We start from the raw sequence: 57,671 nt of genomic DNA, 5'->3' as shown, positions 1-57,671 counted from the left end.
TCCGGATAATCGGGCGCCAGGGCGGCGAAAGCCTGGATCAGGGTGTCGAAACGCTTGATAGGCACCAGCCGGCCCATGGCCATGAGATGACGCCGTTGCGGCGCTTCGGCTGCGCTACGCGCCGGTGCAGGCTCGGGCAGGTCGGGCGGCAAGGGGTTGGGAACAACCACCAGCTTGCGCATGCCGGGCACCATATCGGTAAAGGCAGCCACGCTGTCTTCGGACTGCAGCACCACCGTCGACGCCCAGGGATAGCTCAGGCGGCGCAGTCGCTGCAACCATTTGCCGGCACTGGTACTGAAGGCGGGATGCGTTCTTTCGCACACGATGACCGGCACGCCCAGCCCCCGCGTGGCAAACAGCACGACCACGTTGACATTGGTCAGAAAGGAAATGATGACATCGGGATTGGTGTCGCGCACCAGGCGGCGTATGGCAAAGCGTTTGGCCAGCGGCGTGAAGAAGGTTCTGCCCACCCAGCCCATGCGATCGGCAAGCCACACCAGCCGCACCGCGGGATTCAGCGTATAAAAGCAACTGCCTTTGCCGGTGTAGGTCGGCACCAGTGTGACCGTATCGCCACGACGTGCCCAGCCGCTGGCCAGCGTCGCCGCCACACGTTCGGCACCGCCTGCATGCATCGAGCTGACAAAGAACAGTATCCTCATGCTCCCCTCTCGCTATCGTTGATCCGGGTTTGCTCCAGCCAGGCTTGTGTCATCAATACCGACCACAAGTGCGTACTCCAATCGTGCTTGCCGGCCTGATGTTCGCGCCATTTTTGCATGACAGGCGCCGCATGGAAGATGCCGCCATCGCGCAGGCGGACGGGGTCCAGCAAGGCCGCGCCCCAATCTTGCAGCGGCCCACGCAGCCAGGCAGCCATAGGCACCGAGAAGCCCTTCTTGGGCCTGTCGACCATAGCCTGCGGCACGTGCCGGTACAGCAATTGACGCAACAGCCACTTGCCGCGACCATCGCGTATCTTGTAGCCCAAGGGCAGGCGCTGTGCAAACTCGAACACCCGATGATCGATCATGGGCACGCGGGTCTCCAGGCTGCACGCCATGGCGGCGCGGTCGACCTTGACGAGAATATCGTCAGGCAGATAGGTGGCGGCATCAAGCTGCATCATGCGTTGGAAGAACTCGCCTTCGCCCGGGTCATCGAAAAGGGTGTGTGGTGCTTGGGCATTTATCAGCGCTGTTGCGGGGTCCTTCCAGTACGACACGAACTGCCGGTAGAAAACACCGGCATGGGGCGCGCCCATTGCTTGAGACAGCTTGTCCAGTCGATCGCGGCGATGCCCGGTCGGAAGCAGCCCCGCCGCAGCCCGCGCCCCCGCCGACAAGGGCCCACGCAGCATGGCCGGTATTGCCGCCCTCTTGCGCCACCACTGGTCGGCACGGAAATAGCGCGAATAGCCGCCAAACAGCTCGTCGCCGCCGTCGCCCGACAAAGCGACCGTTACGTGCTGGCGCGCCATGCGCGTGACCAGCACCGTGGGTATCTGGGAAGAATCGGCAAACGGCTCGTCGTACATGCCGGCCAGTTGGGGAACGACCGCAAGCGCATCGTCGGCCGATACGTAAAGCTCGGTATGCCTGGTGCCCAGTTGCTGCGCCACCGCAGCCGCATGCTGCGCCTCATTAAAGGCGGGGTCGTCAAAACCTATGGAAAAGCTGCGCACCGGCTGGCTTTGGGCTTTCTGCATCAAGGCCACGATGAGGGACGAGTCGATCCCGCCTGACAGGAAAGCGCCCAGCTCGACATCGGCAATCATCTGCCCCTGTACGGCATTGCCCAATACCGACTCCAGCGCATCGACGGCCGCCTCATCGGTATCGAAGCTCAGGGGATGCTCGCGCCCAGCCTGTGCAGCCCCTTCGACGGACCAATAGGTCTGTGCCGGCGGCAGTTCGCGACGACGCAGATGCGTGGCCGTCAGTTGGACCAGGGTGCCGGGCAGCAGCTTGCCCACTGCGGCATAGATGCTGTAAGGAGCCGGAATATAGTTGTGCCGCAACAGCAATGACAAGGCTCTGCGGTCCAGGTTGCGGTCCAGTGCAGGCATACGGGCCAGCGCCTTGAGCTCGGAGGCAAATACAAAAGTGTCGCCCGCATAACCCAGATACAGCGGCTTCTCGCCCAGCCTGTCGCGCATCAGGGTCAGCACGCGGTCCTGCCTGTCCCACAGCGCCATGGCAAACATGCCTACCGCAGCCTGTAGCGTTGCTTCTACGCCCCAGGCGGCGAAACCGGCCAGCACCGTTTCGGTATCGGAGTGCCCGCGCCAGTCGGGGGCCTGTCCCTGCGAGGCCAGTGTGGCGCGCAACTGAAGGTGGTTATAGATTTCACCATTAAGCACCAGCGCATAGCGCCCGCAAGCCGACACCATGGGTTGATGGCCGGCCGGGGTCAGGTCCAGTATGGCCAGTCGCACGTGCCCCAGCGCCAGGCCGGCCTCGGAATCTTCCCAATAGCCTTCGCTGTCCGGACCGCGATGGCGCATGCGGCGGCAGCCCTCTTGCAGGACGGACCGCTTGTCGGCCATAGGGCCCCAGACTCCAACGATTCCACACATAGTCGTTCGCTCGCGCGCGGTCTTGCGGCCGCCTTACTGCACTTCAAACAAATGTCCCCACAACGCCATGATGCGTGTGGTGGAGAACCGGTCGCGTACATCCACGGCACGGCGGGCGAAGGCCTCGCGCTGTGCCGGATGCGCCATCATATCGGACAGATGCGCTGCCAGTGCGTGATTGTCGTCTGCCGGGCTGACCAGCACACCGTCGATGCCGTTGCGTACGATCTCGCGCGGGCCGGTCTCGCAATCAAAGGCCACCGGCGCCAGCCCGCTGGCCATGGCTTCCAGCAAGGTGTTGGACAGCCCTTCGACGCGTGAACTCAACGCGTACAGATCGGCCTGCACGTACCAATCGGCCACATTGCCTACCCGCCCCGGCATACTGATGCGGTCAGCCAGGCCCGCGTCGTCGATCTGCTGCTGCAGGGTGTCGCGCAGCTCGCCTTCGCCAAGAATCACCAGATCCCAGTTGGGGAAATGCCCGGCGATCTCCTCAAAGGCGCGTATCAGCAGGTCAAAGCCCTTGTGTGGATGCAGGCGCCCGACCGCCAGAATGCGATAGCGGCCCTGGCGAGGCGGCGGCTCGATGATGGGCTCGCTGCGCTCCAGCGGCCAGCGCACCGCATTGGGTATGACCGTCAGTTGTGAGCCTGGCACGTGCTTCTCCAGCCAGGCCGAAGTGCCTGCCGTCAGCGCCACTACCGCGGACGCCTGGGGGTAGGCCCAGCGGCGCAGCCGCTGCCATATCTCGGGCAGTTCCTGCGAGGGGGGATGCGTATGCTCGGTGGCAATCACGCGGCATGGCATGCTGCGGGCCGCAACGATAGCCAGTATGGAAGAGGTGGTCATCATGCCCAGCACCACGGTGGGTCGCTCGCGCTTGATGATGCGGCGCAAGCGCCAGACACGCCGCAAATTGGCCAGGACAGCGTCCAGCCTGCCGGCACTGGCCGACGCCGTGCCCAGCACATGGCGTTTTACTTTCTGGTGCAGCACATAGGCATCCGTGGACGGATCGGTCTGGGTCACAACGGAAACCCGATAACCCCTCAATACCCAGTATGCGCTCAAGTCGGCGGCCACACGCTCGGCGCCGCCGCCATTCAATGAATGAATGACGATCATCAGATGCGGTTGATGGGATGGTGAACTCAATACAGTACCTGCTTGTGTCATGCTAACGGGATGCCGTCGCCGCTGCCGGCGGTTTCAAGGCCACTACAACATAGCAGCTATACGACAAGGCATACATCAGACTTGTGGCCAGCATGATGCCTTCGGGCCCCATTATGGGGGCCAGGACGACGTTCATGACAGCCTTGAATAGAAAATTGGCCACCGCGATGGCGGCCATGATGCGATATCGATTCTGGCTGGCCAGCAACTGCACCAGAATCAACACGCCAAAATAAAACGGCATCTGCAGCAGGCCCCAGCGCAACACGCTGGCCACCGCGACCGTGTCGTTTGCCGTGAAAGCGCCGCGCTGGAACAGAAACTCGACGCCCCAGGGCGCCAGTACCCAACCCGCCACGGTTACCACCGCCCCGCCGGCTATCATCAATACCGACCACTTCAAGGCCGTGCTGCGCGCACGGCCGGCATCGCCCCGGCTTTGGATGTCCGCCAGCACGGGCAAGGCCGCGCGCCCTACCGACGCCGCGCCCACGCCCAGCAGCAGCGACAACAGGCGGCTGGCATAGCCTAGGGTGGAGTTCGCATTGGCTCCCAGTTGCGCAGCGGTGTACTGATCAATAGGCCCCACGCAGCTCATGGCCACCTGGCCCACCAGCATCACCCCGGCGGCCTTGACCAGATCGGGCCACTGGTGCGATGTAAAGCCCAAGCGTGGCCGCCCCCACATGCCGTCGGCCTTGGATGCCAGCCACAGCAGCCAGACGGACTGAATCAAATACCCAACCAGCGTTCCCCATAGCAGGGGGCCGACGTCGTGTACGGTCACCGTTGTCGCCAGCAGCACCCAGATCAGGATCACCACCGCCGGCACACTGTCCAGCAAGGTATTGATATGCCGCTCGTGAGCGCGCAGGCGTGCGGCGCTGATGCCCGTCATCAAGGTCAGCAAGGCGGCGGGCGCAAAGGCGAAGGTGAGCTCGGTGCTCATGCGCTGCGCTTCGGCAGGCAGGCCCTGGCCGGCAAACTGCAGCACCCATGGCCAGGCAGCGTAAATCAGCACCGCCAGAACGGTGCCCACGGCGATCATCCAGCCCTGCAGCTCGCCCAGGAAGCGCGCCCGGCTGCTGCGGTCCTCGCTGCGCGTGCGCACCAGCACGGGTATCAGCACGACCGACAGGGCGCCCACGATGGTGATCGGCAGCCAGTTGGCCATCACCATGGTGAACTGATAGGCGTCGACGGCCTCGCTGATGCCGTAGCGGTAGGCCACGGCCATTTCCTTGAAGGCCCCGGCCGCCTTCCCGAGCAACAGGAAGAACGCCACACGCATGGCGCCCAGGGCAATGCGCCGGTGATCCGAATGCAGCCCCTCGAGCCGCTGCTTCAGGCTCTTCAAGTCAACGCAGGAACTGCGTGTACCAGGGCATTGATACTTCCAGCCCTTGAACGATATTGTGCATAGGCTCGTAACCCAGCAACTGCTTGGCTTTGGAGATGTCGGCTTGCGAGTGCCTGACATCACCCGGCCGGAACTCTGCATAGACCGGCTGCTTGTCGTAAACGATGCCGGTAGTGCCCAAGGTCTTGGCCAGGTAGTCGAACAATTCATTCAGGCTGGTGCGCGCGTTATAGGCCACGTTGTACACCTGGTTGACCCCTTCTGGCTGCGCCAGGGAAGCCAGGATATTGGCCTGCACCACGTTGTCGATGAAGCAAAAATCGCGGCTGGTTTCGCCATCGCCATTCACCACGACATCTTCGCCACGTATCATGGCCGCGATCCATTTCGGGATGACGGCGGCATAGGCGCCGTTGGGGTCCTGACGCTTGCCGAAAACATTGAAGTAGCGCAGCCCGATACTGCCGAAACCGTAGGCGCGCGCAAAGACGTCAGCGTACAACTCATTTACATACTTGGTCACCGCATAGGGCGATAGCGGACGGCCTATGCGGTCTTCCACCTTGGGCAGCGCCTCGTGATCGCCATAAGTAGAACTGGACGCGGCATACACAAAGGACTGGACTTCGGCGTCGCGCGCCGCCACCAGCAAGTTCAGGAAGCCGTCGATGTTCACACTGTTGGTGGTGATGGGGTCTTTCAGCGACCGCGGCACCGAGCCCAGGGCCGCCTGATGCAAGACATGATCCACACCCTTAAGGGCTTGCCGGCAGGTATCCAGCTCGCGGATATCGCCTTCGACGAAGCGGAAATTGGCCCACTGCTGTGGCGTGACGGTTTTCTGGACCTCATCCAGGTTGTACTGATGGCCGGTAGAAAAGTTATCCAGGCCCACCACTTTCTGGCCCATGACCAAAAGCGCTTCAAGCAGGTTGGAACCGATAAAGCCCGCGCAGCCGGTCACCAGCCAGACCCGGGGCTGGCTTTGCAAATTGGCGGTCACTTCTTGATAACGAGTACTCATGGTGGGGAACTCCTTACAAACGCAGATCGGATTCGCTTTCCGCAAGCACGTATTTCAGGTCATACAGCACATGATCCGGCTTGCCCAGTGCGTGCACGGCCGCTGCACCCATGTCGACGAACTGCTCGTGGGCGACGGCAAGAATAATGGCGTCGTAAGTGCCTGCCTGCGGCTGCGCTACAGGATCAATGCCGTATTCGCGCTGCGCTTCTGCCGCGTCTACCCAAGGGTCGCAGACATCGACCTGTATGCTGTAGTCGGCCAGCTCGCGCACGATATCCACAATACGCGTATTGCGCAGATCAGGACAGTTCTCTTTGAAGGCCAGGCCCATTACCAATACGCGCGAGCCTTGCACCTGTATGCAGCGCTTGGTCATGGCCTTGACCAACTGCGACACGACATAGCCGCCCATGGAGTCATTCAGTCGGCGGCCGGCCAGGATGATTTCCGGGTGATAGCCGATGGACTGCGCCTTGTGCGTCAGGTAGTAGGGATCCACGCCTATGCAATGGCCGCCGACCAGGCCGGGCCGGAAAGGCAGGAAGTTCCATTTTGTGCCGGCCGCTTCCAACACGGCTTGCGTGTCGATGCCCAGCTTGTTAAAGATAAGCGCCAACTCGTTGATCAATGCAATATTGACATCGCGCTGCGTGTTCTCGATAACCTTGGCGGCTTCGGCCACGCGAATGGACGGCGCCTTGTGCGTACCGGCCACAATAATTTCCGCGTACAACTGATCGATCAGCTCGGCGATTTCGGGGGTGGAGCCAGAAGTCACCTTGCGTATGGTCGATACCCGATGCTGCTTATCGCCCGGATTGATGCGCTCGGGGCTATAGCCGGCATAGAAATCTTCGTTAAAGCGCAGGCCCGACACGCGTTCCAGCACCGGCACGCATTCCTCTTCGGTTGCGCCCGGATAGACGGTCGATTCATAAATGACGATATCGCCGCGCTTCAAGACCTTGCCTATGGTCTCGCTGGCGCGTATAAGCGGCGTAAGGTCCGGCTGCTTGTACGCGTCGATAGGCGTGGGTACGGTCACGACGAACACATTGGCTTCGGCCAGATGCTCGGCAGTGTGGGTGAAGCGCAGCTGCTGCGCCTCGGCAAGCTCTTCAGTGCTGACTTCCAGCGTGTGATCCCTACCTTCGTTAAGTTCGGAAATGCGACGTGCATTGATGTCGAAACCGAGCACGGATCGCTTCTTGCCAAACTCCACTGCCAGCGGCAGACCCACGTAGCCCAGTCCGACCACGGCAAGTTTCACGTCTTGTATTTGCAACTTGAATCTCCTGCGCCTTGCGCTAAAAAGAAGAGGTAAATTTTACAAGCATCTATTTCCGTCGATTATCGCGCCCCAGCGAGGGCAATAACAACCATGATGGCCGGCGCCACGATACGAGACGCGAATACAGCCACAAATAGACACTCGAGAACACCACCAGACTGGCACATAACGCCCAGGCGTTATCCCACCAGATGGTAGCCGGCACCAGCCCGATCAGGGCCAACACCCATAAATAGGGGGAAGTCATGGCATTGCACAGGGCCGGCACGGCGTGCCGGCTGTCTCGACTGAAGGTAACGCGTACCAGCCGCCGAAAGACCAATTGGTGCAGATGCAGGGCATCGGGCTGATCGACAGGCGTGCCGCGTTTGAAGCGGCGGCGCCAGATGGAAAACACGGTTTCGAAGACGGGATAGAACAACACCGCCAAGGCATAGAAAGGCGACACGCTGGGATTGCGCACCACCAGTTGCACTGCCAGCTCGGCCAACATGAACCCCAGGAAATAAGCGCCCCCATCGCCCAGGAAGACCCGGCCGAAGGGAAAATTCCAGACCAGGAAACCCAGCGTGGCGGATGCCAGCGCGGCGGCAATCAAAAAGATGGGGATGTCCTGAACTTGCAGCGCGACCAAGGCCAGCGACAGCGCCATCAAGGTCGCGATCATGCCGGCCAGGCCGTTCATGCCGTCCACAATGTTCAGGGCGTGAGTGCAGCCGCCGACCGCCACCATGGTGAACAACAAAGAGATAGGCCAGAACGACAGTATCCAGTCGGCCCACTCTATTCCGACCCGCGACACGCCGCCCAGGAGCCACCACGCAATGGCTGCGGAGATGAATGCGGCCATCAATCGCTTGCCCGAGCCCACGTCCTTGGTGATGTCTTCGACCAGGCCCGCGACAAACACCGGCAAGGCCGCGATAAACAGCACTGGCCATAGCCAGGTCAACGTCATATTGCTCGGGCCCAGCACCAGCAGGCCGGCCAGACTGCCCGCCAGCACGGCCAGCCCGCCCACGCGCGGCGTGGAGCGCGTATGGCTGGCTTGCGGCTTGTCCATGTCGCTATCACCGGTAAATTTGCCGTGCCAGCGTTCAGAGGCAACTATCAAGCCGCCGACCATGAAGGCCACGATACAAATATAGAACCAGGTAAACGAATCCCAAAGCTCAGGCGAAAACACAGAACCCCTATCTAGAGTGAAACTGCCCCATTATCGACTGCAGATGTAACAACCGGCGGGACGCCGCTGTAATAAATGCAACAAATTAGCGTAGGAGCAAATCAGGTGCCATGCTATCGGCCGAACGGTGATAGGCTTTATAGCCAAAAAAAATCAAAAAAAAAGCCCGAGATCGTGAGATCTCGGGCTAAATCCACCAAAGGAGGAGGGTGGAGGAGACAACCTTGGCATGTCGGGCTACTAAAGCGCTAGGGCTTGAGACCAGGCGATTGGGGTTTTCCCTCTGCAATCACGTTTCGACATCCGATAACTAAAGTGTATAGCGTCCTTTTGTGCGTTGCAAGATATATGGGGCAAAAAAGTTGTAACGTTGTTTAAAAACGATAGGCCGTGGTCGTCATGACCTTGGACATTCCCCTCATTAATAGTCGTACCGGTTTGGGCAAGCGATGAGCCCCCTGCTTCTCGGCCGTGCGACGATGCACGATTTCGTCCTGACGCATTTGTTCCACAATGTCACGTGATCGCACATCGGTAGCAGGCAGGTCTTGCAGATGCTGATCCAGGTGCTGCTCGACCTGGCGCTCGGTCTCGGCCATGAAGCCCAAGTTTTTTCCTCGTCCTGCTTTGCTGGCCAGCAGGCCCAAAGTGAAAGATCCGGCATACCACAACGGGTTCAGCAAGCTGGGCCGGCTTTCCAGCTCGTTCAGGCGCTCTTGGCACCAGACCAGGTGATCGACCTCTTCTGCAGCCGCGCCGTGCAGCACATCACGAATTGCTGCATCGCCGCAAAATACTGCCTGCCCCCGGTACAAGGCCTGAGCGCAAATCTCGCCTACATGGTTAACCCGCATCAAACCGGCGGCGTGTCGCTGCTCCGTTGGCGTTAGCTGGGGCTCGGCTTCTGTCTTGAAGGGCAGCTTGCCTGCGGGATTAGGCCGACCGGCGTGGACGGAGCCATCCAGTACGCTGACCGCCCGGCCGACTTCGGCCAGGATGTTGTCCACGACGCTCATTTGGCGAGAGAACTGAACCGACGGTTTTATTGCTTCCTGCATGCTTCAACGACTCCTTTACCGGAAAAACCTTCGTACCCGTTGCCTTTCGGTCCACAGCCACAAGACGGGCAGCAAGATCGCAATCGCTACCAAGCCACGTCCTGCGAGCTCCTGGTCGCCCAGCAGATAGAAGTTGCACAAGCGCTCGGGGTTTTCCTGATACAACAGGCCTACGATGGCCGACATCCAGGAAAAATTGCCCACGAAAAACAACTTTATCACGCTGCTGGATCGACGCAGCGAATCGAACAGCACTAACCCAGCAATAAAGAGACCCACAAACTTCATGATGTCGGCCGGGACGGATACCAACACGTCGTCCAGCGCCTTGGGTATCATCCAGAACGCCCCGGCAAAACTGGCCGCCAGCAATCCCGGAACACCAAATTCGTTGTACCGCGCATATCTATCCAGCAGGCTGTCCAGCCACGCGGGATTGCGGTCACGGCCGAGGGCGGACGCCGCCGCCCCGGCGAAAATGCCTGAAAAAAGGATAAGAGGAATGTGAACCAGCATGTGCAAGGCCATGGTCTGCGTCAGCATGGACTTGAACACCAGCGCCAGCACCAAGGTCAAAGCGCTGATCGCCGCAAACTGCCCCACCCGGCGCTTCATGGTTGCAACCCGCGCGCCAGGCGCAGCAATTCGGCGGCATTGCCCAGATCCACAATACGATGCAAGCGCCCGTCGGGCGTTACCAAGTGAAAGGCCGCGTTATGCTCGTACTGATCCAGCGGGGCCGGCACCACCACAATGCCAAAGGCATCCAGCACCGCTTTGCGCTCGATGGGATCGCTAAGGGTAGCGAACTGCCAAACAGCCGGATCGGCTTTCATGCTGGTGGCATAGCGCGCCAGCATATCGGCAGTATCGGCCGGATCGAAGCTTAGACTAAGTATGCGCAAGCGCCCTGCCAGGCCCTGCTGCTGTATGGTCGCTTGCAACTGCTGCATTTCGCTGCCCATGGCCAGGCAGATGGAAAAACAGCGCGTATAAATAAAATTGATCACCGCCACGCGTCCGTCGCGCTGCAGCTCTTCTGCAAGGTTGACCTTAGGGGCGGCCGCGGTAAGCAGCGACGCCGGCGGGATAGCGCGCGGCTGCCGCGCAATATCAGCGCGCCGCGCGCTTTCGCTGGTCAGAACCGTAAAGCCGTCTGTCTTGAAGAACACGGCGCCGGTTCCTGCAGCAATCACCAGCAGCAGTGCCAGTATTAGCCTCATGGCCGGCGCGCTATTTCATGGCCTGCAAGTCGGCGTCGCCCTTCCAGGGTTCGGTACGGTCTGCCGTTGCCGCACGTTCCGCCTTGACGGTCTCGGCGTCGACGGGCTCGGACGTATTGCCAAAGTTGCTACGGATATAGCTGACTACCGCCGCGACTTCGGCGTCATTCATCTTGTCCTTGAAGGTGGGCATCTGGCTGTTGTAGGTCGTGCCCCCCACGGTCATTTCGCCGGTTACGCCGTGCAGTACGATCTGTATCGCCAGCGAGCCCTTGCCATTGACCCATTCGGAATCCGCTAAGGGCGGGAAGACACCAGGTAAGCCCTGGCCCGAGGCCTGATGGCAGGCCAGGCATTGGGCCGTGTAAAGCTGCGCGCCATCCACCACGCCGCCCGGCGCGGGGGCCGCCACGGCAAAGTCCGCGGCACTGCGGCGATCACCGTATGATGGCTGTTCGCCCTGATGCGTGAAGGCGATATAGCCGATGGACCACGCAAACAGCGCTCCTACAATCAGCACCACCAGCCAGGGTACCTTCCGATATCCTTCACTGGGCTCGGGCATTTCGCGCTGCTGCGCGGCGATACGTTTGGGTTCATTCATGTGTTTTGTCCGCGAATGCGTTGCACGTTATTGGGCGTCGTCTTCCAGGGGCGGATCGACGGGGTAGGTGCGATCAAGCGCCAGTAAGTACTCCACCAGATCGAGCGCTTCTGGACGCGCCACCACCACCTTGCCCACCGGCGCATAGGCCGGCGGCAGGTTCACGACCCGATCGCCTGCCTCGGCCTCATCCTTTACCTCGAACATATAGGGATAGGACGGCATGATGCTGCCCGGCACATAGGCGCGCGGCTGATACAAGTGCCCCAGGTTCCAGTCGGCACTGGGCTGTCGTGCACCGATGTTGAGCAGGTCGGGGCCTGTGCGCATCGTGCCCAACAGATGCGGGTTGTCGTAGAAATAGTCGCCCGCAACCGGCGCGCGGCCCCACCCGCGCTTGAAGTCCGGGGCCTGCGCTTGTGCACGCGGTTGCTGGGTATGGCAGTACACGCAGCCGTTCTCTATGTATTGCTGACGACCACGCAACTGCGCCGAGGTGTAAGGCTTGAGCCCATCAGGCGGCTGCACGTCCGACAGCTGCATGTAGGGAACAACGACCAGCGTGGCCGTTGCCAGGGCCAGGGTCACCATCGCCCCGCCCAGAAGTTTGTATTCGCTTTCCATGATCAGGCCTCCGCGGCTACAACGGCTGGCGTAGCAGCAACGGTCGAGGGTTTATGAAACAGTGCCGGTCCGACACGCTTGCGGCCGTAGCGCAAGGCCATCGTGACAAAATGCCCGGCAAACACCAGATGCCCCAACGTCATGATGGCGCCGCCGACGGTGCGCGACTCGAGATAAGGCAAGGTAATGCGGACCGACTCCATGAAGGGCACGCTGGCGTCCAGCATGGCTACGCCCTGCAGCCACCCACCTATCGACAGGCCAATGAAGTAGACGGCAAAGCCCACCACCACCAGCCAGAAATGCAGCGCGATAAGTCTCGGGTAAGGCCATTCCCACGACATCACGCGAGGCATCACGAAATACATGGCGCCGAACATGACGAGCGAGAAGAAACCGTAAAGCCCCAGGTGCGCATGAGCGACCGTGAAGTGGGTGAAGTGAGCAACCGTATTCACGCTGCGCAGGGCCTGGAACGAGCCCTGCACGGAGCTAAGCGTATACATCATGCCGCCCAGCACAATAAAGCGCAGGGTCGGTGAGTAGAACAAGGTCTTGAAGTGATGACGCATGGTCAGGTGCTGGTTGACCGAGAAGGCCAGCACCGGCACGATCATCATGATGCTTTGCACGATGGACAGCGTAATCAGCCAGCCGGGTACCGGACCGCCTATCAAGTGGTGGCCACCGACCTGCCCGTAGAAAAAGGCCAGCGCCCAGAATCCCAACAAGGACAGGTTGTACGACTGTATTGGCCGGCCGATGATCTTGGGCAAGAAGTAATACACCGATGCCAGGGCCACAGGGGTATAGAACAGGCCCAGCACGTTATGGCCGAACCACCAGTTCATGGTGGCCTGCTCTACGCCAAAGTGCACGGCCGGCAGGTTGCCCACCAGGAACAGCACCGGGAACCAGAACAAGGCCGCACCCATGTACCAGATGGACACATACAAATGGTCCGCCTTGCGATTCTGCAAAGTGAAAACCAGTGGCAAACCGATAAGCGCACCGCCAACGACGAACAGGATGTCGATCTGCCAGGGAATCTCCAGCCACTCCAGGCCGTCATTGAAACCGGCAGCGATACTGCCCAACCCCGCAATCAAGGCCGCATTCCAGAGCATGGCTCCCAGCAACGCGAAGCGGCCGCCCATCAGCTCCGTCTTGAGCAGGCGCGGCAACATCCAGATGGCGATACCGAAGGCCGCCATGGGCGCCCAGCCATAGGCCACGGCGTTCAGATGCAAGGTGCGCATCCGGCCGAAAGTCATCCAGGCGTACTGCGTCATGAAATCCGGCTCGTGCAACTTGATCGAGCTGATCAGCCCCGCCGCCGAAGCAAAAATCAGCCACACGACGGCACAGGCCAGGAAGGTAAAGGTTACATAAGCCGTGGAGCGGTCCGCGCGCACGCGCTCTTCCAGCTCCTGTTTCACTTGCGCTTCCTGCACCGGATCGGCCGCACGTGCAGGCCTGGCATCCATGGCACTTTGCAGTGCCGCGTGCTGCGCGGGCGTGGCCGAAGGCTCTTCCACCCGGCCAATCTCCCCTTCCGAGAAAATGACGCGCGCGGCGGCAGGGTTGTCATCAAACAGATTCTTGCGTAAAGACCAGATGAATACGAATAGACCCGTCACTGACAAGGTGAATGTCAGTAGCAGTATGGTGATGGTGTTCATGAGAGTTCCTGAACGATGGCCCGTAAGGCGCGGTAACCGGTGCCAGCCCGTGGGCAGAGGCTTTCCAAAGCTAGGAAACCGGTGAGGTGAAAAGATTCGTTAAACGAAGAAACCGCAGGTATGATAACAAAAACATCGGGTAAACCCTTAATCACCCTACAGCCCATGCTGGAAATACGAATTGAGTATGATTAGGGATTCCGAATCAAGCAGGAAACCGGCATGGAATGCACAATCGACTGGAGCGGCCCAGAAGGGATGCTATTCGTAGCACGCACCGGTAGCGGCCACGTTACAGCCATGGATGGCGCACCCGATGGGGGCGGCAATAATCTGGCCCCCCGCCCTATGGAAATGCTGCTGACTGGAGCGGGCGGCTGCGCCGCTTACGACGTGGTCCTGATCCTGAAGCGAGGTCGCCATGCGGTTACGCATTGTCGCGTCAAGCTTACGGGCGAGCGCGCCACCGTCGACCCCAAGGTATTCACCAACATCCATTTCGAGTTCATTGTCACGGGCAAGAACCTGCCCATCGCTGCGGTCGAGCGTGCAGTGCAGCTGTCACACGAAAAATATTGTTCGGCCACCGCCATGCTGGCCAAGACGGCCAGCATCACGCACTCGGTCAGCCTTATCGAGGCCTGAAGCCGAACAAGGGCCGCGGTGCAGGGCGGCTGTGCTATCTGCCCATCATGGTCTGGGGCAGCCACAGCGCCAGCCCGGGCACAAAGGCGCTCATCGAGTTGCACTGTTTGCCTATGTTGCGCTGGGGTGCTTGTTAAGCGTGATGTCCGGCGTGAACTGGCCAGTTGAGGTCGTCGCTGGCGCAATCCTGGGTTTTATATCGGTGCGATTCGCCCACTGGTATTACCGTTATGGGCGCAAGCTGGTGGGGCGTACCAGCGACTGCAAATACTGACCCCACCCCTTACACCGCAATCGGCGCCGAAATACCCGGATGCGGGTCGTAGCCGATGATCTCGAAATCTTCAAACTGGTAGTCGTAAACGGATGCCGGCCGTCGCTTGATGTTCAGCTGCGGCAAGGCGCGCGGCTCGCGACCCAACTGGGTTTGTATCTGCGTGCCGTGGTTCGAGTAGGCGTGCAGATCGCCTATGCTGACAACGATCTCGTGCGGAACCAGATCCACCTGCTGCGCCAGCATGTGGGTCAGCAAGGCCAGCGAGGCAATGTTGTAGGGCAGGCCCAGGAAACTATCCGAGCTGCGTATATAAAGCTGCGACGACAGGCGACCGTTGGCCACATAGAACTGATACAGCAGGTGGCAAGGCGGCAAGGCCATGCGTCCATTTTTTGCGTTCTGTTGTGGGCTGACGGATTCTTGGGGCAGGTATTCGGGATTCCAGCCATGAAAAAGAATGCGCCGGCTGTTGGGGTTGTTGCGCAGCGTGTCGACGACGTAGTCGATCTGATTGATGGTACCGCCGTCGCGGGTGGGCCAGGCCGTCCATTGCTTGCCATAAACGGGGCCAAGCTCGCCGTCTTCGGTGGCCCACTCGTTCCAGATGCTGACGCCGTGCTCGCGCAGCCAGCCTACATTGGTATTGCCGCTTAAGAACCAGATAAGCTCGTTGGCGATGCTTTTGAAGTGCAGCTTCTTGGTCGTCAATAACGGGAAGCCCTTGGACAAGTCATGACGAATTTGCCGGCCAAACACCGAAGTCGTGCCTGTGCCGGTGCGATCACCTTTCTGCACACCGTTTTCAAGGATATCACCTAGAAGTTCAAGATACTGTTTCACTTTTACCGCCTAAACTGTTTGCCTGTATTTGGGCTACCATTTTGCTCTATTTGACCTCATAAAGCCGTCTCATGCCTGCACCGCTTATTCAGCTTGTTGTCGCTTATTCGCGCAACCGCGTCATTGGCCGCGATAACGACCTGCCCTGGAAGCTGCCTTCCGACCTGGCGCACTTCAAGCGCGTGACCTTGGGCCACCCCATCGTCATGGGCCGCAACACCTGGAATTCATTGGGTCGCCCCCTGCCGGGACGGCCCAATCTGGTCATCAGCAGCCAGGCCGACCTTCCCGCCACCGGCGCCACCGTCTACCCCAGCCTGGATGCCGCATTGGAAGATTGCAGCCAAGCCGACAAGGTATGCATTATCGGCGGTGAACAACTGTTTCGCCACGCATTGGCTATTGCCGATGAAATCATCGCCACGGAAATCCACGCCGATATCGAAGGCGACACGTTTTTTCCGGCGCTGGACCTTGGCACATGGCAAGAATTTTCCAGGCAAGCGCAGCCCGAAGAGAACGGCCTGCGCTTCGATTTCGTGACTTACCGCCGGCAAGCCGTTGGCGATTGAGCCTTATACCGGCCCGGCAGCGCCCACTTCGCGCATGAATTCCCACAGCCGCGGGTGCGTTGAATAAGCCACATTGAATCGCATCCACGCCGTATCGGTCTGGTCGGGATCGAAGTACAAGCCCGGCGCCAGCCAGATCCCATGCGGGAGCGCAAGTTCTGCCAATGCGGAGGCGCCACGCCCCTGCCAGGCCTGACCCGGACGCGCCCAGAGAAATAGGCCTGCCTGAGGACGCGCGTAGGTCTCGAAACCATGTTGGTCCATCAGGTGACCGAGCTCGTCGTGAGCCTGGCGCAGGCGATCTTGCAAGCGCAGTAAGTGCGCCTGATGGCGGCCCTGACGCAGCACCTGGTAGACCGTACGCTCCATGAGCTCGGGCGTCGTCAGGCCCAAGGTCATCTTGGTTTGCGCCATGTCCTTGAGCATTGCGGCGTTCGCCACCACATAGCCGACCCGCATGGATGGCATGATGCTTTTGGAAAAGCCCGACACGTAGATGACGCGATCCGTGCCGCCCATCGCCGCCAACATGGGTCCCAGGCCCGGCAGCAGGTCGCGCGACACGTCGTCTTCAATGACTCGAAAATTGTACTGCTCGGCCAGTTGCAACACGCGAAAGGCCTCACCCATGGTCAGGCTGGTACCCGTGGGATTATGCAGGACGGTATTGACGAACAAGGCTTTCACGCCATGGTCGCGCGCGGCCTCTTCCAGGCTTTGCATGCACAGCCCGTCCGCCTTGCGCGGCACGCCAACCGGACGCAGGCCCGCAAGCCGCAGCGATTGCAGAAAATTGGCATAACAGGGCAGTTCTACCGCAATGGCGTCCCCCGCGCGCAGCAGCGTACGTAAGACGATATCCAAGGCTTGCGTGGCGCCTTGCGTCAGGAGGATCTGATCCGTTTCGAGAATAAGGCCATGCTGCCTCAGCGACTGCTGGATATGTTCACGCAGGGGGTGATAACCATAGGGGTGGCCATAGCCGGCTATCTGATTGACCGGCGTGCGTGCTACCTGCCGCAGGGACTGCTGCAGGCCGGCTTCGTTCAGCCAGTCGGACGGCAGCCAACCGCAACCGGATTTGATCGGAATGGAATGATCGGCAAATACATCGGCCAGCAACCACGCCGCACCCATGCGGGGCGGTAGCCAGTCAACCGGGGCGCGGGGCTGGCGACCGGGCGCCGCCGTGAGGGCCACCCGATAACCCGAACCGGGACGGGAGGTCAACTGATTCTGCGCCACCAGCCGGCTGTAGGCAGCGGATACGGTAAAGGTACTTAGCCCGTGCAAGCGCGCAAATTGGCGCACTGAGGGCAGCGCCATGCCGGGCCGCAGCACCCCTTGCAGGATGGCTTGCTCGATGGCATCCACTGCCTGATCCACCAGAGACGGCCCCTGTCTGCGATCGCGTACCGGCTCGAAAAAAAGCATGTCCCCAACCTGATATCTATACAGTTACCTAGATATTATCAGTACAGTGCTTCTGCTATCCATTAACTGTATATTTCAATAGCCTGGACGGCAGGCCAGAATAGCTGGTCTACCCCCTTTACTTGCCCTTCGAGGTAACCATGACCAGACCAGCCCAAGCCCTAGACCTGTCGCATCTTTGGATGCCGTTTACTGCCAACCGCAAGTTCAAACAGCAGCCGCGCCTGCTGGCCAAGGCCAAGGGCATGTATTACACGGCCGTGGATGGACACGAGGTGCTGGATGCCACTGCCGGCCTGTGGTGCGTCAATGCAGGCCATGGCCGTCAGGAAATCATCGACGCCATCTCAAAGCAAACGGCCCAGATGGATTACGCTCCCAGCTTTCAGTTGGGTCACGAAGACTCATTCCGGGCGGCCTCGGCGGTAGCCCGCCTGATGCCCGAAGGCGTCGACCGCATCTTCTTCACCAACTCTGGCTCCGAATCCGTAGACACGGCATTGAAGATTGCGCTCGCCTACCACCGGGCGCGTGGCGAAGGCCAGCGCACCCGGCTGATAGGCCGCGAGCGTGGCTACCATGGCGTCGGCTTTGGCGGCATATCAGTGGGCGGCATCTCGCCCAACCGCAAGACTTTCTCCTCCAGCCTGCTGCCTGGGGTGGACCATCTGCCGCATACGCACGACCTGTCGCGCAATGCCCACTCGCGCGGTCAGCCTGCTTACGGCGAGCATTTCGCCGACGAGCTCGAGCGCATCGTTGCCCTGCATGATGCCTCGACCATTGCTGCCGTCATTGTGGAGCCGCTGGCTGGTTCCACAGGCGTCCTGGTGCCGCCCAAGGGCTATCTGGAAAAACTGCGCGCCATTACGGAAAAACACGGCATCTTGCTGATATTCGATGAGGTCATCACGGGTTTCGGCCGCCTGGGCGCCAAGACCGCCAGCGAGTTCTTCGGCGTCACACCCGATTTGCTTACGCTGGCCAAAGGCATCAGCAACGCCAGCGTTCCCGCCGGCGCGGTCGCCGTCAAGCGCGAGATCCATGACACCATCCTGGCCGCCGCAGCAGACGGCATCGAGTTCTTCCACGGCTACACCTATTCCGCCCACCCCCTGGCAACGGCGGCCATGATGGCCACCTTGGAAATCTACGAGCGAGACCAGTTGTTCGAGCGCGCCAAGGGCTTGTCGCCCCTGTTCGAAAACGAGGCACACAAGCTGGAAGATGCGCGCCACGTGATCGACGTGCGCAACCTGGGTCTGGTGGCCGGCATAGAGCTGACCCCGCGACCCGGCGCGCCGGGCGCGCGCGCGGCCGAGGTCTTTGCCAAGTGCTTCGACCAAGGCGTAATGGTGCGCTACACCGGCGACATCATTGCCATATCGCCGCCGCTCATCATTGAAGAAGAGCAAATCCGGCTGATCTTCCAGAAGATTGCCGACATCCTCAAGACCGTCGAATAAATCCGGCGGCACAAAAAAGGCGGCCTGCAATGCAGGCCGCCTTTTTGTCCAGCGTGTTAACGCGTTTACACCGAGGCGAGGTCCTCGGTGTATTCGCTTAAGGGCGGGCAAGAGCACATGAGATTGCGATCGCCATAGGCATTGTCCACCCGTGCCACCGGCGGCCAGTACTTGTTCTGGCGCAAGGACGCCAGGGGATAGCCGGCCTGTTCGCGCGTGTAGTCGTGATGCCAGGCATTCGCCATCAACATCTCGGCCGTATGGGGCGCGTTCTTGAGCACGTTGTCGTCGGCATCGGCAGCGCCGCTTTCGACTTGGGCGATCTCTGCCCGTATCGCGATCATGGCGTCAATAAAGCGGTCCAGTTCGGCCACGCCTTCCGACTCGGTGGGCTCGACCATCAGCGTACCGGGCACCGGAAAGCTCATGGTGGGCGCGTGGAAGCCGTAGTCGACCAGGCGCTTGGCGATGTCTTCGGCCGATATGCCGCAGCTATCCTTGATGGGCCGGATGTCCAGGATGCACTCGTGCGCCACACGGCCATTGTGGCCGGCGTAAAGTATGGGATAGTGCTCGCGCAGCCGGGAAGCAATGTAGTTGGCATTCAAGATGGCCACTTCAGTCGCCTGCAGCAAGCCCTCCGCCCCCATCATCACGATATACAAATACGGAATCGGCAGGATGCTGGCCGAACCATAAGGCGCAGCCGACACTGGTCCGACTGCAGCGCCATTCTGTACCGTGCCGGATTCGCCAACGATAGCCGGCAGGTAAGGCGCCAGGTGCGAGCGTACCGCCACCGGGCCCACACCCGGACCGCCGCCGCCATGGGGAATGCAGAAAGTCTTGTGCAGATTAAGGTGCGAGACGTCCGACCCGAACTTGCCTGGCTGGGCCAGGCCCACCATGGCGTTCATGTTGGCGCCATCCAAATACACCTGACCGCCCGCATCGTGCACCAGCGCACATATTTCGGTAATGGCGGTCTCGAAAACACCATGGGTCGATGGGTAGGTGATCATCAAGGCGGACAGGCGATCTCCCACCTGGGCTATCCGGGCCTTCAGGTCTTCGACGTCGACGTTGCCGTTGCTGTCGGACGCCACTACCACGACATCCATGCCTGCCAATTGCGCAGAGGCGGGATTGGTGCCGTGAGCCGAGGCTGGAATCAGACATACATTACGCTGCTCCTGACCCTGGTCGCGGTGATAGGCACGTATGGCCAGCAGGCCCGCGTACTCGCCCTGCGCGCCCGAGTTGGGCTGCAGGCTGATGGAATCGTAGCCGGTGATCTCGCACAGGGCCGCCGACAGGCGATCGATAAGCTCCTGGTAGCCAGCGCTTTGCGATGCCGGTGCAAAGGGGTGCATATTGCCGAACTCGGGCCAGGTGATGGGTATCATCTCGGCGGTGGCGTTCAGCTTCATGGTGCACGAACCCAGCGGGATCATCGTGCGATCCAGCGCCAGGTCCTTGTCGGCCAGGCTGCGCAGATAACGCAGCATGTCCGTCTCGGACTGGATACGCGAAAAAATCGGGTGGGAAAGGATTGCCGACTGGCGCAGCAGCGATACTGGCAGACCGTGGGCGGCAGGCGTGGGATGCGTAGCCGTCGCGTCCCAGGCTTTACCGGTACCCAGCGCGAACACCTGCAGCAAGGCGTGAACGTCTTCAGGGGTAACGGTCTCGTCCAGCGACACAGCAAGCTGGGTGGCGCTGACGCGGCGCAAGTTCAGGCGCGCCGACTGTGCAGCCAGCACAATCGCGTCGGTACGGCTGCCGGTATCCAGCAGCAAGGTGTCGAAGTAATGCTCGTTGACCACCGCCACGCCCAGTTCGACCAGGCCGCCGCGCAAGAAGGCGGTCAGGTAGGCAACGCGTTCGGCAATGCGGCGTATGCCGGCAGGCCCGTGCCAGACCGCGTACATGCCGGCCATGACCGCCAGCAGAACCTGGGCGGTGCAGATATTGGACGTGGCCTTCTCGCGGCGGATGTGCTGCTCGCGGGTTTGCAGCGCCAGGCGCAAAGCCGGCGCCCCTTGCGCATCTTTGGAAACGCCCACCAGACGGCCCGGCATATTGCGTTTGAAGGCATCCTTGCATGCCATGAAACCCGCATGCGGGCCGCCAAAGCCCAGCGGCACGCCAAAGCGCTGCGCCGAGCCGATGGCGATGTCAGCGCCCCACTCGCCGGGTGGCACCAGCAGCGCGACGGCCAGCAGGTCGGTGGCCACGGCCACCACCGCGCCTTGCGCATGCGCCGCCGCGGTCAGTTCGCGGTAATCGGCCACGCCGCCCAAGCTGTGCGGATATTGCAGCAGCACGCCGAAGCACTCGGGCACGCCTAGCGCCTCGTCGCCCACCACCACCTCTATGCCCAGCCCGCTGGCACGCGTGCGCAGCACTTCCAGCGTTTGCGGGTGGCAGTGCTGCGAAGCAAAGAACACATTACTTTTTGCACGCGAGCCGCGCCGGGCCAGCGTCATGGCTTCGGCCGCCGCCGTGCCTTCGTCCAGCAAAGAAGCATTGGCGATGTCCAGGCCGGTAAGATCAGCCACCATGGTCTGGTAATTAAGCAGCGCCTCGAGCCGCCCCTGCGAGATCTCCGGCTGATATGGGGTGTAGGCCGTATACCACGCCGGGCTTTCCAGGATATTGCGCAGGATTACATTGGGCACGTGAGTGCCGTAGTAGCCCTGGCCGATGTAGTGGCGGAATACCTGGTTGCGACCGGCGATTTCTTTCAGGTCGGCCAGCGCCTGAGGCTCGCTTCGAGCCGCAGGCAGGTTCAGTGCGCCACGCTTCAGTATGCTGGGTGGCACAACTTCCTGCACCAGGCTTTCCAGGGTAGGAGCGCCGATGGCAGCCAGCATGGCTGCCTGGTCGGCTAGCGAGGGCCCAATATGCCGGGGTATGAAATCGGAGTGGGGATCGAGTTCTTGCAACATAATTACCTAAGGGGAAGGTCGCCTAGCCGGCGTTGACCTGAGATTCGTAAGCGGCCGCATCCAGCAAGCCATCGACATCGGCCTCATTGGCCGGACGGATCTTGAAAATCCAGGTGTCGAAGGCGGCCTCGTTAATGAGGTTGGGCTGATCGTTAAGCGCTTCATTGAACGCGACGATTTCACCGTCAACTGGTGCGTAGATATCGGAAGCGGCCTTGACCGATTCCACGACACCGGCGGTATCGCCCGCAGACAGCACGCTGCCCGGGTTCACGTCGCCGACGAACACCATGTCGCCCAGTTGGTCCTGAGCGCTATCGGTAATGCCGACCACCAGCAGGTCGTCCTCGACCTTCACCCATTCGTGCGTGGCCGTGTATTTGCGATCGTTAGGAAGATTCATTTTTTTACCCCGTATGGAAGAGACGTTCGGATGATCATGACGCGTCAGGCAATGACTTTGCCGTTGCGCACGAAAGGCATTTTTACCACTTCAGCCGGCAACCATTTGCCGCGAATTTCAACTTCCACTTGCTCGCCCGGTGCCACACCGACCGGCACGCGCGCCACGCCGATGGAAACACCCATGGTGGGCGACATGGAACCGCTGGTCAGCTCGCCCTCGCCCTTGGATGTGCGCAGTTTCATGTGACCGCGCATCACGCCGCGCTCCAGCAGCTTGATGCCGACCAGCGTGCGATCGGCCGGCGTGCTTTCCAGCGCCTTGCGTCCGATGAACTGGCGATCGGGGTCTTTCAGCGACACCGTCCATGCCAGGCCAGAGATCAAGGGGTTGACCTGCTCGTCCATTTCCTGACCGTATAGATTCATGCCCGCCTCCAGGCGCAGCGTGTCGCGCGCGCCCAGGCCGCAAGGCCGCACGCCCTGCTGGACGAGGTCCTGCCATAAAACCACCACCTGCGTGGCGGGCAGGACGATCTCAAAGCCATCCTCGCCGGTATAGCCAGTGCGCGCCACCAGGATATCGTCGTCGACGAAAGCGCCGGTGAATGGCGCCAGGGCGTGGGTGGCCACCTCCCAGGCCGGGCGAGCGGCCCACACACGCTCGCGCGCAGCAGGGCCTTGCACGGCCACCATTGCGAGGTCGCGGCGCGGCGTCACACCCACATTGAAACCCTGCGACTGCGCCACCTTGTTCATCCAGGCCACGTCTTTCTCGGCCGTGCCGGCATTGACCACCACGCGCCATTGATCGGATGCGAAGAAATAAACGATAAGGTCGTCCATGACGCCGCCGTCTTCATTCAGCATGCATGAATACAAAGCCTTGCCGGGGACGCTTAGCTTGGCAACATCGTTGGCCAGCAGGTGCTGCAGATAGCGCTCGGCATCCGGCCCATCGATATCGACGTTCAGCATGTGCGACACATCAAACATGCCGGCGTCTTTGCGCACCGCATGATGCTCTTCCAACTGCGAGCCGTAGGCGACGGGCATATCCCAACCGCCGAAGTCGACCATTTTGGCGCCGGATTCAAGGTGTACCGCATGCAGGGGGGTGTGCTTTAAGGCAGAAGACACGGGAGACTCCACAAAACAGAATAAAAAGGACGGCGACCATCATTATGCTGGCCGGCATCGCCCTTCTGTCCTTTTGCCTGAGAGTTGACCCGCACAAGCGGGCATTCACCTTCGGCGCCCGTATGCGGCCCAGGGGGCGTACGAGTCTCTCCAGATTGCTGCCCTGCGCCGTGTGGCTGGTGCGCAATACAAGAGAGGTACGGGGTGCCTGAGCGATTCTGGGCGAATTGCGCCTTCGGCGGTCGATAAACGACGCTCTCCCACTCTGTGTAGTGACAGCAGCCGCAAAGAATAACGCGAAAGCGCCCGCGCCACAAATCAAATCGAAGGTTTCCGCCGGTATTAGGCGGCGGTCAGCGCGCGCCCGCAAGCCGCACCCGATGCCCAGGCCCACTGGAAGTTATAGCCGCCCAGCCAGCCGGTTACATCCACGGCTTCGCCAACAATATATAGCCCAGGCACCGCCTTCACCTGCATGGTCTTCTGATCCAGGTTGCGGGTGTCCACCCCGCCCCGCATCACCTCGGCTTTCTTGTAGCCTGCAGTGCCATTGGGCGTCAGCGACCAGCGATGTATTTGCTGAGCAAGCTGGCGCAAGACTTTGTCCGGCACATCGGCCAGGCGCTGCGCTGCCAGGTTCTGACCGCCGGGTTCCACATTGGCCAGCCATTGCTCGGCCAGGCGACGCGGCCACAGCCCCGACAATACGGTACCCAACTGCTGCCTGCTACCCACCTTGGCGGCCAAAAGCTCAGGCTCCAGGTCTTGCTGCGGAGCCAGGTCGATGGACAGCGGCGTGCCCGGTTCCCAATAACTGGATATCTGCAGGATGGCCGGCCCGGACAGCCCGCGATGGGTAAACAAGAGGTCTTCGAGAAACTCGGTTTGCTTCGCCTTGCCCTTGCCCGCAGCCGATGGGGCCTGCGCGCTTGCGCCCCCGCTGCGCACCACCACCTCCATGGCTACGCCGCTAAGCGCGGCGAAAGGCTGCCAGGCTTGCGCATCGAAAGTCAGAGGAACCAGCGCAGGACGCGGCTCGACCACTTTCAAACCGAACTGGCGCGCCACCTTGAGGGAAAAGTCAGTGGCTCCCAGTTGCGGGATGGCCATGCCGCCGGTTGCCAGAACCAGCTGGCGCGCCGTGATCTTGCCCTGCCCACTGTGCAGCACATAACTGCCCTGCTCCAGGGCCACCGAGTCCACCGTATGGGGCATCCGCCAAGTAACGCGTCCCCGGTCACATTCGCACCGCAGCATCTCGATGATCTGCTCGCTGGACTCGTCGCAAAACAATTGACCGCGGTGCTTTTCGTGCCAGGCGATGCCATGGCGTTCCACCAGATCAATGAAGTCGCGCGGCGTGTAGGCTGCCAGCGCCGAGCGACAGAAATTGGGATTCTGCGAAATGAAATTGGCCGGTGTGGTGCCGATATTGGTGAAGTTGCAGCGGCCACCGCCCGAGATGCGGATCTTCTCGGCCAGCTTGGCGGCATGATCGATCAGCACCACGTGCAAGCCGCGCTGGCCGGCAAGGGCGGCGGCCATCATTCCGGCCGCCCCTGCACCGATTACTGCAACATCGAAGATCTTCGGAGCCAAAGGCGCTAGTCTTCCTTGATGCAGTCGACGTAGTAGCGTTCCCGCCCATCGTCGTCGACGTCCTGCGCCAAACCGTGCACGTAAGTTTCAAAGCCCGGGAAGGTGGCATTGAACTCGCGCGCGAACTGCAGGTAGTGAACGATGCGCTGGTTAAAGCGTTCGCCTGGAATCAGCAGCGGTATGCCGGGTGGGTAGGGCGTGAGCAGCACGCCGGTTACCCGCCCCTCCAGTTCGTCGATGCCGACACGCTGGGTGTCGCGGTGGGCCATCTTGGCGTAGGCATCGGACGGCTTCATGGCCGGAATCATGTCGCTCAGGTAGACCTCGGTGGTCAGGCGTGCCAGGTCGTACTTTTTATAGGTCTGGTGAATCTGCTGGCACAGGTCACGCAAACCCATTTTTTCGTAGCGACGGTGTATCTTGCAGAAGTCCGGCAAGATGCGCCAGAGCGGCTGGTTACGATCGTAGTCGTCCTTGAACTGCTGCAAGGCCGTCAACAAGGTATTCCAGCGGCCCTTGGTAATGCCGATGGTAAACAGGATGAAGAAGGAATACAGGCCGGTCTTTTCGATGACCACGCCATGTTCGGCCAGGTACTTGGACACCAGCGCCGCAGGGATGCCGGTTTCGCCAAACGTGCCCGATATATCCAGCCCCGGCGTGACGACCGTTGCCTTGATGGGGTCCAGCATGTTGAAGCCTTCCGCCAGGTCGCCGAAGCCGTGCCATTCGTCGCCCGACTCGAGGATCCAGTCGTCGCGATGGCCGATGCCGTCGGCTGCCAGACGATTAGGCCCCCACACCTTGAACCACCAGTCGTTCTTGCCGAACTCGGACTCGACCTTGCGCATGGCGCGGCGAAAATCCATGGCTTCCGAGATGCTCTCTTCCACCAATGCGGTGCCGCCCGGTGGCTCCATCATGGCCGCCGCGACATCACAGGACGCAATAATGGCGTACTGCGGCGAGGTGGAGGTGTGCATCAAATAGGCTTCATTGAAGACGTTGCGGTCCAGCTTGCGCGTCTCGGAATCCTGCACAACAATTTGCGAGGCTTGCGACAAGCCCGCCAGCAGCTTGTGTGTAGAGTGCGTGGCAAACACCATGGCATCCTTGCTGCGCGGCCGGTTCTCGCCGATGGCATGCATGTCTTTGTAGAACTCGTGGAAGGCGGCATGCGGCAACCAGGCTTCATCAAAGTGCAGGGTGTCGATGTCCGAGCCCAGGGTCTCTTTGATCATTTCGACGTTGTAGCAAACGCCGTCGTAGGTGCTTTGGGTAAGCGTCAGGATGCGAGGACGCTTGTTCTTGGCATTGCGTGCAAACGGATTGGCTTCGATCTTGCGCAAAATATTATCCGCATGGAACTCTTCCAGCGGTATCGGCCCGATGATGCCCAGGTGGTTGCGAGTAGGACGCAGGAAGACGGGAATCGCGCCCGTCATGGTAATGGCGTGCAGTATGGACTTATGGCAGTTGCGATCCACCACGACCACGTCGTCGGACGCCACGTTGGCATGCCAGACAATCTTGTTGGACGTGGACGTGCCATTGGTCACGAAGAAACAATGGTCGGCATGGAAAATACGCGCGGCGTTCAGCTCGGACTCGGCCACCGGGCCGGTATGATCCAGCAACTGGCCCAGCTCGTCCACCGCATTGCAGACGTCGGCGCGCAACATGTTTTCGCCGAAGAACTGATGAAACATCTGCCCCACCGGGCTTTTCAAGAACGCCACGCCGCCCGAGTGCCCGGGGCAGTGCCACGAGTACGAGCCATCGGAGGCATACTTGACCAGCTCACGGAAAAACGGGGGCGCCAGGCCATCCAGGTAAGAGCGCGCTTCGCGGATAATGTGCCGAGCCACGAACTCGGGCGTGTCTTCAAACATGTGAATGAAGCCGTGCAGCTCGCGCAGGATATCGTTGGGGATATGCTGCGAGGTGCGCGTTTCGCCATACAGGTAGATGGGGATTTCTTCATTGCGAAAACGCAGTTCGCCGATGAAGGCACGCAAGTTCTTGATGGCGTTGGCCACGTCTTCGGGCGAGTCGACGTCGAATTCCTCGTCGTCGATCGACAGAATGAAGGCGCTTGCCCGACTTTGCTGCTGGGCGAAAGAGCTCAGGTCGCCGTAGCTGGTAACGCCCAGCACCTCGACGCCTTCGGCCTCGATGGCCGAGGCCAGTGCACGTATGCCAAAGCCCGATGCATTCTCGGAGCGATAATCTTCATCGATGATGACGATGGGAAAACGAAATTTCATTTGCTGCTCCAGCTAGGTACGCGGCAAGGTAACGCCGCGTTGGCCCTGATATTTGCCGCCCCGATCGCGGTAGGAAACTTCGCATTCCTCGTCGCTTTCAAAGAACAACATCTGCGCGCAACCTTCGCCGGCGTAAATCTTGGCCGGCAAAGGCGTGGTGTTGGAAAATTCCAGCGTAACGTGGCCTTCCCATTCGGGTTCCAGTGGCGTTACGTTGACGATGATGCCGCAGCGGGCATAGGTGCTTTTGCCCAGGCATATGGTCAGCACGCTGCGCGGAATACGAAAATATTCTACGGTGCGGGCCAAGGCAAATGAGTTGGGCGGAATAATGCACACGTCACCGTGGAAGTCCACAAAGGACTTTTCGTCGAATGCCTTGGGATCGACGATGGTGGAATTGATGTTGGTAAAAATCTTGAACTCGTTCGCGCAGCGCACGTCGTAGCCGTAGCTGCTGGTGCCATAGCTTACGATGCGTTTGCCATCGACCGAGCGAACCTGGCCCGGCTCGAAAGGTTCTATCATCCCGCCTTCGGAAGCGGTCCGAATCCACCTGTCATTCTTTATGCTCATAGCCCTAACCTTATAACATTGGCGCGTATTTTATCCCCCTGTGCGCTCGCGCGCCGTCCAGGGCCACAAAAAGATCAATCGCGTGAAAACCAGCGGTAAACCAGTGCCAAGCCATTGACCGTACCTGCCGTCAGTTCGGCAGTCAGGCCCCGGGCCAAACGATAGCTGATACGGCCTACGGTGCCCGTATCGGCCAAAGCTTGCTGGACGCTGACCGTAAAGCCGCGGGACAACGATTTGCTGACGTTGACGAAGCGGCGCTCGATATCGCTGGTGCCGCTGTCCAGGCCGCTGACCACGCTTTCGGCCGGCAATATACTGCCCGCCGCGCCCAGGTCGCCAGAGCGCATGCTGACTTCGTCGATACCGAACTTGCGGTAGAACGGTTCACCGCTGCCCAGGAACGAGGTGCCCACCGAGAACAGCAATCCGATATCGCCCCCAGAGTCGTTGGGGCCATGCCCCAGCAGCAGCCACGAAAGCTTCTCGATCTCGCTGACCGCGGGATACGACACCAGATCAATACGCGGGCGCTTTGCCGTGCCGGCGACTTTTACCCCGGCTTCCACGGCCAATCCGGTGCGCAAGGCCTCGATATCCAGGACGGGGCTGGCAATGTCGCCCTGGAAGGTGATGGTACCGCGCCGCAGCTGCAGGCGCTGGCCATAGGCTTCGATGGCGCCGCCGCGAGTGCGCAAGGCTCCCACCGCCGTCAGCTTGCCTCCCGTCATCATGATATGAAGGCTGCCCACCAGTCCGGAGTTGACTCCATAGCCCGTCAGATAAAAGCGCGGCCCCAGATCCACAGTGAGGTCCATGGAAACATCCATGGGCGTCTGGACCTCGCGCTGCACATCGCCCGGCCGGATCACCACCACATCACCGTCCACAGTCGGAACGCTGCTCAACATGTCCAGATCGATCCATCCCGCGTCGGCCACGATCTCGCCCTTGATGGCGATGCGCGGCAGTTCGGCCGCCAGGCGCAGCGTGCCGCTGACCATGGCGTAGCGATCAGAGCGCTGCACGATGGGGTAGCGATGCAGCACCATATCGACCACCCCTGTCGATTCGAACAAATTCCAATCGCCGGTCAGTGTCAGGCTGCCGCCCTTCGCATCAGGATTGCTGCTGACCCATTCGGCCGTGCGCCATTCCTGCGGTGTTACTCGCAACAAGGCCGGGAAGCGCAGCTCGTCCAGGATCAGGCGCTCGCCATCCAGGCGCGCCGACAGCGTGCCATCCAACAGCCGTACGCCATCGTCGATGCGGATCACGCGGATGCCCTTGCCCTTGATATCGCCGCTGCTGTTCCAGGTGCCGTCGGGGCGGCTCTGCAGCCGCACGGCAGCCTGCACCTCACCGCCCAGCTCCATGGTGTCGTCCAGGAACAGGCTGGTCCAGCCCAGGTCGCGGATGTTGGCGTCTATATCGACCGTCTTGGCGTCCCGCGGCTCCAGATACAGGCCGCCACCTGCGGTGGCATGCAGCAGGGTACTGGCAGTGGCGGACGCCTGGCCCATGCGCTCGGTATCCAGTTTCAGTAGTGCCGTGATCTTGCTCGTTGCCGCGCCCGCGGCGACGGCTTCGATATCCAGGCCAAGGGTGCGCAAGCCCAGGGGGAAGGCCGGCTCTGCGGGCACCATGACATCGCCCGAGACATGATCTATGCCCACCCGCCCCGTCAAGGCGCCGGCGAATTTCAGGTTCCAGTCCACAGCCAGGACGATGGCGGACACGTCCTTGCCCTGGTCCGCCATGATCTTTACGCCGCCGCGTTCCTTTTCATCATCGAACTGCGGGTCCAACCTGGCACGCAGTTGCTTCACCAAGCGGGGCGAAAGCGGCAGTTGCGCAATGGCGCCTTCGGTTTCCCAGCGGCCGGCCCCGCCGCGCGAACCGCGGTGGTTCAAGGTAAACAAAGGCTGCTCAGACAATTCTGCCTGCAGCGTCGTGGCGCCCACCTGCCATTGCCACTGCGGCGCCTGCGCGCCCGGCAGGAAGCTCACCTGTACCGGCGCGCCCGTATTGGCGCCCAGTCCCGCATGCTCGAGCTCCAACTGCTGGACCGTACCGCGCCAGCCTTCCTGGGTAGCTTGTTCGCCACTGCCCAGCCCCCAGCCGCCATCCAGCACGACATGCACACTGGCCGGCGCGCTGCCAACCTTTTGCGGCGTGCTGTCGGCTGGCACATATTCCGCACGCAGGTCGGCCCGGTGCTGCGCCAGCGTACCCGATGCTTTCCCGCTAAGCTGGGCCGATCCGGCAAGATCGGGCCAGAATGCAGCCAGTACCGGCGCAGACAGATCAAGCACTATGGCACTGTCGGCAGCACCCAGCGCCCCGCTGGCCTTCAAATGGTTCTTGCCCAGCGTCAGGTCCATGTCGATCGCCGCCAGTTGCAAGCCGCGCCACCACTCGACTGCCTGCGCATTGGCCACTTGAGTCTTCAAATGACCCGCCAGCGGCTGCTCGTTCCAGCGCGAGCCTTCGGCAACGGCCAGCGCAATATCGGCGGACTCCAACACGCTGTGATCGCGCAAGCGCACATCAAAATCGGCGTCCATCGTGAGGACGGCTGGCGGTATGGCTGCACCCACCAACTGGCCCACGTTAAGCTTTTCCATCCGCAAGCTGCCCACCACGTGGTCCTGCACCAGGGCATCCGGCAAGGTGGTGGACCAGTCCAGCTTGCCTTGCAGCGACGAACCATCGGCCAGGTTCAGCGCCACCACGGCATCCTTAAGCGGGAAGCCGGCCTGGGGCGTAAGGTGCAGTTCGGCGTCCAGGCTCATGCCCTGGCCCGCGCCGTTCAATAACACATGCAGATTATCCAGATTGCCATCCAGCTGCGTATCGATCTCCAAGGTGCATGGTGCGGCCGTTTCATCGATCGGCAAAGTCGCCAGATAGCGCCGCGCACACAGGGGCGAGTCTTCCGTCACCCCGGTGGCCTTGGTCGTCAGCCTTCCCTGCAGTGGCCATGGCTCGCGCAGGGCCAGCAGTTTCAATTCGCCTTCCAGCGTGACTTGCATCGCTTCGTGTTCCAGCTCTGCAGTTTGCAAAACGAGTTGCCCGCCCGCTTCGTCCACGCTGACCGCCGTGACCAGGTCGTGCAGCCGCATCGGCAGCGCCACACCGTCCTGGCTAAGCTGAAGCTCACCCAACGCCAGCCTGTCCACCGCCACCTGCACCGGCAGTGCGGGAATCTGGAAAGGTTCTGAGGGGCTGTCGTCTTCCGGACCGGACAACAGGTTCACGCTGGCGGAGTTTGCCGACAGCTCCGCAATATGCAGGCGCGTGTCGAAAAGCTCACGCCAGTTGGCGCGCAGGTAAATGCCACGCATATCGACCTCTGCCGTGGGCAGCGATATCGACAAGCTATCGACCCGCACGCCTTCCCAGATCGTGCCCGATATGCCCGCGACGCGGCCATCCAGTTGCTCGGCCGCCGTGATCAAGGCCCAGCGGGTGCCGGCCTGCGTGTCCAGCACCCAGTACGAGAAACCGGACAGCACCATGACCAGCAGAATAATCAGCGGGCCAACCCAGACCAACAGTCGACGCAAGAAGCCCAGCAGCATGCTCAAAACGCAATACCCAAAGAGAAGTGCAGACGCAGGCGCTTGTCGCGTTGGCCATAGGCCACGTCGACAAAGAAGGGGCCGGCCGGGGTGCGCACCGCCATCCCCACGCCATAGCCCAGGGCGAAATCCATGGCGGCGAAAGACGCTGCGGCATCGCCGGCATCGACAAAGAAGTTCATGCCCAGCATATCGGTGAAATAGTGTGTGTATTCAACACTGGCCACTGCCAGGGCCGGCGCACCCACGATGGCCTCGCCGCGCGGCAGCCCTATGCTTTGATACTTGTAGCCGCGTATGGAGCGCGCCCCGCCGGTACGATAGCCAAAATCCTGTGGCAAGCGGTCGGTGTTGGACCATACCTTGCCCACTTCGGCTCGCAAGGTCAATACATCGCGGTCGCCCACCGGCCACCACTGCTGCGCGCGCAAGCTGCTGCGATAGAAAGGCTCGCGCTTGTCCAGCGTAACGCCCGCCCCCACCCCGAAGTCCAACAGATGGCCCTCGCGCGGATCGTACTTGCTGTCCACATCGCGTCGCAACCACTGCCAGGTGCCCACCAGTGTCGGCACCTCAAAACCGGGGGCGCCCGCAATGCGCGTCTTGTCGTGAGCGGCTATCAGGCCCCATTGCGTTTCGTATTCGACCCGGCTGTCGCCAGCCGCCTTGCGCTGCTGATGCCGCTTCCAGCCCAGGCCCACCCTTCTGTTGTCCAGACCTTCAATATCGGAATGCTCATACAGCACGCCGACGCTGTCGTGGTAGCCGCTGCGGGTCGGAGGCAGATGTACGTCAAAGAAAGCGCGCTCGCGGTTCTTGTCGATACCCGCGCCGGTCTCTATCCACACAGGCTGGCCAAACACGACATTTTGCCGATACAGGCCCTCCAGCCGCAGGCCGTGGTCGCTGTCCACGCCGATGGATGTCGTCACGCGCCGCGCGGGGGCCTCCGAGACCTGCACCCGCACGGGCAACTCGACGTCGCCATTGGGCAGCACCTTCTGTTCAGATTCGTCTTGATTCAGCGTGACAAAGGCGCCGCGGAAAAACGCCGTCGCCTGCAGGCCTTGCTGCCATTCATCCAGCAAATCCTGGTCGTAGGGATCGCCGGGCGTGTACTGGACATAGCGGTGAATCAGCTTGGGGGGCACCCGCTTCAAGCCCACCAACTGCACTTCTCCGAGACGCACACGCGGCCCGCTGTCGACCTCTACCAGCAGGTCGGCCTGCGCATCGGCGGCCCGTACCGTGGCCTGCGTGTGTGTCAGGCGTGCAAAATAAAAATCCTGACGACTGATATCGTCCAGCAATGTCGACTTGGCCCTGTTCCAGGACTCGTTGATAAAGGGCATGTCTTTGTTCAGCGGCCACTGATCCTTCAGCGCTGCGACTCGCCCCGTGAACTCCGGTTCGGCAACCCGCCCCTTGAAATGCAGGTCGACCTGGTCGACATGGGTGAGCTTGCCGGGTTCGATAATGATGTCCCAGGTCTCGCCGGCAAAGTCCTCACCTACTTCCAATGTCACTGTAGGCGAATAATATCCCTGCGTTTCCAGGGCCGACAATGTCGCCTCGTAAGCGCGTCGACGCAAGCGGGTAAGTTCTCCGCCATCCTGGTCTTCGGCCAGGCGCGTAATGGCGTCGACGGCACCAATGATGGACTGCAGGGCTTCAGGCGGCACGCCCCCCGGGTCGATAATGACCTCGGGCGGCGCAGCGCCGGCTTTGGAGGCCAGGCTGCATAAAATCATCAAACAGACGAGGCCAGTGCGCATGCGCTCAGGTCTTCCGCGCCACGACCGTGGGCGCCTTGCCCGACATGTCCAGTGGCAAGGCCGCCACTTGAGCGGCGAGCTTGCGGGCAATTTCCAGGTAGGCCCGAGCAGCATCGCCATCGGGGTCGGCGACCACCGTAGGGGTGCCAGAGTCGGTTTGCTCGCGGATGCTTAATTGCAGCGGCAGCGCTCCCAGCCATGGCACCTTGAACTCGTCCGACATCCTGCGCCCGCCGTTTTCGCCGAATATCGGCTCGGCGTGGCCGCAGTTCGAACACACATGCACCGACATGTTCTCCACGATGCCCAACACCGGAACATGGACTTTTTCGAACATACGCAAGCCCTTGCGCGCATCGGCCAATGCCAGGTCTTGAGGCGTGGTCACGATGATGGCGCCGGTAAGGGGCACTTTTTGTGCCATGGTCAGGGCGATGTCGCCTGTACCGGGTGGCATGTCGACGATCAGATAGTCCAGATCGTTCCAGTTGGTCTGCGTAAGCAGTTGCGTAAGCGCCTGGGTAACCATGGGGCCCCGCCAAATAGCAGGGGCGTCTTCGTCGATAAGAAAACCTATGGAGTTCGCCTGCAAGCCATGTCCTACCAGGGGCTGCATGGTCTTGCCGTCCAGGCTTTTGGGCTTGCCCGACAGACCCAGCATGATGGGCACGCTGGGGCCGTAGATATCGGCGTCCAGCAAACCTACGCTGGCGCCCAGGCTGGACAGCGCCAGGGCCAGGTTGACGGAAGTCGTGCTTTTCCCGACGCCCCCCTTGCCCGAGGCCACCGCAATAATATTACGCACATTGGCCATAGGCTTAAGGCCGGGCTGGACAGCATGGGTCGCTATATTAGTATTCATGTACAGTTCTTCAAAAGACGGCATTGTGTAATGGGTAGCCGGAGGGTACAGTGGTATTTACGTACTCGGCCCCTCAAGAATAGCGGATCACCGGGTCCAGGGAATTATTTCCCCTATTAGGGGTCTACGTAATCATATGAATACATTTAATCAAATTATCCGTGGCATCCTCTTTCTTGTCCTGGCCGTTTTCGGCATGGCGATGGCCCTGATCTTCATGGTGTCTACCGCTATTGCGGTCGCCATCCTGTATGTGGTGGCTCGCATCAAGGGTCGCCCATTCGGGGTAAAGGCTTACTGGGAAGAGCGCCGCGCATCCACCGGCTCGAAAACAGTCTTTAAAAACAAAGACGTAACCGACATCGAGATGCGCGAGATCCCTTAGGTCGGGGCCACTAACAGCAGCTTGGTCCTCAGATACGCCGCTGGTGCGGTGCCGTCAGCCCTCGGCAAGAACCGCTAACCAAACTTAACACTTGCTCACTGACTGCCATGTTGGCCTTCAACATGGGGTTAGGCTTGCGCGGCGCGCCCCGCTTGTTTTGATTCGGCCTGCTATCCTGGGTCGTTCTGCATAATCCCCGCGAAAGCCCTAAAATCAGCCCTTGCTTCTGATTTTTCACTCTTTTCTCTTCCCCCTATACATGTCGCGCACGATTTTTGTTACCACCGCCCTGCCCTACGCCAATGGATCTTTTCACATTGGCCACATCATGGAATACATCCAGGCTGATATCTGGGTGCGCTCGATGCGCATGGCCGGGCACACGGTACATTTCGTCGGCGCCGACGACGCGCACGGCGCGCCCATCATGTTGAAGGCGGAAAGCGAAGGCATCACGCCGCAAGAGCTCGTCGCCCGATACGCCAACGAGCGGCCGCAATACCTGAACGGTTTTCACATCCGTTTTGATCACTGGCACTCGACCGATACACCCGAAAACGTCAGCTTGTCGCAAGATATTTACCGCCGCCTGAAGGCCGCCGGCTTCATCGACATGCGCACCATCGAGCAGTTTTACGATCCGGTCAAAGGCATGTTCCTGCCTGACCGCTATATCAAGGGCGAGTGCCCGACCTGCCACGCCAAGGAACAATACGGCGATTCGTGTGAATCCTGCGGGGCCGTGTATGCGCCTACCGAACTGATCGACCCTTACTCTACGCTGTCCAAAGCACGACCTGTACTGAAGGAATCCGAACATTTCTTCTTCAGGCTTTCCGACCCGCGCTGCGTCCAGTTTCTGCAAGAATGGACCACCGGCAGCAATGCCAGCGGCAACAAGCGTTTGCAGTCCGAAGTGCTGGCCAAGACACGCGAATGGCTGGGCACCGGCACGGCCGACAGCGAAGCCAGCCTGAACGACTGGGATATTTCGCGCGATGAGCCCTACTTCGGCATCCCCATACCGGACGCACCGGGCAAATTCTTTTATGTGTGGCTGGACGCGCCCGTGGGCTACCTGGCCTCGCTCAAGGCCTATTGCGACAAGCAGGGTATAGATTTTGACGCCTTGCTTGCCCCAGACAGCGACACCGAGCAGATGCACTTCATCGGCAAGGACATCGTGTACTTCCACGCCCTGTTCTGGCCCGCCATGCTGAAGTTCTCCGGCCGCAAGACGCCCGACGCCCTGCACGTACACGGCTTCATTACCGTCAGCGGCGAGAAAATGTCCAAGAGCCGAGGCACGGGGATCTCGCCCTTGCGCTACCTGGATATCGGCATGAATCCCGAGTGGATGCGCTATTACATTGCCGCCAAGTTGAACTCCCACGTGGAAGACCTGGACTTCAACCCGGACGACTTCGTTGCGCGCGTCAACAGCGACCTTATCGGCAAGTACGTCAACATCGCCAGCCGGGCTGCAAACTTCATCAGCAAGCATTTTGACGGCCAGCTGGCATACCAGGGCGACACCGCTGCCCTGCAGGCCGAGCTGCAACAGGTTACCGACAAGGTGCGTGCCGACTTTGAAAGTCGCGAATACGGTCGCGCCATCCGTCAGATCATGGCGCATGCCGACCACATCAACCAGGCCTTCGACACCGCCCAGCCATGGATCATGGCCAAGGGCATCGCCACTGCCACTGACGAGCAGAAGCAAGCGCTGCAAAACGTCTGCTCGCGCGCCCTGGCCGGATTCAAGGCCTTGTCCGTCATGCTGGCACCGGTTCTTCCGGCGCTGACCGACCAGGTGGCCCGCGAACTATTCGGCGCATCGGACGCCTTCGTGTGGGCTGATGCCAGCCAACTGCCGGTAAGCATCGCCCCCTTCAAGCACCTGATGCAACGTGTGGAGCCGAAAATGCTGGACGATCTGTTCGAACCACCCGCCGAGCCCGTGGTCACCCCGGGCGGCGAGCCCATCGCCGACACTATCGATATCAAGGACTTCGGCAAGATAGACCTGCGCATCGCGCAAATCGTCGATTGCCAGGAAGTCGAAGGCTCCGACAAGTTGCTGCGCCTGTCGCTGGATGTGGGCGAAGGCCGGCACCGTCAGGTGTTCTCCGGCATCAAGTCCAGCTACGCACCGGCCGACCTCGTCGGCAAGCTGACTGTCCTGGTGGCCAACCTGGCACCGCGCAAGATGCGCTTCGGCATTTCGGAGGGCATGGTGCTGGCCGCCAGCCACAACGACGAGAAGACCGACGCCGGCATCTACATACTTGAGCCATGGCCGGGCGCCCAGCCCGGCATGCGCATCAGCTAGGCCTGCATGCCTACGCACGCCGACCCGGTCCGCCAGGCTGCGGGGCATCGCAGCACCCTGGTCAGCATCGCCGTCAACATCGTATTAACGGCCTTGCAACTGGCCGTCGGCTTGTTTGCGCACTCGCAAGCGTTGGTAGCCGACGCCGTGCACTCGTTGTCCGACCTGCTGTCCGACGGCGTAGTGCTGGTGGCCAACAAACACAGCATGAAGGCACCGGACGCGGATCATCCCTATGGGCATCGGCGCTTCGAAACCGCCGCATCCCTGGCCGTGGGCGCCTTGCTGCTGTCCGTAGGCATAGGCATGCTATGGGCGAGTTTCACCAAACTGCAAAACCCCGGCGCCATTCCGGAGGTGCACAGCGCCGCACTGGTGGTGGCACTGTTTGCCCTGCTATGCAAAGAGGTGCTGTTCCGCTATTTGCTGCGGGTGGCCCAGCGCGTGCGTTCGACCATGCTGGCCGCCAACGCCTGGCATGCGCGCTCGGACGCCGCGTCCTCGCTGGTGGTGGCGGTGGGCATCGTGGCCAATCTGGCTGGCTTTCACTTGGCCGACCCACTGGCCGCGTTGATCGTGGGCCTGATGATCGCCCGCATGGGCTGGAAGTTTTTCTTTTCGTCTTTCAACGATCTGATGGACTCCGCCGTCGACGAAAAAACCGAGGGGCGCATACGGGCCCATCTGCTGTCCACGCCCGGCGTATATGGCTTGCATGGCCTGAAAACCCGCAAGCTGGGCGACATGATCTGGGTGGAGGTAGACCTGGAAATGGACGGTACGTTGACCATTGCCCAGGGGCACGCCATCGCCACCGAAGCCCGCAAGCGGGTGATGCAGCACGAGCCTGTGCTGGATGTGATGACACATTTCGATCCGGTCCGGGTACCGGTGCGTGCCGGCGGACAGCTTACCGACTAGCCGCAACGCGCTTGCCGCTTGACCTTCCCATCATGGCAAGGTTTAAGCTGTGGACTATGTTCCAACTACATCCCAGGAAACCATCATGAGCGTGTCACTCCAAGACCGCGATCGCCCCGACGCGGCAGCAATCACCTTGTCCATCGTCGGCATGAACTGCGCATCCTGTGTAGGCAGAGTCGAAGCGGCGCTTGCCAAGGTGCCGGGGGTGGCCACGGTTGCCGTCAACCTCGCCACGGAACGAGCGGATATACAAACGGCCGGCCCGGTCGATCGCATGGACTTGATTCAGGCGGTTCAGAAAGCCGGCTACGAAGTGCCGGCCGCCCCAACGGAGCTGGCAGTCGAAGGCATGAGCTGCGCCTCTTGCGTGGGGCGCGTCGAACGCGCGCTCCTCGCCGTGCCCGGCGTGTCGGAAGCCACGGTCAACCTGGCAACCGAGCGGGCGACGATACGGGGAACCGCCGGGACCGACGCGCTGGTTTCGGCAGTGCAAACTGCCGGATACAAGGCCCGGCCCATAACTGACTCTGTAGCAGGCGTCGATGAAGAGGCCGCCCTCAGGAAAGACGCAGAACGCATCGCCTTGAAGCGCGACCTGCTTATCGCCACGGCACTGACGCTACCGGTATTCATCATTGAAATGGGATCGCACCTGGTGCCGGCCATGCATGCGCTGGTAGAGCGCAGCATAGGCATGCAAGCCAGCTGGATCCTGCAGTTCGTCCTGACCACGCTGGTGCTGGCCGTCCCTGGCCGACGATTCTATACCCATGGTTTTCCAGCTTTGTTCCGCCTGGCGCCCGACATGAATTCGCTGGTGGCCGTCGGCACTTTGGCCGCCTACGCCTATTCGGTGGTCGCAACATTCTGGCCGGGGCTGTTGCCGGCCGGGACGGTTAATGTTTACTACGAAGCGGCCGCCGTCATCGTCACCTTGATCCTGCTGGGCCGGTATCTGGAAGCGCGCGCGAAGGGCCGGACCTCTGAAGCCATCACCCGCCTGGTGGGATTGCAGGCGCGAATCGCAAGAGTATCGCGCGACGGGCGCATCGTTGAACTGCCCATCGACGACGTCCTGGCGGGCGACATTATCGAACTGCGGCCCGGCGAACGCGTGCCAGTCGATGGCGAGGTCATCGACGGCCACAGTTATGTAGACGAGTCCATGATTACGGGCGAACCCATTCCGGTCGAGAAGTCCGCCGGCAGCCAGGTGGTCGGGGGCACGGTCAATCAGACCGGCGCCTTTACCATCAGGGCCACTGCCGTGGGCGGCCAAACCGTGTTGGCGCAAATCATACGTCTGGTCGAACAGGCGCAAGGCTCCAAGTTGCCCATCCAGGCCGTGGTCGACAAAGTCACCATGTGGTTCGTGCCGGCCGTCATGGCCGCAGCGGCGCTTACTTTCCTGGTCTGGTTGATCTTTGGTCCCTCGCCCGCCTTGACCTTCGCCCTGGTCAATGCGGTGGCGGTGCTCATCATCGCCTGCCCCTGCGCCATGGGGCTGGCCACGCCGACGTCCATCATGGTCGGTACGGGTCGTGGTGCTGAATTGGGCGTGCTGTTTCGCAAGGGCGAAGCGCTGCAACTACTGAAAGACGCGAAAGTGGTCGCCGTCGACAAGACCGGCACACTGACGGAAGGCAAGCCCGCCCTGACTGACCTGGAAGTTGCCGATGGCTTCGAGCGGGCCGCCGTGCTGGCCAGCATTGCTGCGGTGGAATCGCGTTCCGAACACCCCATCGCGCGCGCCATCGTGCAGGCCGCCGAGCAGGAAGGCATCGCGGTGCCCCCGCTAGAGCAGTTCGCATCGGTAACCGGCATGGGCGTGGGTGCGAACGTGAACGGCCTTCGTGTAGAAGTTGGCGCCGACCGCTATATGCGCGAGCTTGGGCTGGACGTCAGCCCCTTTGCCGCAACGGCAGAGCGGCTGGGCAATGAAGGTAAATCGCCCATGTATGCCGCTATAGGCGGACGCCTGGCCGCCATCGTCGCCGTAGCGGACCCCATCAAGCCTACTACCGCCGCCGCCATCGCGGCGCTGCACCAGTTGGGTTTGAAGGTGGCGATGATTACCGGCGACAACGAACGCACGGCGAAGGCTATCGCGGCCCGCCTGGGTATTGATGAGGTGGTGGCCGAAGTGCTGCCCGAAGGCAAGGTCGTGGCGGTGCGACGCCTGAAGGCCGAGCATGGCCATGTGGCATTCGTCGGCGACGGCATCAATGACGCTCCGGCACTGGCGGAAGCCGATGTGGGCCTGGCCATAGGCACAGGCACCGACATCGCCATGGAGGCCGCCGATGTCGTGTTGATGTCCGGCAGCTTGCTGGGGGTGCCCAATGCCATTGCGCTGTCTCAGGCGACCATAGGCAATATTCGGCAGAATTTGTTTTGGGCTTTCGCCTACAACACCGCGCTGATCCCCGTGGCGGCGGGCGTGCTGTACCCGGCTTACGGCGTGCTGCTCTCGCCCATCTTTGCGGCGGGCGCCATGGCTTTGTCCAGTGTGTTTGTGGTGGGTAACGCCTTGCGCCTGCGCGGGTTCCGGCCGCCTGTGGCGGGCCAATCAGCAGCAGTTTCATGAAGGCAAGAATATCCATGAACATCGGTGAAGCATCAAAAGCCTCGGGCGTGTCAGCCAAGATGATTCGTTACTACGAGCAAATAGGCCTGATCCCGCCTGCGGAACGAAAATCGTCGGGCTATCGCTTTTATACGCAGGAAGACATACACCGTCTGCATTTCATCCGCCGCGCCCGGGACCTGGGCTTCTCGGTTGCAGAAATCGGCGACCTGCTGGGCTTATGGAATGATCGGACGCGGCAGAGCGCCGACGTCAAACGCCTGGCCCAGGCGCACATTGCCGAACTGGAACAGCGCATCGACAAGCTGCGGCAAATGACGGGCACCCTGCAAACCCTGATCGATTGCTGCGCCGGCGACGAGCGGCCGGACTGCCCGATACTGGCCAACCTGGAACGACCAGACGAGACCACCGCAGCTTAAAGACGTTTACTTCAGCAACTGCTGTTTGGCGGTTTCTCGTAGCTCGGTCTTCAGGATTTTTCCGTAGCTGTTCTTGGGCAGGTCTTCGCAAAACACATAGCGCTTGGGTTTCTTGAAGGAGGCGATTTCGCCCTTGCACCAGGCTTCGAGAACCGCAGCGTCGACTGTGCGTCCACTGCGGCTGACCACGAAAGCAACGACTTCCTCGCCCCACTCGGGATGCGGGTTACCGATCACGGCCACCTCGAAGATGTCGGGATGGCGCAAAAGCACTTCTTCGACTTCGCGCGGGTAGATGTTGGTACCGCCGGAAATAATCACGTCTTTCGAGCGATCGGTAAGCGTGAGAAAACCGTCTGCGTTCAGGTAACCGATGTCGCCCGTGCGCAGCCAGCCGTCCACCAGCGTTTCCTGTGTTGCCTTGCTGTTGCGCCAGTAACCCTGCATAACGGTATGCCCGCGCACCAGCACTTCGCCATGGGTGCCCAGCGGCACATCGTGCAGCTTGTCGTCGACAATGCGCAGTTCGACACACGATTGCGCCGTGCCGACAGAAGCGATGCGCTCGTCCCACTGCGGATGCTTGCGATCGGCGATCAGTTCGCGGCGCATGGCGGTAATGGTCATGGGGCTTTCGCCCTGCCCGTAGATTTGCACGAACTTCGGCCCCAGGGCTTCGAGCGCCTGGGTGAAGTCGGCGGCATACATGGGCGCGCCACCGCATACGATGGTCTTGATGCCGTCGCCGGTCGATCCCGCAGCACTGGCAGCCGCCACCAAGCGCTTGACCATGGTGGGCGCGGCAAACATCGATACTTCACGTAGGCGCTTTGCCAGATCAAGGATCTCGGCACAATCAAACCCACGCGTGGCCGGCACCACATGCCGGCCGCCCATGCGTACAAAGATAAAGTTGTACAGCCCTGCGCCGTGCGACATGGGCGATGCGTACAAGATGGCGTCAGCCTGACTGACGTCGTCAACGTCCACCGTATAACAAAGCGACATGGCCATCAGGTTGTCGTGCGTCAGCATGACGCCCTTGGGGCGACCCGTGGTACCGGAGGTATAGAACAGCCAGGCCAGTGTGCCAGCCCCAGCGCCATGGGCGGCATCAGTGCTTGCGCGCCTGCCAGCATGCTTGCGAAAGCAGCGGTGTCTACACCGAGCTCGCGGCAGCCTGGCGGCAGGCTGACGTCGCCCAGCGAGCGACCATCGTCAGTGAACACCAATGTGGCTTGCGCATTATCGGCGATCCATGCGGCTTCTTTGGCATGCAGCTTGTAGTTGATGGGCACAACCGCCGCGCCGGCCCACCAGGCGGCGTACATCAGCACCAGAAGCTCTGTGCGATTAGGCATGTACAGGGCAATGCGATCGCCCGGTTGGATGCCGTGATCGCGCTTCAGGCTTTGCGCCAATGCGCAGGCCTGGGCCACAAATTGTCCGTAATCTGCCACCAGGGTGCTGCCCTGAAACAGCGCGGGTGCATCGGGTGTGAGGCGCGCACGCGCATACAACCACTGTGCGATGTTCATGCCTGCTTACGCCCGCTTTGCCTCGAGCACGCTCGCATAGTTGGCCACGCCCGTGCCACCCATGTTGAAGACCAGGCCCAAGTTGGGCGCTTCGATCTGCATGTCGCCGGCCTGGCCGGTTAACTGGCGGAACGATATGGCATGCATGGAGACGCCAGTGGCACCGACCGGATGACCCTTGGCCTTCAGGCCACCAGAAAGGTTCACCGGCAAGGCGCCGCCACGTACGACGATGCCGTCGTCCAGCGCCCGATGGCCCTGCCCCTTGGGCGCCAGGCCCAAGGCTTCGTAGATTAGAAGCTCGGCAATGGTGAAGCAGTCGTGCACCTCGGCGAAGTCCAGGTCAGCGGTCGTGATGCCCGCCTGCTGCAGTGCCTGCGCCATGGCTTTTTGCGGCCCTTCGAAAGCCAGGAAGTCGCGCGAAGACATGGGGAGAAGATCGCTGACGTGGGCGGCGGCCCGTATGGCGACCTCTTTCTTGAACTGCTTGGCCCTTGCGGCACTGACCAACACGACGGCAGCAGCGCCATCGGTAATCAGCGAGCAGTCTGACAAGCGTAGCGGCGGCGCGATCAGCGGGTTTTTGTCGGAAACCGTATTGCAGGCGTCGAAGCTCATTTCGCGATGCATGTGCGCCAGGGGGTTGGCCAGCGCATTGTGGTGGTTCTTGGAGGCAATGGCTGCCATGGCCGGCAAGGGGTCTTGATACCGCTCGGTATAAGCCTGCGCTGCAACGGCAAAAACCTGTGGAAAGCTAAGTGCCCGTTCTTCGGCGCTGTTCTGGTAGCCTGCCCCGGCAAGAGCGCGAGTGACATCTGCCGTGCTGTTGGACGTCATTTTTTCGGCGCCCACCACCAACACGACCTCGGCCTGACCAGCCTGTATGGCAGCCATGCCCGCAAACAGCGCCGCCGCACCGGAGGCACAGGCGTTTTCGCAGCGGGTGGCCGGCTTGAAGCGCAGGTCGGGCGACGCCTGGTGTACCAGTGACGACGCGAAGCCGTCCGGCACCATGCCGGAATTGAAGTGCCCCAGATACACCGCGTCTATTTCTGCGGCGTCGATTTGCGCATCGGCCAAGGCTTCGCGCGTGGCAGCCACGATGAGATCTTCCAGATTAAGCGCGTCGAGCCGGCCGAACTTGGTATGGCCGCTGCCAACGATGGACACGGTATGCGGGGACATGATTTCTCCTTGCGTTTGTTATTTCTATGTTGGACGGCTAGGATACGTATGTCTATGCGTGCAACCACGTACTTATATACGTAGCTAAGGGAAAACCATGCCCAGCCAGAATCTAGAAGAATTGGCGTTTCGGGAATCGCCGGCGCCGCAAATTATTACGGAACGCCGGCACATCCTTCGCTGCAATCAAGCCTTCGCCGCCCTATTCGGCTACGAAGTGGAAGAATTGGAAGGCGAGCTGATCTTGAAGCTCTACCCCAGCAGCGCCGACTATTACGAAATTGGCGACCGCTGCCTGCGGGCGCTGCGCGACAAGACCACCTATGAAGACGAACGCTTCATGCAACACCGTGATCGCCAGATCTTTTGGGCCCGCGCGCGCGGCGTCACGCTGACGCCAACGGAGCCCTTCGACCTGATGATCTGGAGCTTCGAACGCATACATCACAATCCCATCAAAACGGCAGACCTAACCCGCCGCGAGCAGGAGATATCCGGCTATATCGTCAATGGATTGACCTGCAAGGAAACCGCACAGGTATTGGGGATTTCGCACCGCACCGTCGAAGTGCACCGCGGCCGGCTGATGAAAAAGCTCGGCGCGAAGAATACGGCCGAGTTGGTGTCAAAAATCATTATGGTTACGAATCCGGAGCATTAAGTTAATTAGCTCGCTATTCCCAACGGTATGAATCTGGAGCGGGTGAAGGGAATCGAACCCTCGTATGCAGCTTGGGAAGCTGCCGTTCTACCATTGAACTACACCCGCTGATCGCGCTTCCAGGAGCGGCGCGGGCTAGAATTATAGCTTGAACCTATTCGCCCTCCCGCCCGCCTGAAAGCATCGGCCGCAATCATTACAATTCAGTCCATGATCACAACACCCACCGCCCCCTCAGACAGCGCGGCGCCCGACGACGGTGCGCCCGAGGTCACGACCTCGACAGCGCTGTCGGGCACGACGCATATCCGCAGCTTTGTACACCGGCGTGCGCACATCACCCCCGGACAGCGCGAAGCGCTGGATCGCCTGATGCCGCAATGGTCCATACCCTATCGGCCGAGCATCCTCGATTTTGAAAAGGCATTCGGCCGCCAGGCACCCACCATCCTGGAGATAGGGTTCGGCATGGGCGAGACCACGCAGAAAATCGCGGAAGCCCGGCCCGATGACAATTTCCTGGGCGTGGAAGTGTTCAATGCGGGCGTAGGTGCGCTGCTGAAACGCATTGAAGAATCCGGGCAGACCAATATCCGCATCATCCAGCATGACGCGGTGGAAGTCGCGCGCGACATGATCGCACCCGACAGCCTGGCCGGCGTACACATATACTTTCCCGACCCCTGGCCCAAGACCCGCCATCACAAGCGCCGCCTGGTTCAGCCCGCCTTCATCAGCCTGCTGGCCAGTCGCATCAAGCCTGGTGGCTATATTCATTGCGCGACCGATTGGGAAAACTACGCCGAACAGATGCTGGAAGTGCTGGGCGGCGAGCCCCTGCTGGTCAATACCGCCAGCGGCTACGCGCCACGGCCAGACTTCCGCCCACAAACCAAATTCGAAACGCGAGGCCTGCGACTGGGCCATGGCGTGTGGGACTTGATCTTCACACGACCAGCCCGATAAGGAAATCAATGTATCCGGAAATACAACCCTATGCCCATGGCTTCTTGAACACTGAAGACGGCCATCAAGTGTATTGGGAACTTTGCGGCAACCCCGAGGGCAAGCCCGCTATCTTTTTGCACGGCGGACCGGGCAGCGGGTGTTCGGCCGTACACCGCCGCCTGTTCGACCCTGAGCATTACAAGGTGTTGCTGTTCGATCAGCGCGGCTGCGGCCGCTCTACCCCGCACGCCAGCCTGGACAACAACACAACCTGGCACCTGGTGGCCGACATGGAAAGGCTGCGCCGCGAAGTGCTGGAGGCCGAACAGATGCTGGTCTTTGGCGGCTCGTGGGGTTCTACCCTGGGGCTGGCTTATGCACAAAAGCACACCGAGCGGGTCAGCGAGCTGATCGTGCGCGGCATCTTCACCGCGCAACAGCCCGAGCTATTGTGGTTCTACCAGGAAGGCGCATCCAAGCTGTTTCCCGATTACTGGGAGGACTACCTGGCCCCCATACCGGTAGCCGAGCGCGGTGACCTGATTGCCGCCTACCGCCGCCGCCTGACCGGCACGGATCGCAAGGTGCAACTAGAGGCCGCGCACGCCTGGGCGCAGTGGGAAAGCCGCACGATTACGCTGCTGCCCAACAAGGCGCAGCGGCGCGAGCAATCGGCCGATGAATCCGCCCTGGCTTTTTCGCGCATCGAGAACCACTACTTCGTGCATCAGGGCTTCATGGAAGAGGGCCAGCTATTGCGCGACGCGCATAAGCTGCATCAGATACCCGGCGTGATCGTGCAGGGCCGCTACGATGTATGCACCCCCGCCGTGACCGCGTGGGCCTTGCATAAAGCCTGGCCGCAAGCGGAGTTCCATCTGGTGCCCGATGCCGGCCACGCCTTCGACGAACCGGGCATCTTGCAGCACTTGCTGGCCGCTACCGATAAATTTGCCGGCAAAGTGCCGGCATAAGCGATCGCAGGAGCATCAACGACATGAACATCATTCTTAACGGCAAGCCCATGCAAGTGGACCAGGTCCGCACGGTTGCCGATCTTATTGTTTTTCTGGAATATGAAGGCAAGCGCATTGCGGTGGAACGCAATGGCGACATCGTCCCTAAAAGCCAGCATGGCGAGACCGCGCTGGCTGAAGGCGACGAACTGGAGATCGTGGTGGCGGTGGGCGGGGGCTAGCGGAAGCCGCCGAAGCCGCCCTTCCCCAAGCCCTTCATGCCACCCATGGCGCGCATCATCTTGGCCATGCCGCCTTTTTTCATCTGTTTCATCATGCCCTGCATCTGGTCGAACTGAGTCAGCAAACGGTTGACCTCTTGCACGGGCACGCCGGCGCCGGCAGCAATGCGTCGCTTGCGCGAGGCCTTCAACAATTCGGGCTTGGCGCGCTCGGCCGGGGTCATGGAATTAAGGATGCCTTCGCTGCGGCGCAATTGCTTCTCGGCCTGACCGCCCTGTATCTGGCTTGCCGCCTGTGCAAACTGAGCCGGTAGCTTTTCCAGTAGCGAACCCATGTCGCCCATCTTCTTGACTTGCTGCAGCTGCTCGCGGAAATCGTTGAGGTCGAAGCGCGTGCCCGACTTCATCTTGGCGGCCAGCTTCTCCGCCTCGGCCACGTCTATATTCTTTTGCGCCTGTTCTACCAAAGAGACGATGTCGCCCATGCCCAGCACCCGCTGCGCCATGCGCTCGGGGTGGAAAGGCTCCAGGCCGTCCAGCTTTTCAGATACGCCCACAAACTTCAGCGGCTTGCCCGTTACGTGACGCACCGACAAGGCGGCGCCCCCGCGTGCATCGCCGTCCAGCTTGGTCAGCACCACACCGGTAAGCGGCAAGGCATCGGCAAAAGCGCGCGCCACGTTGACCGCGTCCTGCCCCTGCATGGCGTCGACCACGAACAGGGTCTCGATAGGCTTGAGCAAGCCGTGCAAGGCGCTGATCTCTTGCATCATGGCGTCATCGATACCCAGACGACCGGCCGTATCGACGATCAGTACATCGTAATGATGGCGCTTGGCATGATCCAGCGCGGCGGTGGCAATCTGCTCGGGCTTCTGCGAAGTGTCGGTGGGCAGGAAGTCCACCTTGACCTGCTCAGCAACCGTGCGCAGCTGCTCGATGGCGGCCGGGCGATACACGTCGGCGCTGACCACCAGCACTTTCTTCTTGCCGGTCTTGCGGCCGCCCTGCGTGTGGGCGCCTTCGCTTAGCCATTTGGCCAGCTTGCCGGTGGTGGTGGTTTTACCCGCGCCCTGCAGGCCTGCCATCAGGATGACAGCCGGCGGCTGGGTGGCAAGGGAAAGCTCGCTGGCTTCCTCGCCCAGATCGCCGCCCATCAGGGCGGTCAATTCTTTGTGGACCACGCCCACCAGCGCCTGGCCGGGATTCAGGCTGCCGGCAACGTCCTGGCCCAGGGCGCGTTCCTTGACCTTAGCGACAAAGTCGCGCACCACGGGCAGCGAGACGTCGGCCTCGAGCAGCGCCATGCGCACTTCGCGCAGCATGTCTTGCGTATTGGCCTCGGTCAGGCGGGCCTCGCCGCGCATGGTCTTGACGACCCGCGACAGGCGTTGGGTAAGGTTATCGAGCATAACGATGGTTTCGCTTAAACTGGTTGATCTTGCGGTACCGGACTAAAATGATCCGGTTTGGGGCTTGCCCTGGAAGGTATAACACTTAAGGGACTATGTCTGCTGGCATTGTATTTCACTTGCTGGCCGCGCTGGCTTACGCCGTGCTGGCCGTTACGCTTTGGCGACCGCTATCCGGAAGCAGCGAAGAGGTCTCCGCCGGCCATGTGCGCCGCGTTTGCCTGGCGGGCGCCATCGTCCTGCACGGCATCGGCCTGAAAACATCCATCATGCTGCCCACCAGCCTGCATCTGGGCTGGGCACTGGCCTTGTCGGCCGCCGTCTGGCTGGGCATGCTGGTGTTCTGGGTGCAAAGCCTGCTGATGCGCATCGACGGGCTGCTGCTTATTTTACTGCCTGCCTGCGCCGTGGTCACTGCCATGGCCGCTTTATTTCCCGGCGGGCACCATGTGGCGCACGCCGCCAGCGACTGGCTGCGCATTCACCTGCTTATCGCCTTCACCGCCTATGGCCTGATTACCGTGGCTGCCCTCCAAGCCATGCTCATGACAGCCCTGGACCGTCACTTGCACCGCCCGGTCGAACCAGCCGGTACCGGCAGCATGCTGGCTCGCGCTCTGGAATCCATGCCCCCTCTGCTGGTTCAGGAAGTTCTGCTGTTCCGGCTGATCGGCACCGGCTTCATCGTCCTGACGCTTACGGTTATCACCGGGGCGATGGTGTCCTTGGCGTTTACCAACGAACTGGTGCCCATGGACCATAAAACCGTGTTCACCCTGCTGTCGTGGTTTATATTTGGCGGTCTGCTGATAGGCCGTTACACACGCGGCTGGCGCGGGCGCATTGCGCTGCGCTGGACGCTGGTGGGCTTTGCCTTCCTGTTGCTGGCGTACACTGGCAGCCGTTTTGTGCTTGACGTCATACTGCAACGAGGCTGATGTGGGAAAAATACTATTCTGGATAGTGCTGATCATGGGCCTGTTGCTGGCCGCCCGCCTGCTGGCGCACTACAACCACAGCAGGAACATCGCGGACGGCAACAAAGACCCCAAGAAGGTCAAGAATAAAGCCGGTACCAAACCCATGGAATCCATGGTGCGCTGCGAGCACTGCGGCATCCATCTGCCCCGTTCCGAGGCGGTGCTGACCGACGGCCGCACCTGGTGCAGCCAAGAGCACGCCCGACTGGGCCACAATCAGTGACCTGCCAGCCCTCGCTGGACAAGCATGGCTGGCTTACACCGCTGGCCGGCGTGGTAATGCACGCGCCCTCCCCCAATCATGACGAGCGCCCTGCCGGGGGCGACATCAGCTTGCTGGTGGTCCACAACATCAGTTTGCCGCCTGGCGTGTTCGGCGGCACCGAGGTTATTGACCTGTTCCTTAACCGGCTGGACTACGACTCGCACTCCTGGCTGGATCGGCTGCGAGGCCTGCGCGTATCGGCGCACTTCTTTATTCGGCGCAACGGCCTGATCGTGCAATGCGTGTCGACCGACCAGCGCGCCTGGCACGCAGGTGTGTCGTGCTTTGCCCAACGCGAACGCTGCAACGACTTTTCGATAGGGATAGAACTGGAAGGCACGGACGAGCTGCCCTACACCGATGCCCAATATGACGCGCTGACCACGCTGACCTCCGCCCTGCGCGCACGCTATCCCCTGCAGCATGTGCGCGGCCATGAACACATCGCCCCCGGCCGCAAGACCGACCCCGGTCTCGCCTTCGACTGGCAGCGCTACGGCGCCGGCAGCGGCTGGCTGCCCGAGCAACTGCCCCCCGCCTGAACGGCTGACGCCCACGAAAAGGCCGCCCGAAGGCGGCCCCCATCTACACAGCCAATACTAAGCCGTTTGATTCAGCAGCAGACGGTTCATGCGCTTGACGAAGGCGGCGGGTTCGGCCAATGCCGCGCCTTCGGCCAACATGGCCTGATCCAGCAGCAGCAAGGCCCATTCACTGAAGTCCTCTTCCGGCGCGGCCTGCAAACGGCCCACCAAAGCGTGCTCCGGATTGATTTCCAGTATGGGCTTAACCTCTGGCGCCGACTGCCCCGCGGCCTGCAGCATGCGCAACAAGTGCGGGCTAAGCTCGTTCTCGTCCACCACCACGCAAGCGGGGGAGTCGACCAGGCGGCTGGTAACGCGCACTTCCTTCACCTTTTCGCCCAGTGCCGTTTGCAGGCGCTCGACCAAAGGCTTGAAGGTTTCAGCCACTTCGGCCTGATGCTTCTTCTCTTCTTCGTCGGCCAGCGTGTCCAGGTCCAGACCGCCCTTGGCGATGGACACCAGCGGCTTGCCGTCGAATTCGCGCAGATAGGACAGCATCCACTCGTCCACGCGGTCAGACAACAGCAGCACTTCCAGGCCCTTCTTGCGGAAGATTTCCAGGTGCGGGCTATTGCTGGCTGCCGCGAAGGAATCGGCGCTGACGTAATAGATCTTGTCTTGCCCTTCTTTCATGCGCGACACATAGTCGGCCAGCGACACCGTCTGCGCCGAACCCTCGGCCTGCGTCGAAGCAAAGCGCAGCAACTTGGCGATGCGCTCTTTATTGTTAGTGTCTTCGCCCGTGCCTTCCTTAAGTACCTGGCCGAACTGCGTCCAGAACTCGGTGTACTGCTCGGGCTTGTTCTCGGCCATATCTTCCAGCAAAGACAATATGCGCTTGGCCGAACCTTCGCGGATCACCCGCACATCGCGGCTTTCCTGGAGGATTTCGCGCGAGACGTTCAGCGGCAGGTCGGCAGAGTCGATCACCCCGCGCACAAAACGCAGGTAAGTCGGCAGCAATTGCTCGGCATCGTCCATGATGAACACCCGCTTCACATACAGCTTCACGCCGCGCTTGCCTTCGCGGTCCCATAAGTCCATGGGTGCGCGCTTGGGGATGAACAGCAGCTGCGTGTACTCGCTGCGCCCTTCCACGCGGTTGTGGGTCCAGGCCAGCGGATCGTCAAAGTCGTGGGCGATGTGTTTGTAGAACTCTTGGTACTGCTCGTCGGTGACCTCCGACTTGGCACGCGTCCACAAGGCATTGGCCTGGTTGACGGTTTCCCATTCGTTTTTCTTGACCTGCTCGGATTTCTCGGCGTCCCACTCTTCCTTGTGCATCTGGATGGGCAGCGAAATATGGTCCGAGTAACGACGCAAGATCTCGCGCAGCTTCCAGCCGCCCAGGAAATCGTCCTCGCCATCGCGTAGGTACAGCGTGACCGAGGTGCCGCGATCGGCTTTCTCGACCGGCGAGATAGAGAACTCGCCCTGGCCGTCGGACTCCCACAGGATGGCATCGGTTTCGGCCACGCCAGCGCGCCGGCTAAGCACAGACACCTTCTGCGCCACGATAAATGAGGAATAAAAGCCTACGCCAAACTGGCCGATAAGCTGGGCGTCCTTCTGCTTGTCGCCCGTAAGCTGCGAGAAGAATTCCTTGGTGCCCGAGCGCGCAATCGTCCCCAGGTTGGCAATGGCCTCGTCACGCGTCATGCCGATGCCGTTATCCGAAATCGTGACCGTGCGGGCGTCCTTGTCGTATTCGACGCGGATGCGAAGATCCGTATCGCCCTGAAAGAGGTCGGGGTTGTCGATGGCCTCGAAGCGCAGCTTGTCGCAGGCGTCCGACGCGTTGGACACCAGCTCGCGCAGGAAGATCTCCTTGTTGCTGTACAAGGAGTGAATCATCAGGTGCAGCAGCTGCTTGACCTCGGCCTGAAAGCCCAGGGTTTCCGACTGTTCGTGGATGTCTGTTTGAGTCATTGTTCGATCTGGTCTGTAAAGAAAAAGGTTGAAGGCGATTCTTGCAACATGGGGGCCAGGCCCATGGTTTTCAAGCCTACAGAGAACTTGGCGATACACCTTGTTACGTTCTGCCTCGGTCTTGCGGTGTACCTTTCGGGAACGACCTGGCCCCGTCAAGGAGTGCGATCATGCAGACAAGTGCGTTGTACCGCGTATCAAGGTTAGTCAGCATTGTGGTTCTTGCGCTGATGCTTGCCGCCATCGGCTATGCCTCGGTTATGGGGCTCATGTACTGGTCCGGTATCGGCGTTTAACGAGGACGCTGCCATGAACAAACGCCAGACCCGCATTTTCGCCATCGCCTCTACCGCCGTTGCCAGCTTGTTGTTCCTGGTGCTTACGGTAGACAGCCATCGTCAGTTTCCGGAATTGACCAACGCCGACTCCATCACCGAAGAAGTCGTGCGCGGCCAGGACGTCTGGCACGCCAATAACTGCATCAACTGCCACACCATCTTTGGTGAAGGCGCTTATTACGCGCCCGACCTTACCAAGATCACACAGCACCGCGGTGTGCCGTATCTGACGGCATTCATGAAAGATCCCTCGCAGTTCTATGACGAGCAAACGCACCGCCGGCTCATGCCCAACCCCAATCTGAACGATCAGGAAATTTCCGACGTGATTGCCTTTATGGATTGGGTCAGCAAGGTCGACAACCAAGGGTGGCCGCCACGGCCCATTTTGGTTACCGGCGGCTCCATACCAGGCACCGACCTAAGCATCGCCCAACAGCAGGAGCGCGGCGAGGCCACTGTCGCCGAGGAAGGTGCCACGGGATCGCTGCCACCGGGCGCACGCCCTGTCTCGCCGGGCAACGATCCCATCGCCTTGGGTCAGGCGCTGTTCAAGACAGCGGTACCTACCTGTGCTGCCTGTCACTCGACGGCCCCCGGCGTGAACCTGGCCGGACCTACGCTCGCTGGCCTGGCGACCCGGGCAGAAGAGGTCATTGCATCGCCAGACTACAAAGGCAAGGCCACCACGGCCGAAGAGTTCGTACACGAGTCTATCGTCGACCCCAGCGCCTACTTGCATCCCGGCCCGATGTATTCGGCGAATAGCGTGTCTTTCATGCCGACCTCATATGGCAAGGACCTGACCAGCGAGCAGATCGACCAGTTGGTTGCCTATCTGATGTCATTCAAATAAAGAACTCCGGGTACGGGGAAGCTGCGTTGCAAACGAGGAGCCGCCATGCGTTATAGAACTCAGTCAGTCGCCTATTGGTATTTCGCTCTGGCCTTGATCCTGTTCGGGCTGCAAATGGTGTTCGGCCTGCTGTCTGCCGCCAAGTATCTCGGGCCCGATCCCCTGCTTAACGTCATGGCGTTCGACGTGACCAAGACCATCCACACGAATCTACTTATTGTCTGGGTCTTGACGGGCTTCATGGGGGCCACTTATTGGGTGATCGTCGACGAATCGCGAGCGGAACTGCATAGCGTGAAGCTGGCGTATATACAGCTCATACTGTGGGCCATCATGGGCGTTACCGCAGTCATCGGCTATCTCTTTGGCTACGGCACGGGCAACAAGCTGCTGGAGCAGCCTCTGCCGCACAAGATCGTGATCGTTATCTGTATGCTGATCTTTCTGTACAACATCGGCATGACCATCAAGCGATCCGGTCGCTTCACCACCACCGAAGGCGTGCTGCTGCTGGGTCTGGCAAGCTCTGCCGTGCTTTACCTGCCTGCGCTGCTGCACTACGAAAACTACGTGGTGTCCATCTACTACCGCTGGTGGACCATACACCTGTGGGTGGAAGGCGTCTGGGAAATGATCCAGGGCGCCTTCCTGGCCTACCTGCTTATCCGTTTGTCGGGCGCCGATCGCGAGGTGCTGGAGAAGTGGCTGTATGTGATCGTGGGCCTGGTGTTCATTGCCGGCATCCTGGGTACCGCCCACCACTATTACTGGGTGGGCGTGCCCGCATACTGGCTGCCACTGGGCGGCTTCTTCAGCGCGCTGGAACCCGTGGCGCTGGTGGGCATGGCCATCTACGCCTACTCTGCCATACGGCGCACCGGTGTACGCCACCCTAACGGCCTGGCGTTGCACTGGACCATAGGCAGCGCCGTGTTCACCTTGTTCGGCGCCGGCTTGCTGGGCCTGGCGCATACTTTTCCTGACATCAACAAGTGGACACACGGTACGCTGATTACCGCCATGCACGGCCATGCCGCCTTCTATGGCGCCTACGTCATGATCATCCTGGCCGTTATCACCTATGCCATGCCCACGATGATGGTGGGGCGTCGCGAACAAGGCAGCTCGATCGGTTATTGGGCCTTCTGGCTGCAAATTGCCGGCATGTTCGGCATGACCCTGTCTTTTGCAACGGCCGGCATCGGCCAGGTGTACCTGGAGCGCGTAATGGGCATCGGCTACCTGGATGTCCAACTGAAAATACAGGTGCACTTCTTGATGCTGGTGGCCACGGCCTCGTTGTTTACCGTGGGCGTGGGCCTGTTCATCTACGACTTCTTCCGACATGTGCCGCGCCTGGGCGGCGATGACGCTAGCAGCCCGACTGTGGGTGAGGCCTTTAGCGATGAAGCAAGCCGTTGAAGCGCGCAGCGGCGCAAGCGCCCAGGGTGCCGTAGACGGCGCCCGGTCGACCAGCCCTGCGCCCCCCTATTACCTGCCGTGCGCCGACGAAGTACAGCTCTTTGAACAATGCCACGCCAATCAGCTGGCCGTCATGCTTAAAGGCCCTACCGGCTGCGGCAAGACCAGGTTTGTAGAACACATGGCCTGGCGGCTGCAGCGGCCGCTGATCACCATATCGTGCCATGACGACCTTAGCGCCAGCGACCTGATCGGACGATTCTTGATCCAGCATGATCGCACCCAATGGAACGACGGCCCCCTGACCACCGCCCTGCGCAGCGGCGCCATCTGCTATCTGGATGAAGTGGTCGAGGCGCGCCAGGACACCATCGTCGTGCTGCATTCCCTGACCGACCATCGCCGCAGCCTGGCCATCGAGAAAACCGGCGAGCTGATCCATGCCGCCCCGGGCTTTCAGCTGGTGGTGTCCTACAACCCCGGCTACCAGCGCATGCTGAAAGACCTTAAGCCCAGCACCCGCCAGCGCTTCGTGGCACTGGATTTTAACTTTCCGCCGGCACAGCAAGAAATAGAAATCGTCATGCAGGAAAGCCAGCTGGACCGCCCCACCTGCGCAGCCCTGGTCGGCCTGGCAGAAAAGCTGCGCTCCTTCGCCGACCGCGGGCTGGCTGAAGTGCCCAGCACACGCTTGCTGGTGGCCACCGCCATGCTGATCGCACGCGGCATCCCGGTAAAGCGGGCCTGCCAGGTGGCGCTGGTGGCGCCCCTGTCGGACGATGCCACCCTGGTCGGCGCCATGCATGACCTGGTCGACCTAAGCTTCCCGTAGCGGCAGTGCAAGGGCCCGGCGACCATGGCTGAAGCCGAAGACGTCATCACCGATGTAGCGCGACACGCCACCATCTACGCACGCGAACTGTGGCGCCGCCAGCGCGGCCCCATACACACACCGCCGCCCGTTGAATTGAGCGATGTGGCCGAACGCCTGGACCTGCTGATCGGCGCCGCCTTCGGCAGCAGCTACCCGTTGCGGGCGGCGCAAACACCCGCCATACCCAGCCTGTTGCTACGCATCTTCCGGCGGCACGACATGCCGCAAGGGCGTACACCGCTGCCCGCCACCAATGGTGCCTGCCTGTGGTTGCCCCCCGATGTTCAAACCACCGACCTGAACCTGGCCATGCAACGCTATCGCGCCATGGCACTACGGCTGGCCATGCTGGCCCGACGCGGCAGCGCCGCAGCAGCAGCCGGCATTAGTTGCCCGCGTACGCGCGGCGTGTATTTACTGCTGGAGGGCATGGCCTGCGACGAAGCCATCGCGAGCCTGCTGCCCGGCAGCCGCGACAGCCTGAACGCCTTGCGGCTGTGGTGTCTGGCAGACAGGCCCGATATCCATCGCGTGCCCCCGGCATGCCGCGCGCTGGAACAACTAGTGCAAACCGTCCTGCAAGCGCCAGTGGGCCAGCCTGTACCCGGCTTGCCCTGGTGCCGTGACGCCCAGGCTTCTGCTGCTTCGGCCGCCCTTATTGCAGAATCGCAGCAAGCGCGGGAAGCCACCCAAGGCAAGCCGCACACGCATGCACTGTATAAAGATTACTGGACCGGCGATCTGCTGCCGCCCGCAGCGCCTGAGGCTGTCGAGATCCAACCGGGGCCGGACGATGCCGGGCAGCCCGAGCGCCCGCGCAGCGCCCGCATGCCGCGCCGCCCCAAAGAGCGACAAGCCCAGCCGGACGAGGACGACCGCCCCCAAGGGGTATGGATGGTGCAAACCGGCCCGCCGCTGGAACAAGCGGAAGACCCGATGGGCATGCAGCGCCCCGCCGACCGCGATGAAGACACCGCCGCTGAAGAGTTTGCCGATGCCTTGTCCGAGCTGCCCGAAGCGCGTTTGGTTTCCACACCCGGCAAGGCGCGTGAGGTATTGCTGTCGGACGACCCGCCCGACAAGCGTAGCCGACTGCAGCAACAGAGCAGCGCCAAGACAGGCCTGGAACTGCGCTACCCGGAATGGGACTACCGCCAACAAGGCTACCGCCACCCCGGCGCCACCGTCCACCTGACACCCGCCATCCATGGCCCCCAAGCCTGGATAGACGAGACGCTGGCGCGCCACCACGCGTTGCTGGACACCATACGCAAGCGCTTCGAAATGCTGCAAGCCGAGCGCCTATGGTTGCGCCGTCGGCTGGACGGCGACGACATCGACCTGGACGCCTGCCTGGATGCCTTTGCCGACGTACGTGCCGGCCTGCCCATGCCCCAGGCCTTGTACAAACAGCAGCGGCCCCAGGCACGCGACCTGGCCATCGTGCTGTTGATTGACATCAGCGGCTCCACCGACTCTTGGCTGACGGCCAACAAACGCATCATCGATGTGGAACGCGAAGCCCTGTTACTCGTCAGCATCGCCCTGGAGAAAATGGGCGCGCCGTACTGCATCCAGGCCTTCTCCGGCGAAGGCCCGCGCGGCGTTACCGTCAACATCGTAAAAGACTTTGACGAGGCCTATGGCGGGGAAGTGGCCCTGCGCATCGCCGGGCTGGAGCCCCAGTACTACACGCGGGCTGGCGCAGCGCTACGCCACGCCAGCGCCACCCTGATGCAGCAAAACGCCCAGCACCGACTATTGCTGCTGCTGTCCGACGGCAAGCCCAATGATGTCGATGAGTACGAGGGCCAGTATGGCGTGCAAGACATGCGCCGGGCTGTGGACGAGGCCAAGCGGCAAGGCATCTTTCCGTTTTGCCTGACCATAGACAGGCAGGCGGCCAGCTACCTGCCCGCCATCTTTGGGGCCAGGCAATATGCGCTGCTGCATAAGCCGGAAGCCTTGCCGACTGTGTTGCTGGACTGGATGCGCCGATTGCTGTCGGTTTAGGGGCGGGTTGGTCGTGAGAGGGCTGGGCTTTAGAGGCAGTGGCGGCATGCGAAAGTTTGGAACTGTGCGTATAATTACGCCTTTCTGCCACGCCCCGTATTCTTCGGGGCGATCTACTTGAATGCCCGGGTGGTGAAATTGGTAGACGCAGGGGACTCAAAATCCCCCGCCGCAAGGCGTGCCGGTTCGATTCCGGCCCCGGGCACCAGCTTAAAATACGCAGTGTTTACAAGTATTTAGCTGGGTTCAGACCTCTACCCCAAGACTGGGGGATTTTCCAAGATTGCGAGTTAGGTACAGTTTCGGTACAGTGATGAAGCGTCGAGCATCACCCGGAGCCTGAATGGCCACTATCGTCAAGACTCCTTCCGGCACCTGGAAGGCACTAATCCGTAAAACTGGCTGGCCTACTACCGCCAAAACTTTCCGCACCAAAAGAGACGCCGAAGACTGGGCGCGCCGTACCGAAGACGAAATGGTACGCGGAATGTACATACATCGTGCGCCGGCTGAACGGATGACCGTTGAGGCGGCATTAAAGCGCTACTTGCGGGAAGTGACCCCGACCAAGCGCCAGTCCACACAAATCGGTGAGCATAAGAAAGCCCAG

Annotated in this window: 49 protein-coding genes, 2 tRNA genes, 1 pseudogene and 2 riboswitches (2 of these 54 cut by a window edge); of the genes and pseudogenes, 22 read left to right on the top strand and 30 right to left on the bottom strand. The window is 61.1% G+C overall.

The window, feature by feature from the left end; genetic code table 11:
• From CKA81_RS00525 to CKA81_RS00465, 13 genes are all read right to left on the bottom strand, one after another.
• Window positions 1-668 carry the 5' portion of a glycosyltransferase family 4 protein gene (locus CKA81_RS00525; protein WP_128353543.1) on the bottom strand. The gene continues 475 nt to the left of window position 1, outside the view, so 668 of the gene's 1,143 nt are visible here — the first part of the coding sequence; the start codon lies at window positions 666-668; its stop codon lies beyond the left edge, outside the window.
• Complete coding sequence (asnB, locus tag CKA81_RS00520) at window positions 665-2,584, bottom strand: asparagine synthase (glutamine-hydrolyzing) (RefSeq protein ID WP_128353542.1); 1,920 nt, start codon at window positions 2,582-2,584, stop codon at window positions 665-667. Before asnB ends, CKA81_RS00525 begins: the two co-directional genes overlap by 4 nt.
• Window positions 2,585-2,617: 33 nt before the next feature.
• Entirely contained in the window at window positions 2,618-3,742 is a 1,125-nt protein-coding gene (locus tag CKA81_RS00515) for a glycosyltransferase family 4 protein (protein WP_128353541.1), read from the bottom strand.
• A 22-nt stretch (window positions 3,743-3,764) separates the two neighbouring features.
• Entirely contained in the window at window positions 3,765-5,120 is a 1,356-nt protein-coding gene (gene murJ, locus CKA81_RS00510; protein WP_128353540.1) for a murein biosynthesis integral membrane protein MurJ, read from the bottom strand.
• Between the two features lies 1 nt (window position 5,121).
• Window positions 5,122-6,147, bottom strand: a complete 1,026-nt coding sequence (locus CKA81_RS00505; RefSeq protein ID WP_128353539.1) for an SDR family oxidoreductase — start codon at window positions 6,145-6,147, stop codon at window positions 5,122-5,124.
• A gap of 13 nt (window positions 6,148-6,160) precedes the next feature.
• Window positions 6,161-7,435, bottom strand: a complete 1,275-nt coding sequence (gene tviB, locus CKA81_RS00500) for a Vi polysaccharide biosynthesis UDP-N-acetylglucosamine C-6 dehydrogenase TviB (protein ID WP_128353538.1) — start codon at window positions 7,433-7,435, stop codon at window positions 6,161-6,163.
• Between the two features lie 52 nt (window positions 7,436-7,487).
• Window positions 7,488-8,567, bottom strand: coding sequence for an MraY family glycosyltransferase (locus tag CKA81_RS00495; protein ID WP_128356421.1), 1,080 nt, complete (start codon window positions 8,565-8,567; stop codon window positions 7,488-7,490).
• 434 nt (window positions 8,568-9,001) lie between these two features.
• Window positions 9,002-9,685, bottom strand: coding sequence for a 2-polyprenyl-3-methyl-6-methoxy-1,4-benzoquinone monooxygenase (gene coq7, locus CKA81_RS00490; RefSeq protein ID WP_128353537.1), 684 nt, complete (start codon window positions 9,683-9,685; stop codon window positions 9,002-9,004).
• A gap of 15 nt (window positions 9,686-9,700) precedes the next feature.
• Window positions 9,701-10,300 carry a hypothetical protein gene (locus CKA81_RS00485; RefSeq protein WP_128353536.1) on the bottom strand — a complete coding sequence of 200 codons (600 nt, stop codon included), beginning with the start codon at window positions 10,298-10,300 and terminating at the stop codon, window positions 9,701-9,703.
• Window positions 10,297-10,908, bottom strand: coding sequence for an SCO family protein (locus tag CKA81_RS00480; RefSeq protein ID WP_128353535.1), 612 nt, complete (start codon window positions 10,906-10,908; stop codon window positions 10,297-10,299). The genes CKA81_RS00485 and CKA81_RS00480 overlap by 4 nt, the downstream gene beginning before the upstream one ends.
• A 10-nt stretch (window positions 10,909-10,918) precedes the next feature.
• The gene (locus tag CKA81_RS00475) at window positions 10,919-11,512 is read right to left on the bottom strand and encodes a c-type cytochrome (protein ID WP_128353534.1); all 594 of its coding nucleotides are present in this window, start codon (window positions 11,510-11,512) and stop codon (window positions 10,919-10,921) included.
• 27 nt (window positions 11,513-11,539) lie between these two features.
• Entirely contained in the window at window positions 11,540-12,136 is a 597-nt protein-coding gene (locus CKA81_RS00470) for a cbb3-type cytochrome c oxidase subunit II (protein WP_128353533.1), read from the bottom strand.
• Window positions 12,137-12,138: 2 nt separating this feature from the next.
• Window positions 12,139-13,818 carry a cbb3-type cytochrome c oxidase subunit I gene (locus tag CKA81_RS00465; RefSeq protein ID WP_128353532.1) on the bottom strand — a complete coding sequence of 560 codons (1,680 nt, stop codon included), beginning with the start codon at window positions 13,816-13,818 and terminating at the stop codon, window positions 12,139-12,141.
• A 222-nt stretch (window positions 13,819-14,040) separates the two neighbouring features.
• On the opposite strand from CKA81_RS00465, the gene CKA81_RS00460 reads away from it, so the two are divergent.
• A complete protein-coding gene (locus CKA81_RS00460) occupies window positions 14,041-14,463 on the top strand; it encodes an OsmC family protein (protein ID WP_128353531.1) in 423 nt (140 codons plus the stop codon).
• 283 nt (window positions 14,464-14,746) lie between these two features.
• Here the strand turns inward: CKA81_RS00460 and CKA81_RS00455 are convergent, their stop codons facing one another.
• On the bottom strand, window positions 14,747-15,580 hold the full coding sequence (locus CKA81_RS00455) for a thymidylate synthase (protein WP_128353530.1): 834 nt from the start codon (window positions 15,578-15,580) through the stop codon (window positions 14,747-14,749).
• A gap of 71 nt (window positions 15,581-15,651) precedes the next feature.
• Between CKA81_RS00455 and CKA81_RS00450 the strand changes: the two genes are divergently transcribed.
• Window positions 15,652-16,152, top strand: a complete 501-nt coding sequence (locus tag CKA81_RS00450) for a dihydrofolate reductase (protein ID WP_128353529.1) — start codon at window positions 15,652-15,654, stop codon at window positions 16,150-16,152.
• 3 nt (window positions 16,153-16,155) lie between these two features.
• Here CKA81_RS00450 and CKA81_RS00445 read toward each other — a convergent pair whose 3' ends face one another.
• Window positions 16,156-17,586 carry an aminotransferase-like domain-containing protein gene (locus tag CKA81_RS00445; RefSeq protein ID WP_128353528.1) on the bottom strand — a complete coding sequence of 477 codons (1,431 nt, stop codon included), beginning with the start codon at window positions 17,584-17,586 and terminating at the stop codon, window positions 16,156-16,158.
• Between the two features lie 140 nt (window positions 17,587-17,726).
• Here CKA81_RS00445 and CKA81_RS00440 point away from each other — a divergent pair, with 140 nt between their 5' ends.
• On the top strand, window positions 17,727-19,052 hold the full coding sequence (locus tag CKA81_RS00440; protein ID WP_128353527.1) for an aspartate aminotransferase family protein: 1,326 nt from the start codon (window positions 17,727-17,729) through the stop codon (window positions 19,050-19,052).
• 65 nt (window positions 19,053-19,117) lie between these two features.
• Here the strand turns inward: CKA81_RS00440 and gcvP are convergent, their stop codons facing one another.
• The 9 genes and pseudogenes from gcvP to apbC form a co-directional block, all read right to left on the bottom strand.
• Entirely contained in the window at window positions 19,118-22,003 is a 2,886-nt protein-coding gene (gene gcvP, locus CKA81_RS00435) for an aminomethyl-transferring glycine dehydrogenase (protein ID WP_128353526.1), read from the bottom strand.
• Window positions 22,004-22,025: 22 nt separating this feature from the next.
• Window positions 22,026-22,406 carry a glycine cleavage system protein GcvH gene (gene gcvH / locus CKA81_RS00430; protein WP_128353525.1) on the bottom strand — a complete coding sequence of 127 codons (381 nt, stop codon included), beginning with the start codon at window positions 22,404-22,406 and terminating at the stop codon, window positions 22,026-22,028.
• Window positions 22,407-22,450: 44 nt separating this feature from the next.
• Window positions 22,451-23,545: a glycine cleavage system aminomethyltransferase GcvT gene (gcvT, locus tag CKA81_RS00425; RefSeq protein ID WP_128353524.1), complete on the bottom strand. Its 1,095-nt coding sequence runs from the start codon at window positions 23,543-23,545 to the stop codon at window positions 22,451-22,453.
• A 55-nt stretch (window positions 23,546-23,600) separates the two neighbouring features.
• Window positions 23,601-23,709, bottom strand: a riboswitch (glycine riboswitch).
• A 21-nt stretch (window positions 23,710-23,730) separates the two neighbouring features.
• Window positions 23,731-23,818: riboswitch (glycine riboswitch) on the bottom strand.
• A gap of 69 nt (window positions 23,819-23,887) precedes the next feature.
• Complete coding sequence (locus CKA81_RS00420; RefSeq protein ID WP_237183426.1) at window positions 23,888-25,093, bottom strand: BaiN/RdsA family NAD(P)/FAD-dependent oxidoreductase; 1,206 nt, start codon at window positions 25,091-25,093, stop codon at window positions 23,888-23,890.
• A gap of 56 nt (window positions 25,094-25,149) precedes the next feature.
• The gene (locus CKA81_RS00415; RefSeq protein ID WP_128353523.1) at window positions 25,150-27,411 is read right to left on the bottom strand and encodes an arginine/lysine/ornithine decarboxylase; all 2,262 of its coding nucleotides are present in this window, start codon (window positions 27,409-27,411) and stop codon (window positions 25,150-25,152) included.
• A gap of 12 nt (window positions 27,412-27,423) precedes the next feature.
• Window positions 27,424-27,987 (bottom strand): dCTP deaminase, encoded by a 564-nt coding sequence (gene dcd / locus CKA81_RS00410; RefSeq protein WP_128353522.1) that lies wholly within the window; start codon window positions 27,985-27,987, stop codon window positions 27,424-27,426.
• Window positions 27,988-28,061: 74 nt separating this feature from the next.
• Window positions 28,062-31,571, bottom strand: a complete 3,510-nt coding sequence (locus CKA81_RS00405) for a translocation/assembly module TamB domain-containing protein (protein ID WP_228255869.1) — start codon at window positions 31,569-31,571, stop codon at window positions 28,062-28,064.
• A gap of 2 nt (window positions 31,572-31,573) precedes the next feature.
• Window positions 31,574-33,346: an autotransporter assembly complex protein TamA gene (locus CKA81_RS00400; protein ID WP_128353521.1), complete on the bottom strand. Its 1,773-nt coding sequence runs from the start codon at window positions 33,344-33,346 to the stop codon at window positions 31,574-31,576.
• Between the two features lie 4 nt (window positions 33,347-33,350).
• A pseudogene (gene apbC / locus CKA81_RS00395) lies at window positions 33,351-34,199 on the bottom strand (iron-sulfur cluster carrier protein ApbC); the annotation flags it as partial.
• A 145-nt stretch (window positions 34,200-34,344) separates the two neighbouring features.
• On the opposite strand from apbC, the gene CKA81_RS00390 reads away from it, so the two are divergent.
• The 5 genes from CKA81_RS00390 to cueR all read left to right on the top strand — a co-directional run bounded on the left by CKA81_RS00390 (window position 34,345) and on the right by cueR (window position 40,858).
• Entirely contained in the window at window positions 34,345-34,593 is a 249-nt protein-coding gene (locus CKA81_RS00390) for a hypothetical protein (RefSeq protein ID WP_128353520.1), read from the top strand.
• 259 nt (window positions 34,594-34,852) lie between these two features.
• On the top strand, window positions 34,853-36,925 hold the full coding sequence (gene metG, locus CKA81_RS00385; RefSeq protein WP_128353519.1) for a methionine--tRNA ligase: 2,073 nt from the start codon (window positions 34,853-34,855) through the stop codon (window positions 36,923-36,925).
• Between the two features lie 6 nt (window positions 36,926-36,931).
• Window positions 36,932-37,846, top strand: coding sequence for a cation diffusion facilitator family transporter (locus CKA81_RS00380; RefSeq protein ID WP_128353518.1), 915 nt, complete (start codon window positions 36,932-36,934; stop codon window positions 37,844-37,846).
• An 85-nt stretch (window positions 37,847-37,931) separates the two neighbouring features.
• A complete protein-coding gene (locus CKA81_RS00375) occupies window positions 37,932-40,436 on the top strand; it encodes a heavy metal translocating P-type ATPase (protein ID WP_128353517.1) in 2,505 nt (834 codons plus the stop codon).
• A 14-nt stretch (window positions 40,437-40,450) separates the two neighbouring features.
• A complete protein-coding gene (gene cueR / locus CKA81_RS00370) occupies window positions 40,451-40,858 on the top strand; it encodes a Cu(I)-responsive transcriptional regulator (protein WP_128356415.1) in 408 nt (135 codons plus the stop codon).
• 6 nt (window positions 40,859-40,864) lie between these two features.
• On the opposite strand, the gene CKA81_RS00365 is transcribed toward cueR, so the two are convergent.
• The 3 genes from CKA81_RS00365 to CKA81_RS00360 are packed head-to-tail and all read right to left on the bottom strand — an operon-like array spanning window position 40,865 to window position 43,581.
• Complete coding sequence (locus tag CKA81_RS00365) at window positions 40,865-41,935, bottom strand: class I adenylate-forming enzyme family protein (protein ID WP_317135175.1); 1,071 nt, start codon at window positions 41,933-41,935, stop codon at window positions 40,865-40,867.
• The gene (locus tag CKA81_RS17430; protein WP_317135168.1) at window positions 41,887-42,396 is read right to left on the bottom strand and encodes an AMP-binding protein; all 510 of its coding nucleotides are present in this window, start codon (window positions 42,394-42,396) and stop codon (window positions 41,887-41,889) included. The genes CKA81_RS00365 and CKA81_RS17430 overlap by 49 nt, the downstream gene beginning before the upstream one ends.
• Before the next feature lie 6 nt (window positions 42,397-42,402).
• Window positions 42,403-43,581, bottom strand: coding sequence for an acetyl-CoA acetyltransferase (locus tag CKA81_RS00360; protein WP_128353516.1), 1,179 nt, complete (start codon window positions 43,579-43,581; stop codon window positions 42,403-42,405).
• Window positions 43,582-43,678: 97 nt separating this feature from the next.
• On the opposite strand from CKA81_RS00360, the gene CKA81_RS00355 reads away from it, so the two are divergent.
• A complete protein-coding gene (locus CKA81_RS00355) occupies window positions 43,679-44,242 on the top strand; it encodes a LuxR family transcriptional regulator (protein WP_128353515.1) in 564 nt (187 codons plus the stop codon).
• A gap of 34 nt (window positions 44,243-44,276) precedes the next feature.
• Here CKA81_RS00355 and CKA81_RS00350 read toward each other — a convergent pair.
• A tRNA-Gly gene (locus tag CKA81_RS00350) sits at window positions 44,277-44,350 on the bottom strand.
• 102 nt (window positions 44,351-44,452) lie between these two features.
• Between CKA81_RS00350 and trmB the strand changes: the two genes are divergently transcribed.
• From trmB to thiS, 3 genes are read left to right on the top strand one after another with little or no spacing between them, the layout of a single operon-like run.
• Window positions 44,453-45,208, top strand: coding sequence for a tRNA (guanosine(46)-N7)-methyltransferase TrmB (gene trmB, locus CKA81_RS00345; protein WP_128353514.1), 756 nt, complete (start codon window positions 44,453-44,455; stop codon window positions 45,206-45,208).
• 8 nt (window positions 45,209-45,216) lie between these two features.
• The gene (pip, locus tag CKA81_RS00340) at window positions 45,217-46,164 is read left to right on the top strand and encodes a prolyl aminopeptidase (RefSeq protein ID WP_128353513.1); all 948 of its coding nucleotides are present in this window, start codon (window positions 45,217-45,219) and stop codon (window positions 46,162-46,164) included.
• A gap of 23 nt (window positions 46,165-46,187) precedes the next feature.
• Window positions 46,188-46,388 carry a sulfur carrier protein ThiS gene (gene thiS / locus CKA81_RS00335; RefSeq protein WP_128353512.1) on the top strand — a complete coding sequence of 67 codons (201 nt, stop codon included), beginning with the start codon at window positions 46,188-46,190 and terminating at the stop codon, window positions 46,386-46,388.
• Here thiS and ffh read toward each other — a convergent pair.
• Window positions 46,385-47,800 (bottom strand): signal recognition particle protein, encoded by a 1,416-nt coding sequence (ffh, locus tag CKA81_RS00330; RefSeq protein ID WP_128353511.1) that lies wholly within the window; start codon window positions 47,798-47,800, stop codon window positions 46,385-46,387. The genes thiS and ffh overlap by 4 nt on opposite strands.
• A 95-nt stretch (window positions 47,801-47,895) precedes the next feature.
• On the opposite strand from ffh, the gene CKA81_RS00325 reads away from it, so the two are divergent.
• The 3 genes from CKA81_RS00325 to ampD are packed head-to-tail and all read left to right on the top strand — an operon-like array spanning window position 47,896 to window position 49,587.
• On the top strand, window positions 47,896-48,738 hold the full coding sequence (locus tag CKA81_RS00325) for a cytochrome C assembly family protein (protein ID WP_128353510.1): 843 nt from the start codon (window positions 47,896-47,898) through the stop codon (window positions 48,736-48,738).
• Window position 48,739: 1 nt separating this feature from the next.
• Complete coding sequence (locus tag CKA81_RS17025; RefSeq protein ID WP_164878303.1) at window positions 48,740-49,003, top strand: PP0621 family protein; 264 nt, start codon at window positions 48,740-48,742, stop codon at window positions 49,001-49,003.
• 56 nt (window positions 49,004-49,059) lie between these two features.
• Entirely contained in the window at window positions 49,060-49,587 is a 528-nt protein-coding gene (ampD, locus tag CKA81_RS00315; protein ID WP_128353508.1) for a 1,6-anhydro-N-acetylmuramyl-L-alanine amidase AmpD, read from the top strand.
• Window positions 49,588-49,644: 57 nt separating this feature from the next.
• On the opposite strand, the gene htpG is transcribed toward ampD, so the two are convergent.
• Window positions 49,645-51,558 carry a molecular chaperone HtpG gene (gene htpG, locus CKA81_RS00310; protein WP_128353507.1) on the bottom strand — a complete coding sequence of 638 codons (1,914 nt, stop codon included), beginning with the start codon at window positions 51,556-51,558 and terminating at the stop codon, window positions 49,645-49,647.
• Between the two features lie 170 nt (window positions 51,559-51,728).
• Between htpG and CKA81_RS17395 the strand changes: the two genes are divergently transcribed.
• The 7 genes from CKA81_RS17395 to CKA81_RS00280 all read left to right on the top strand — a co-directional run.
• Window positions 51,729-51,854 carry a hypothetical protein gene (locus CKA81_RS17395; protein ID WP_257791475.1) on the top strand — a complete coding sequence of 42 codons (126 nt, stop codon included), beginning with the start codon at window positions 51,729-51,731 and terminating at the stop codon, window positions 51,852-51,854.
• Between the two features lie 13 nt (window positions 51,855-51,867).
• A complete protein-coding gene (locus CKA81_RS00305; RefSeq protein WP_128353506.1) occupies window positions 51,868-52,752 on the top strand; it encodes a c-type cytochrome in 885 nt (294 codons plus the stop codon).
• A gap of 45 nt (window positions 52,753-52,797) precedes the next feature.
• Window positions 52,798-54,174, top strand: coding sequence for a cbb3-type cytochrome c oxidase subunit I (locus CKA81_RS00300; protein WP_228255757.1), 1,377 nt, complete (start codon window positions 52,798-52,800; stop codon window positions 54,172-54,174).
• A complete protein-coding gene (locus CKA81_RS00295; protein ID WP_128353505.1) occupies window positions 54,158-55,006 on the top strand; it encodes a CbbQ/NirQ/NorQ/GpvN family protein in 849 nt (282 codons plus the stop codon). Before CKA81_RS00300 ends, CKA81_RS00295 begins: the two co-directional genes overlap by 17 nt.
• Window positions 55,007-55,030: 24 nt before the next feature.
• Entirely contained in the window at window positions 55,031-57,061 is a 2,031-nt protein-coding gene (locus tag CKA81_RS00290; RefSeq protein WP_128353504.1) for a nitric oxide reductase activation protein NorD, read from the top strand.
• 123 nt (window positions 57,062-57,184) lie between these two features.
• Window positions 57,185-57,269 (top strand) — tRNA-Leu (locus CKA81_RS00285).
• 135 nt (window positions 57,270-57,404) lie between these two features.
• A protein-coding gene (locus CKA81_RS00280) for a site-specific integrase (RefSeq protein ID WP_128353503.1) crosses the window boundary here: on the top strand, window positions 57,405-57,671 show its start. It continues 801 nt past the right edge of the window; only the first 267 of its 1,068 coding nucleotides appear in the window; the start codon lies at window positions 57,405-57,407; its stop codon lies beyond the right edge, outside the window.

The organism is Pollutimonas thiosulfatoxidans, from assembly GCF_004022565.1.
Lineage (GTDB): Bacteria > Pseudomonadota > Gammaproteobacteria > Burkholderiales > Burkholderiaceae_B > Pusillimonas_D > Pusillimonas_D thiosulfatoxidans.
This window is presented reverse-complemented; position numbering and strand designations above follow the sequence as displayed.

What these genes read in the sequence shown, in the direction of transcription:
- asnB (WP_128353542.1), bottom strand. Translation starts at nt 2,584, where the DNA reads ATGTGTGGAATCGTTGGAGTCTGGGGCCCTATGGCCGACAAGCGGTCC.
- CKA81_RS00505 (WP_128353539.1), bottom strand. Translation starts at nt 6,147, where the DNA reads ATGAGTACTCGTTATCAAGAAGTGACCGCCAATTTGCAAAGCCAGCCC.
- CKA81_RS00495 (WP_128356421.1), bottom strand. Translation starts at nt 8,567, where the DNA reads ATGGTCGGCGGCTTGATAGTTGCCTCTGAACGCTGGCACGGCAAATTT.
- coq7 (WP_128353537.1), bottom strand. Translation starts at nt 9,685, where the DNA reads ATGCAGGAAGCAATAAAACCGTCGGTTCAGTTCTCTCGCCAAATGAGC.
- CKA81_RS00485 (WP_128353536.1), bottom strand. Translation starts at nt 10,300, where the DNA reads ATGAAGCGCCGGGTGGGGCAGTTTGCGGCGATCAGCGCTTTGACCTTG.
- CKA81_RS00480 (WP_128353535.1), bottom strand. Translation starts at nt 10,908, where the DNA reads ATGAGGCTAATACTGGCACTGCTGCTGGTGATTGCTGCAGGAACCGGC.
- CKA81_RS00475 (WP_128353534.1), bottom strand. Translation starts at nt 11,512, where the DNA reads ATGAATGAACCCAAACGTATCGCCGCGCAGCAGCGCGAAATGCCCGAG.
- CKA81_RS00470 (WP_128353533.1), bottom strand. Translation starts at nt 12,136, where the DNA reads ATGGAAAGCGAATACAAACTTCTGGGCGGGGCGATGGTGACCCTGGCC.
- CKA81_RS00465 (WP_128353532.1), bottom strand. Translation starts at nt 13,818, where the DNA reads ATGAACACCATCACCATACTGCTACTGACATTCACCTTGTCAGTGACG.
- CKA81_RS00460 (WP_128353531.1), top strand. Translation starts at nt 14,041, where the DNA reads ATGGAATGCACAATCGACTGGAGCGGCCCAGAAGGGATGCTATTCGTA.
- CKA81_RS00450 (WP_128353529.1), top strand. Translation starts at nt 15,652, where the DNA reads ATGCCTGCACCGCTTATTCAGCTTGTTGTCGCTTATTCGCGCAACCGC.
- CKA81_RS00445 (WP_128353528.1), bottom strand. Translation starts at nt 17,586, where the DNA reads ATGCTTTTTTTCGAGCCGGTACGCGATCGCAGACAGGGGCCGTCTCTG.
- CKA81_RS00440 (WP_128353527.1), top strand. Translation starts at nt 17,727, where the DNA reads ATGACCAGACCAGCCCAAGCCCTAGACCTGTCGCATCTTTGGATGCCG.
- gcvP (WP_128353526.1), bottom strand. Translation starts at nt 22,003, where the DNA reads ATGTTGCAAGAACTCGATCCCCACTCCGATTTCATACCCCGGCATATT.
- gcvH (WP_128353525.1), bottom strand. Translation starts at nt 22,406, where the DNA reads ATGAATCTTCCTAACGATCGCAAATACACGGCCACGCACGAATGGGTG.
- CKA81_RS00420 (WP_237183426.1), bottom strand. Translation starts at nt 25,093, where the DNA reads ATGATGGCCGCCGCCCTTGCCGGCCAGCGCGGCTTGCACGTGGTGCTG.
- CKA81_RS00415 (WP_128353523.1), bottom strand. Translation starts at nt 27,411, where the DNA reads ATGAAATTTCGTTTTCCCATCGTCATCATCGATGAAGATTATCGCTCC.
- dcd (WP_128353522.1), bottom strand. Translation starts at nt 27,987, where the DNA reads ATGAGCATAAAGAATGACAGGTGGATTCGGACCGCTTCCGAAGGCGGG.
- CKA81_RS00405 (WP_228255869.1), bottom strand. Translation starts at nt 31,571, where the DNA reads ATGCTGCTGGGCTTCTTGCGTCGACTGTTGGTCTGGGTTGGCCCGCTG.
- CKA81_RS00400 (WP_128353521.1), bottom strand. Translation starts at nt 33,346, where the DNA reads ATGCGCACTGGCCTCGTCTGTTTGATGATTTTATGCAGCCTGGCCTCC.
- CKA81_RS00390 (WP_128353520.1), top strand. Translation starts at nt 34,345, where the DNA reads ATGAATACATTTAATCAAATTATCCGTGGCATCCTCTTTCTTGTCCTG.
- metG (WP_128353519.1), top strand. Translation starts at nt 34,853, where the DNA reads ATGTCGCGCACGATTTTTGTTACCACCGCCCTGCCCTACGCCAATGGA.
- CKA81_RS00380 (WP_128353518.1), top strand. Translation starts at nt 36,932, where the DNA reads ATGCCTACGCACGCCGACCCGGTCCGCCAGGCTGCGGGGCATCGCAGC.
- CKA81_RS00375 (WP_128353517.1), top strand. Translation starts at nt 37,932, where the DNA reads ATGAGCGTGTCACTCCAAGACCGCGATCGCCCCGACGCGGCAGCAATC.
- cueR (WP_128356415.1), top strand. Translation starts at nt 40,451, where the DNA reads ATGAACATCGGTGAAGCATCAAAAGCCTCGGGCGTGTCAGCCAAGATG.
- CKA81_RS17430 (WP_317135168.1), bottom strand. Translation starts at nt 42,396, where the DNA reads ATGAACATCGCACAGTGGTTGTATGCGCGTGCGCGCCTCACACCCGAT.
- CKA81_RS00360 (WP_128353516.1), bottom strand. Translation starts at nt 43,581, where the DNA reads ATGTCCCCGCATACCGTGTCCATCGTTGGCAGCGGCCATACCAAGTTC.
- CKA81_RS00355 (WP_128353515.1), top strand. Translation starts at nt 43,679, where the DNA reads ATGCCCAGCCAGAATCTAGAAGAATTGGCGTTTCGGGAATCGCCGGCG.
- trmB (WP_128353514.1), top strand. Translation starts at nt 44,453, where the DNA reads ATGATCACAACACCCACCGCCCCCTCAGACAGCGCGGCGCCCGACGAC.
- pip (WP_128353513.1), top strand. Translation starts at nt 45,217, where the DNA reads ATGTATCCGGAAATACAACCCTATGCCCATGGCTTCTTGAACACTGAA.
- thiS (WP_128353512.1), top strand. Translation starts at nt 46,188, where the DNA reads ATGAACATCATTCTTAACGGCAAGCCCATGCAAGTGGACCAGGTCCGC.
- ffh (WP_128353511.1), bottom strand. Translation starts at nt 47,800, where the DNA reads ATGCTCGATAACCTTACCCAACGCCTGTCGCGGGTCGTCAAGACCATG.
- CKA81_RS00325 (WP_128353510.1), top strand. Translation starts at nt 47,896, where the DNA reads ATGTCTGCTGGCATTGTATTTCACTTGCTGGCCGCGCTGGCTTACGCC.
- ampD (WP_128353508.1), top strand. Translation starts at nt 49,060, where the DNA reads ATGCACGCGCCCTCCCCCAATCATGACGAGCGCCCTGCCGGGGGCGAC.
- htpG (WP_128353507.1), bottom strand. Translation starts at nt 51,558, where the DNA reads ATGACTCAAACAGACATCCACGAACAGTCGGAAACCCTGGGCTTTCAG.
- CKA81_RS17395 (WP_257791475.1), top strand. Translation starts at nt 51,729, where the DNA reads ATGCAGACAAGTGCGTTGTACCGCGTATCAAGGTTAGTCAGCATTGTG.
- CKA81_RS00305 (WP_128353506.1), top strand. Translation starts at nt 51,868, where the DNA reads ATGAACAAACGCCAGACCCGCATTTTCGCCATCGCCTCTACCGCCGTT.
- CKA81_RS00300 (WP_228255757.1), top strand. Translation starts at nt 52,798, where the DNA reads ATGCGTTATAGAACTCAGTCAGTCGCCTATTGGTATTTCGCTCTGGCC.
- CKA81_RS00295 (WP_128353505.1), top strand. Translation starts at nt 54,158, where the DNA reads ATGAAGCAAGCCGTTGAAGCGCGCAGCGGCGCAAGCGCCCAGGGTGCC.
- CKA81_RS00290 (WP_128353504.1), top strand. Translation starts at nt 55,031, where the DNA reads ATGGCTGAAGCCGAAGACGTCATCACCGATGTAGCGCGACACGCCACC.